General features: G+C 44.3%; 58 protein-coding genes and 1 tRNA gene (2 of these 59 only partly in view). 39 read left to right on the top strand and 20 right to left on the bottom strand.

Going from position 1 to position 57,671, the window contains the following annotated elements; all coding sequences use genetic code 11:
• The 9 genes from P5G49_RS01260 to P5G49_RS01220 all read left to right on the top strand — a co-directional run.
• Positions 1–146, top strand: the 3' end of a protein-coding gene (locus tag P5G49_RS01260) for an aldehyde dehydrogenase family protein (protein WP_301241647.1). Its footprint begins 1,333 nt before the window's first position; 146 of the gene's 1,479 nt are visible here — the last part of the coding sequence; the start codon falls outside the window, past its left edge; it ends in the stop codon at positions 144–146.
• Positions 147–179: 33 nt separating this feature from the next.
• Positions 180–1,346 (top strand): saccharopine dehydrogenase family protein, encoded by a 1,167-nt coding sequence (locus P5G49_RS01255; RefSeq protein WP_301241646.1) that lies wholly within the window; start codon positions 180–182, stop codon positions 1,344–1,346.
• A 29-nt stretch (positions 1,347–1,375) separates the two neighbouring features.
• Positions 1,376–2,566, top strand: a complete 1,191-nt coding sequence (locus P5G49_RS01250; RefSeq protein WP_301241645.1) for an acyl-CoA dehydrogenase family protein — start codon at positions 1,376–1,378, stop codon at positions 2,564–2,566.
• Positions 2,567–2,699: 133 nt separating this feature from the next.
• On the top strand, positions 2,700–3,941 hold the full coding sequence (locus P5G49_RS01245) for a serpin family protein (protein WP_301241644.1): 1,242 nt from the start codon (positions 2,700–2,702) through the stop codon (positions 3,939–3,941).
• A gap of 189 nt (positions 3,942–4,130) precedes the next feature.
• Entirely contained in the window at positions 4,131–4,496 is a 366-nt protein-coding gene (locus P5G49_RS01240; RefSeq protein ID WP_301241643.1) for a DUF2089 domain-containing protein, read from the top strand.
• Between the two features lie 12 nt (positions 4,497–4,508).
• Entirely contained in the window at positions 4,509–4,895 is a 387-nt protein-coding gene (locus P5G49_RS01235; protein WP_301241642.1) for an SHOCT-like domain-containing protein, read from the top strand.
• Between the two features lies 1 nt (position 4,896).
• On the top strand, positions 4,897–5,178 hold the full coding sequence (locus tag P5G49_RS01230) for a hypothetical protein (protein ID WP_301241641.1): 282 nt from the start codon (positions 4,897–4,899) through the stop codon (positions 5,176–5,178).
• A 171-nt stretch (positions 5,179–5,349) separates the two neighbouring features.
• Complete coding sequence (locus P5G49_RS01225; RefSeq protein ID WP_301241640.1) at positions 5,350–5,919, top strand: TetR/AcrR family transcriptional regulator; 570 nt, start codon at positions 5,350–5,352, stop codon at positions 5,917–5,919.
• A 70-nt stretch (positions 5,920–5,989) separates the two neighbouring features.
• Positions 5,990–8,194 carry a YhgE/Pip domain-containing protein gene (locus P5G49_RS01220; protein WP_301241639.1) on the top strand — a complete coding sequence of 735 codons (2,205 nt, stop codon included), beginning with the start codon at positions 5,990–5,992 and terminating at the stop codon, positions 8,192–8,194.
• Between the two features lie 260 nt (positions 8,195–8,454).
• Here P5G49_RS01220 and P5G49_RS01215 read toward each other — a convergent pair whose 3' ends face one another.
• Positions 8,455–9,336, bottom strand: a complete 882-nt coding sequence (locus P5G49_RS01215) for an SDR family oxidoreductase (protein WP_301241638.1) — start codon at positions 9,334–9,336, stop codon at positions 8,455–8,457.
• Positions 9,337–9,460: 124 nt separating this feature from the next.
• On the opposite strand from P5G49_RS01215, the gene P5G49_RS01210 reads away from it, so the two are divergent.
• Positions 9,461–10,066 (top strand): pyroglutamyl-peptidase I, encoded by a 606-nt coding sequence (locus tag P5G49_RS01210; RefSeq protein ID WP_301241637.1) that lies wholly within the window; start codon positions 9,461–9,463, stop codon positions 10,064–10,066.
• Between the two features lie 52 nt (positions 10,067–10,118).
• On the opposite strand, the gene P5G49_RS01205 is transcribed toward P5G49_RS01210, so the two are convergent.
• Positions 10,119–11,432 carry a short-chain fatty acid transporter gene (locus P5G49_RS01205; protein WP_301241636.1) on the bottom strand — a complete coding sequence of 438 codons (1,314 nt, stop codon included), beginning with the start codon at positions 11,430–11,432 and terminating at the stop codon, positions 10,119–10,121.
• A gap of 142 nt (positions 11,433–11,574) precedes the next feature.
• On the opposite strand from P5G49_RS01205, the gene P5G49_RS01200 reads away from it, so the two are divergent.
• Positions 11,575–13,722 carry a beta-propeller domain-containing protein gene (locus P5G49_RS01200; protein WP_301241635.1) on the top strand — a complete coding sequence of 716 codons (2,148 nt, stop codon included), beginning with the start codon at positions 11,575–11,577 and terminating at the stop codon, positions 13,720–13,722.
• Between the two features lie 77 nt (positions 13,723–13,799).
• Here P5G49_RS01200 and P5G49_RS01195 read toward each other — a convergent pair whose 3' ends face one another.
• Positions 13,800–15,449 (bottom strand): sensor domain-containing protein, encoded by a 1,650-nt coding sequence (locus P5G49_RS01195; RefSeq protein ID WP_301241634.1) that lies wholly within the window; start codon positions 15,447–15,449, stop codon positions 13,800–13,802.
• 246 nt (positions 15,450–15,695) lie between these two features.
• Between P5G49_RS01195 and P5G49_RS01190 the strand changes: the two genes are divergently transcribed.
• Positions 15,696–17,435, top strand: a complete 1,740-nt coding sequence (locus P5G49_RS01190) for an ABC transporter ATP-binding protein (RefSeq protein ID WP_301241633.1) — start codon at positions 15,696–15,698, stop codon at positions 17,433–17,435.
• Complete coding sequence (locus tag P5G49_RS01185) at positions 17,419–19,245, top strand: ABC transporter ATP-binding protein (protein WP_301241632.1); 1,827 nt, start codon at positions 17,419–17,421, stop codon at positions 19,243–19,245. The genes P5G49_RS01190 and P5G49_RS01185 overlap by 17 nt, the downstream gene beginning before the upstream one ends.
• 30 nt (positions 19,246–19,275) lie before the next feature.
• On the opposite strand, the gene P5G49_RS01180 is transcribed toward P5G49_RS01185, so the two are convergent.
• Both P5G49_RS01180 and P5G49_RS01175 read right to left on the bottom strand, forming a co-directional pair.
• Positions 19,276–19,758, bottom strand: a complete 483-nt coding sequence (locus P5G49_RS01180; RefSeq protein ID WP_301241631.1) for a YusW family protein — start codon at positions 19,756–19,758, stop codon at positions 19,276–19,278.
• Between the two features lie 260 nt (positions 19,759–20,018).
• The gene (locus P5G49_RS01175; protein WP_435877165.1) at positions 20,019–21,038 is read right to left on the bottom strand and encodes a DUF2804 domain-containing protein; all 1,020 of its coding nucleotides are present in this window, start codon (positions 21,036–21,038) and stop codon (positions 20,019–20,021) included.
• Between the two features lie 118 nt (positions 21,039–21,156).
• Between P5G49_RS01175 and P5G49_RS01170 the strand changes: the two genes are divergently transcribed.
• Both P5G49_RS01170 and P5G49_RS01165 read left to right on the top strand, forming a co-directional pair.
• Positions 21,157–21,228: transfer RNA gene (locus P5G49_RS01170), tRNA-Ala, on the top strand.
• A gap of 125 nt (positions 21,229–21,353) precedes the next feature.
• A complete protein-coding gene (locus tag P5G49_RS01165) occupies positions 21,354–22,136 on the top strand; it encodes an alpha/beta fold hydrolase (protein WP_301241864.1) in 783 nt (260 codons plus the stop codon).
• Positions 22,137–22,224: 88 nt separating this feature from the next.
• Here the strand turns inward: P5G49_RS01165 and P5G49_RS01160 are convergent, their stop codons facing one another.
• The gene (locus tag P5G49_RS01160; protein WP_301241630.1) at positions 22,225–22,572 is read right to left on the bottom strand and encodes a hypothetical protein; all 348 of its coding nucleotides are present in this window, start codon (positions 22,570–22,572) and stop codon (positions 22,225–22,227) included.
• Positions 22,573–22,730: 158 nt separating this feature from the next.
• Between P5G49_RS01160 and P5G49_RS01155 the strand changes: the two genes are divergently transcribed.
• Both P5G49_RS01155 and P5G49_RS01150 read left to right on the top strand, forming a co-directional pair.
• Positions 22,731–23,219 carry an amidase domain-containing protein gene (locus P5G49_RS01155; RefSeq protein WP_301241629.1) on the top strand — a complete coding sequence of 163 codons (489 nt, stop codon included), beginning with the start codon at positions 22,731–22,733 and terminating at the stop codon, positions 23,217–23,219.
• A gap of 44 nt (positions 23,220–23,263) precedes the next feature.
• On the top strand, positions 23,264–24,232 hold the full coding sequence (locus tag P5G49_RS01150) for an NAD(P)-dependent alcohol dehydrogenase (protein ID WP_301241863.1): 969 nt from the start codon (positions 23,264–23,266) through the stop codon (positions 24,230–24,232).
• A gap of 104 nt (positions 24,233–24,336) precedes the next feature.
• Here the strand turns inward: P5G49_RS01150 and P5G49_RS01145 are convergent, their stop codons facing one another.
• Positions 24,337–25,182, bottom strand: a complete 846-nt coding sequence (locus P5G49_RS01145; RefSeq protein ID WP_301241628.1) for a DegV family protein — start codon at positions 25,180–25,182, stop codon at positions 24,337–24,339.
• Positions 25,183–25,367: 185 nt separating this feature from the next.
• Between P5G49_RS01145 and P5G49_RS01140 the strand changes: the two genes are divergently transcribed.
• Positions 25,368–25,970 carry a nitroreductase family protein gene (locus P5G49_RS01140; protein ID WP_301241627.1) on the top strand — a complete coding sequence of 201 codons (603 nt, stop codon included), beginning with the start codon at positions 25,368–25,370 and terminating at the stop codon, positions 25,968–25,970.
• A gap of 48 nt (positions 25,971–26,018) precedes the next feature.
• Here the strand turns inward: P5G49_RS01140 and P5G49_RS01135 are convergent, their stop codons facing one another.
• Complete coding sequence (locus tag P5G49_RS01135) at positions 26,019–27,416, bottom strand: dipeptidase (protein WP_301241626.1); 1,398 nt, start codon at positions 27,414–27,416, stop codon at positions 26,019–26,021.
• Between the two features lie 166 nt (positions 27,417–27,582).
• Here P5G49_RS01135 and P5G49_RS01130 point away from each other — a divergent pair, with 166 nt between their 5' ends.
• Complete coding sequence (locus tag P5G49_RS01130) at positions 27,583–28,839, top strand: hemolysin family protein (RefSeq protein WP_301241625.1); 1,257 nt, start codon at positions 27,583–27,585, stop codon at positions 28,837–28,839.
• A gap of 165 nt (positions 28,840–29,004) precedes the next feature.
• Entirely contained in the window at positions 29,005–29,550 is a 546-nt protein-coding gene (locus P5G49_RS01125; protein ID WP_301241624.1) for an RNA polymerase sigma factor, read from the top strand.
• Positions 29,551–29,611: 61 nt separating this feature from the next.
• On the opposite strand, the gene P5G49_RS01120 is transcribed toward P5G49_RS01125, so the two are convergent.
• Both P5G49_RS01120 and P5G49_RS01115 read right to left on the bottom strand, forming a co-directional pair.
• Positions 29,612–29,800, bottom strand: a complete 189-nt coding sequence (locus tag P5G49_RS01120) for an SE1832 family protein (protein ID WP_301241623.1) — start codon at positions 29,798–29,800, stop codon at positions 29,612–29,614.
• 24 nt (positions 29,801–29,824) lie between these two features.
• Positions 29,825–30,880, bottom strand: a complete 1,056-nt coding sequence (locus tag P5G49_RS01115) for a PseG/SpsG family protein (protein ID WP_301241622.1) — start codon at positions 30,878–30,880, stop codon at positions 29,825–29,827.
• 136 nt (positions 30,881–31,016) lie between these two features.
• Between P5G49_RS01115 and P5G49_RS01110 the strand changes: the two genes are divergently transcribed.
• From P5G49_RS01110 to P5G49_RS01075, 8 genes are all read left to right on the top strand, one after another.
• Positions 31,017–32,951, top strand: coding sequence for a cation:proton antiporter (locus P5G49_RS01110; protein ID WP_301241621.1), 1,935 nt, complete (start codon positions 31,017–31,019; stop codon positions 32,949–32,951).
• Between the two features lie 74 nt (positions 32,952–33,025).
• Complete coding sequence (locus P5G49_RS01105) at positions 33,026–33,589, top strand: NADPH-dependent FMN reductase (protein WP_301241620.1); 564 nt, start codon at positions 33,026–33,028, stop codon at positions 33,587–33,589.
• A 120-nt stretch (positions 33,590–33,709) separates the two neighbouring features.
• On the top strand, positions 33,710–35,875 hold the full coding sequence (locus P5G49_RS01100; protein ID WP_301241619.1) for a DNA topoisomerase III: 2,166 nt from the start codon (positions 33,710–33,712) through the stop codon (positions 35,873–35,875).
• A gap of 144 nt (positions 35,876–36,019) precedes the next feature.
• Entirely contained in the window at positions 36,020–36,502 is a 483-nt protein-coding gene (gene ybaK, locus P5G49_RS01095; RefSeq protein WP_301241618.1) for a Cys-tRNA(Pro) deacylase, read from the top strand.
• Positions 36,503–36,558: 56 nt separating this feature from the next.
• Positions 36,559–37,284 carry a YczE/YyaS/YitT family protein gene (locus tag P5G49_RS01090; RefSeq protein WP_301241617.1) on the top strand — a complete coding sequence of 242 codons (726 nt, stop codon included), beginning with the start codon at positions 36,559–36,561 and terminating at the stop codon, positions 37,282–37,284.
• 100 nt (positions 37,285–37,384) lie between these two features.
• Positions 37,385–38,467: a hypothetical protein gene (locus tag P5G49_RS01085; RefSeq protein WP_301241616.1), complete on the top strand. Its 1,083-nt coding sequence runs from the start codon at positions 37,385–37,387 to the stop codon at positions 38,465–38,467.
• Between the two features lie 71 nt (positions 38,468–38,538).
• Positions 38,539–39,729 carry a glycine C-acetyltransferase gene (locus tag P5G49_RS01080; protein ID WP_301241615.1) on the top strand — a complete coding sequence of 397 codons (1,191 nt, stop codon included), beginning with the start codon at positions 38,539–38,541 and terminating at the stop codon, positions 39,727–39,729.
• A gap of 98 nt (positions 39,730–39,827) precedes the next feature.
• A complete protein-coding gene (locus tag P5G49_RS01075; RefSeq protein ID WP_301241614.1) occupies positions 39,828–40,145 on the top strand; it encodes a DUF6958 family protein in 318 nt (105 codons plus the stop codon).
• Positions 40,146–40,204: 59 nt separating this feature from the next.
• Here P5G49_RS01075 and P5G49_RS01070 read toward each other — a convergent pair whose 3' ends face one another.
• A complete protein-coding gene (locus P5G49_RS01070) occupies positions 40,205–40,861 on the bottom strand; it encodes a hypothetical protein (protein ID WP_301241613.1) in 657 nt (218 codons plus the stop codon).
• Positions 40,862–41,052: 191 nt separating this feature from the next.
• Between P5G49_RS01070 and P5G49_RS01065 the strand changes: the two genes are divergently transcribed.
• Positions 41,053–41,997: an L-threonine 3-dehydrogenase gene (locus P5G49_RS01065; protein ID WP_301241612.1), complete on the top strand. Its 945-nt coding sequence runs from the start codon at positions 41,053–41,055 to the stop codon at positions 41,995–41,997.
• A 53-nt stretch (positions 41,998–42,050) separates the two neighbouring features.
• Here the strand turns inward: P5G49_RS01065 and P5G49_RS01060 are convergent, their stop codons facing one another.
• The 4 genes from P5G49_RS01060 to thiD form a co-directional block, all read right to left on the bottom strand.
• Complete coding sequence (locus tag P5G49_RS01060) at positions 42,051–43,403, bottom strand: YjiH family protein (RefSeq protein WP_301241611.1); 1,353 nt, start codon at positions 43,401–43,403, stop codon at positions 42,051–42,053.
• 159 nt (positions 43,404–43,562) lie between these two features.
• Positions 43,563–44,246, bottom strand: a complete 684-nt coding sequence (gene bshB2, locus P5G49_RS01055; protein ID WP_301241610.1) for a bacillithiol biosynthesis deacetylase BshB2 — start codon at positions 44,244–44,246, stop codon at positions 43,563–43,565.
• 42 nt (positions 44,247–44,288) lie between these two features.
• A complete protein-coding gene (locus tag P5G49_RS01050) occupies positions 44,289–44,639 on the bottom strand; it encodes a YojF family protein (RefSeq protein ID WP_301241609.1) in 351 nt (116 codons plus the stop codon).
• A 129-nt stretch (positions 44,640–44,768) separates the two neighbouring features.
• The gene (gene thiD / locus P5G49_RS01045; RefSeq protein WP_301241608.1) at positions 44,769–45,602 is read right to left on the bottom strand and encodes a bifunctional hydroxymethylpyrimidine kinase/phosphomethylpyrimidine kinase; all 834 of its coding nucleotides are present in this window, start codon (positions 45,600–45,602) and stop codon (positions 44,769–44,771) included.
• 220 nt (positions 45,603–45,822) lie between these two features.
• Between thiD and P5G49_RS01040 the strand changes: the two genes are divergently transcribed.
• From P5G49_RS01040 to P5G49_RS01015, 6 genes are all read left to right on the top strand, one after another.
• The gene (locus tag P5G49_RS01040; protein ID WP_301241607.1) at positions 45,823–46,605 is read left to right on the top strand and encodes a DUF4230 domain-containing protein; all 783 of its coding nucleotides are present in this window, start codon (positions 45,823–45,825) and stop codon (positions 46,603–46,605) included.
• A 5-nt stretch (positions 46,606–46,610) separates the two neighbouring features.
• Entirely contained in the window at positions 46,611–47,297 is a 687-nt protein-coding gene (locus tag P5G49_RS01035; RefSeq protein ID WP_301241606.1) for a uracil-DNA glycosylase, read from the top strand.
• Positions 47,298–47,341: 44 nt separating this feature from the next.
• Positions 47,342–47,518 (top strand): uracil-DNA glycosylase, encoded by a 177-nt coding sequence (locus tag P5G49_RS01030; protein WP_301241605.1) that lies wholly within the window; start codon positions 47,342–47,344, stop codon positions 47,516–47,518.
• A complete protein-coding gene (locus P5G49_RS01025; protein ID WP_301241604.1) occupies positions 47,515–47,781 on the top strand; it encodes a YwdI family protein in 267 nt (88 codons plus the stop codon). Before P5G49_RS01030 ends, P5G49_RS01025 begins: the two co-directional genes overlap by 4 nt.
• A gap of 68 nt (positions 47,782–47,849) precedes the next feature.
• The gene (locus tag P5G49_RS01020; RefSeq protein ID WP_301241603.1) at positions 47,850–48,230 is read left to right on the top strand and encodes a DUF423 domain-containing protein; all 381 of its coding nucleotides are present in this window, start codon (positions 47,850–47,852) and stop codon (positions 48,228–48,230) included.
• A gap of 453 nt (positions 48,231–48,683) precedes the next feature.
• Positions 48,684–49,745 carry a beta-carotene 15,15'-monooxygenase gene (locus tag P5G49_RS01015; protein WP_301241602.1) on the top strand — a complete coding sequence of 354 codons (1,062 nt, stop codon included), beginning with the start codon at positions 48,684–48,686 and terminating at the stop codon, positions 49,743–49,745.
• Positions 49,746–49,763: 18 nt separating this feature from the next.
• Here P5G49_RS01015 and P5G49_RS01010 read toward each other — a convergent pair whose 3' ends face one another.
• Positions 49,764–50,162, bottom strand: coding sequence for a spore coat protein GerQ (locus P5G49_RS01010; protein WP_301241601.1), 399 nt, complete (start codon positions 50,160–50,162; stop codon positions 49,764–49,766).
• A gap of 389 nt (positions 50,163–50,551) precedes the next feature.
• Entirely contained in the window at positions 50,552–51,301 is a 750-nt protein-coding gene (gene hemQ / locus P5G49_RS01005; RefSeq protein ID WP_301241600.1) for a hydrogen peroxide-dependent heme synthase, read from the bottom strand.
• 185 nt (positions 51,302–51,486) lie between these two features.
• On the opposite strand from hemQ, the gene lipL reads away from it, so the two are divergent.
• The gene (gene lipL / locus P5G49_RS01000; protein WP_301241599.1) at positions 51,487–52,320 is read left to right on the top strand and encodes an octanoyl-[GcvH]:protein N-octanoyltransferase; all 834 of its coding nucleotides are present in this window, start codon (positions 51,487–51,489) and stop codon (positions 52,318–52,320) included.
• Positions 52,321–52,481: 161 nt separating this feature from the next.
• Here the strand turns inward: lipL and P5G49_RS00995 are convergent, their stop codons facing one another.
• Positions 52,482–53,117 (bottom strand): RsfA family transcriptional regulator, encoded by a 636-nt coding sequence (locus P5G49_RS00995; protein WP_301241598.1) that lies wholly within the window; start codon positions 53,115–53,117, stop codon positions 52,482–52,484.
• Positions 53,118–53,312: 195 nt separating this feature from the next.
• On the opposite strand from P5G49_RS00995, the gene P5G49_RS00990 reads away from it, so the two are divergent.
• Both P5G49_RS00990 and P5G49_RS00985 read left to right on the top strand, forming a co-directional pair.
• Positions 53,313–54,611, top strand: a complete 1,299-nt coding sequence (locus tag P5G49_RS00990; protein ID WP_301241597.1) for an HD domain-containing protein — start codon at positions 53,313–53,315, stop codon at positions 54,609–54,611.
• A 16-nt stretch (positions 54,612–54,627) separates the two neighbouring features.
• Positions 54,628–55,137, top strand: a complete 510-nt coding sequence (locus tag P5G49_RS00985) for a YwgA family protein (RefSeq protein ID WP_301241596.1) — start codon at positions 54,628–54,630, stop codon at positions 55,135–55,137.
• A 90-nt stretch (positions 55,138–55,227) separates the two neighbouring features.
• Here P5G49_RS00985 and P5G49_RS00980 read toward each other — a convergent pair whose 3' ends face one another.
• Entirely contained in the window at positions 55,228–55,416 is a 189-nt protein-coding gene (locus P5G49_RS00980) for a 2-hydroxymuconate tautomerase (RefSeq protein ID WP_301241595.1), read from the bottom strand.
• 68 nt (positions 55,417–55,484) lie between these two features.
• Between P5G49_RS00980 and P5G49_RS00975 the strand changes: the two genes are divergently transcribed.
• Positions 55,485–56,015 carry a YwhD family protein gene (locus tag P5G49_RS00975; protein ID WP_301241594.1) on the top strand — a complete coding sequence of 177 codons (531 nt, stop codon included), beginning with the start codon at positions 55,485–55,487 and terminating at the stop codon, positions 56,013–56,015.
• 264 nt (positions 56,016–56,279) lie between these two features.
• Here the strand turns inward: P5G49_RS00975 and P5G49_RS00970 are convergent, their stop codons facing one another.
• Positions 56,280–57,671, bottom strand: partial view of a transglycosylase domain-containing protein gene (locus P5G49_RS00970; protein ID WP_301241593.1) — the 3' portion only. The gene runs 666 nt beyond the window's last position; the window shows 1,392 of its 2,058 coding nt (coding positions 667–2,058); its start codon lies beyond the right edge, outside the window; it ends in the stop codon at positions 56,280–56,282.

The raw sequence follows: 57,671 nt of genomic DNA, 5'->3' as shown, positions 1-57,671 counted from the left end.
TCCACCTTCCATTCGGAGGAACGAAGGGTACGGGCAATGGGCACCGCGATTCGGGAGTTGCGGCGTTAGACGTTTTTACAGAGTGGAAGAGCATTTACGTGGATTTCAGCGGGAAATTGCAAAGGGCACAAATCGACACGGAATAAGGAAATGATTTCGGGAATAAAGGGGATGTTCATATGAAAGTGGTCGTATTGGGAGCAGGGTTGATGGGAAAAGAGGCAGTGCGCGACCTTGTGAAAAGTGATGATGTGACGAAAGTGTACTTGGCAGACTTGAACCTAAGGCCGGCAGAAGATTTTGCGGAACAGCTCATGTCTGATAAGTTAGACCTTTTGCAGCTTGATGCGAACAATGACCTTCAATTGCAGGAAGTAATGGCGCTTGGGGATGTCGTCATCAATGCGCTTTTCTATACATTCAATGAAAAGGTAGCTCGGATTGCGGTAGATATCGGCGTGCATTCAATCGATCTTGGGGGGCATATCGGTGGAGCTACCGATGCCGTATTGGGGCTTGCAGATAAGGCGGTGGCAAAAGGAGTCACCATCATTCCGGACCTTGGGGTAGCCCCAGGAATGATCAACATCCTAACGGGATACGGAGCGAGTAAACTTGATAAGGTGGATAGCATCAAGCTTTACGTAGGTGGAATACCCGTGAAGCCAGAGCCTCCGCTTAATTACAATGTTGTGTTTTCACTGGAAGGTGTTTTCGACCATTACACGGATCCATCCCATGTCATCCGTAACGGGAAACTGCTTGAGGTCCCTTCATTATCCGAGGTGGAGCCGATTTATTTCGATGGGTATGGTGAATTGGAAGCATTTCACACTTCCGGCGGCACCTCTACATTGACGAAGACGTTCCCTGATGTGCAAACGTTGGAATATAAAACGATCCGTTATAAAGGTCATGCCGAAAAGTTCAAGTTGTTAGTCGACCTTGGATTATTATCGCGTGAAACTGAAGTGACGATTGGTGGCTCGAAAGTGAAAGTCCGCGATGTCATGCGCGAACAACTCTCCCCACAATTGCGATTAGGTGACAAATCAGATGCAGTTCTACTGCGGGTCATCGTCAACGGCGAAGCGAGTGGAATGCCTGCAGCATATGAATATAACTTAGTGACTGAAAAAGATCTATCTGTGAATGAAACCGCTATGGCCCGTGCAACGGCGAATACAGTTTCCATCGTAGCTCAAATGATTGGAAATGGGACAATTACAAAACGCGGCGTTCACCCACCGGAGACTATCGTACCGGGCGAGCAATATATTGAAGAGATGCAAAAACGCGGAGTCGTTATTGAAGAGACCGTCAAGACGCAAGAAACGCATGTTTAATAGAAATTGTGGGAAAGGGGTTGTGGGGAATGGATTTTAGTTTTACAGATGAGCAAAAAATGTTAAGAAAGACTGCACGTCAATTTGTGGACGATGAAATCATGCCGCATATCCAGCGCTGGGACGCAGAAGGTGGATTTGATCCAGCTATTTGGAAAAAGCTTGCCGATCTCGGTTTCATGGGGGTTTGCATTCCTGAAAAATACAGCGGCAGCGGGATGGACTATAATTCGCTAGCTATTCTTTGTGAAGAGCTTGAACGAGGGGATACCGCATTCCGGACAGCGGTTTCCGTCCATATCGGTTTGAATTCGATGACCCTCATGCAATGGGGATCAGAAGAGCAGAAACAGAAATACTTAATTCCGCAAGCAAAGGGTGAAAAAATCGGCGCTTTCGGACTGACTGAACCAGGCGCAGGCTCGGATGTTGCGGCAATGGCGACAACTGCAGTTCGCGATGGAGATGAATATGTCATCAACGGGCAAAAGACATGGATCTCTCTTTGCGATGTAGCAGACCATTTCCTTGTCTTCGCCTACACAGATAAATCTAAGAAACACCATGGCATCAGCGCTTTCATCGTCGAGCGTACGACATTAGGCTTTTCATCGAAAGCAATTAAAGGAAAGTATGGAATCCGCGCAGGCAATACCGGGGAATTATTCTTCGAAGATATGCGCATCCCTGCCGAAAACCTGTTAGGCAAGGAAGGCGAAGGGTTCAAGATTGCAATGTCCGCACTTGATAATGGACGCTTCACTGTCGCCGCGGGAGCGGTTGGCTTAATAATGGGTTGTCTCGAGGAAAGCGTGAAATATTGCCATGAACGCGAAACGTTCGGGAAGCCTATCGGCAAGCATCAGTTGGTCCAACAAATGATCGCCAACATGGAAGCAGGCTACCAAATGAGCCGCCTTCTTGTATACCGGGCGGGTGAAATGAAAAATAAAGGACTGCGCAATACACGCGAAACGTCCCTCGCCAAATGGCAAGCATGTGATTTTGCGAATAAAGCCGCAGACGACGCATTCCAAATTCACGGAGCGTATGGCTATTCGGATGAATATCCAGTCGCCAGATTCCTGCGCAACTCAAAAGCACCGGTCATTTACGAAGGAACCCGCGAAATCCATACGATTATGCAGGCGGAATATGTCTTAGGCTACCGGGAAGATAAAAAGTTAAGCCATATGCTGCCGGAATGGCCGTTTGAATAGGTTGAAGCTATGAAAATGCCAAGAGTTTGCAAGTGCTTGGCATTTTTCTTGTGTTGTCGGATACGTAATTTCCCCGCGAATTGTAACTATTTCCATTCAGGGGCAGTCAAATGAACAAAGGATGGTGGTTGAAGTGAAAAAGAAAATTGTTACATCTCTCGTCGGGATGAGCCTATTAATGCCATTATCAGGTTGTGGGACAGATTCGAACACGCAAAGCCTGCAAATTTCCAAAAACGTGGAATTCGGTGCACAGGATTATGAAAAAATTATCTCTCCGAATAATGAGTTGGCATTTAAATTATTGAATGTAACCGAAAAAGATGATGATGGAAATCTATTCATTTCACCAACAAGTCTGTTGATGGCTTTGGCGCTTGCTTATAACGGAGCGGACGGGGTAACGAAAGATGAAATCGCGGCGGCCTTGCAGATGCCGGGTATGGATACCATGGATTTGAATAAAGCAAATGCTTCCCTCATGACAATACTGAATAAAAACTCGAAAAATATCCAATTACAAGTTGCGAATTCCATTTGGCTCAATGAAGACTATCGTTTCCAAGATGACTATGCCAAGCGGGTGAAGGACTATTTCAATGCTGAAATCCAGGAAATTGATATTTCAAGCGAGGACTCACCGAAGCGTATTAATAATTGGGTGAAGGAAGCGACGAATGGCAAGATCGATAAAATAGTGGATGGAGAATTGGATGAAAATCTTGTCACCATGCTGCTAAATGCAATTTATTTCAAAGGGGACTGGCAATACCCATTCGATAAGAGATTGACAGAGAACCGGGCATTTCACCTTACAAATGGGAGTGAAATAAAAGTGCCGTTCATGTCGCTGCAGGAAAAGCTATCCTACGTAGCGAATAGTGAATACCAGGCGCTTAAACTTCCGTATGCAGACGGCGAAATGAGCATGACAATCGTTCTTCCGAATGATTTGAAGGAGTTTGAAAGCAATCTGTCTGTCGACAATTGGGAGAAAATCCAAACGGGAATGAAAAGAATGAAGGGAACAATCCTTCTGCCGAAATTCCAACTTTCCTACGAAACAGAGCTGAATGAAGCTTTGGAAACCCTTGGCATGAATAGTGCATTCAAGGAAGGGGCTGATTTCAGCAAGATGATTTACGGGGACGAATCCCTTATGATCAGCAAAGTGAAACAGAAAACATATATCGATGTGAATGAGGAAGGAACCGAAGCGGCAGCAGTAACCGCCGTCGGAATTGGAGCCACGTCTGCGCCACCGGACGATCCTTTCGTCATGGATGTGAATAGACCGTTTTTCGTTGCAATTACCGATGATGAATCTGGTGCCATTCTTTTCATAGGTACGATTTCCAATCCGACAGTAAAATAAGTAGATAAAAGTGGTGAAGTCCAAATGGGCTTTGCCACTTTTTAATTTCGAAATTAAAAATAAGGCTGATACTCAACATTGGTATTAACTTTTTTAACATCAGTGTTAACATATTTAATTTTATAGTTGATTTTAATTAAGATTTAGCATATGATGGTATCAAGTGAAAGGGGAGAGGTGATCTAAGGCATGTCATATCCCATAATTAGTCATTGTCCAGTATGCGACGAAACGTTGAAAGTCACCAGGCTACAATGTTCAAGATGTCACACGAGCATTGAAAATGAGTTCGAATTAACAAAGTTAGCGGCCTTGACAGGAGAACAGCTCCATTTCGTCGAAGTATTTTTGGCATGTAGGGGAAATATCAAAGAGGTTGAAAAGGAATTAGGAATTTCGTATCCAACCGTGCGAGGTAAACTGAATGACGTCGTCAGCTCACTTGGATACGAAGTGAAAAAGAAGTCGACTGTCGATGAGAAAAGTGTCGTCGCCATGCTGGAAAGTGGAGAAATTACCGCAGAAGAAGCAATTCGGCTTTTAAAAGATGAATAGGGGGAATTCATTGTGAAAACGGAAATTGAGAAAGTGTTGTCGATGGTTCAAGAGGGGAAAGTCGATGCGGCGAAGGCATCCGAGTTGATCGAAGTATTGAACAATAGGGAAACAGGGAGCAGTTCATCAGCAAAGCCAGTCGCATATGCAGATAAGACATTGAAAATCCGTGTCGTATCTTCGGATAATGATAATGTCTCTGTTAACTTGCCAATCAAGCTCATCAAAGTCATGTTGAAAGCAGGATACAATATTGCAGGGAATATCCCTCAATCCGAGAAATACGTGAAAGACCTTGATATCGATATACTCATTGAAGCGATTGAAAATGAATTGGACGGACCAATCGTCGACATCAAATCAGCCGACGGTGATACGGTATCCGTAATCATCGAATGATATGCTGAAAGTCAAAGTCAAAACCGAAAAATTCAAGCTGTCCATTCCACTCCCATACGTTTTACTGTCTATAGGAATTTCGATTATCAGCTCTAAATGGCTTCGGAAACTGATAAACGAGCAAATTGTAAAAAATGCGGAGGATAAGTCGAAGGCCTACGCAATTCCGGAATTGGATAAGCGGGAACTGAAAAGCATCGTTTCTGAGTTACGTAACCATAAGGGAACCAGATTGGTAAACGTAAAGGCGAAAGACGGGACAGAAGTTATTGTTAGATTATGAAATACAGCGAATTAATATGAACCAAATGCCTTCCATCCCGTCTTGGAGGGTATTTTTGCGTCTCTCATATAGAAATACCTTGCGTTCTCCAGAAAATGAGTATAGTATAATGACTGAGTGACCGAAAATGTATTTCGGTCAATAAAAAAATCTTTCAATGGAGGTGAAGCAGTGGATCGCAGACAAGAAATTATGGAAGCCGCTGCAAAGTCATTTTCATTATTCGGATATAAAGCTACAACGATGGACCAGGTCGCAAAAATTGCAAATGTAGGCAAAGGAACAATCTACACCTTCTTTGCAAATAAAGAAGAACTGTTCAATGCCATCGTCCTCAAAATGACCGAGGAAATGCGGGCTGAGTCCGACGCTGTCGCCGTTGAAGGCGCATCGTTCGAACAAAATGCACACGCGCGACTTATGCAAATGCTCAAATTCCGCGGAACCCATCAATTATATGCAAAATTGATCGACGAGGAAAAAGAATTGCGTACACCTGCAGTCATCGAGGTATTAGGGCAAATAGAAAGAGAAATTGTCTCTTATATTAAAGCTAAAATTGAGCGGGCAATCGCTAAGGGTGAATTAAAACCTTGCGATAGTGAACTTGTTGCATTTCTTCTATTTAAGTCCTATCTTGCGCTTGTTGTCGATTGGGGCAAAACACATGACGAGGAGTTGTCCGAAGAACAGATATCGGGATTATTAAGCAATACTATTTTTAATTGTCTCTTAGCCTGAGACTCTTTTTTTATTCACGAATGACCAAATAAGGTTTATAGTCAGTCGGTATTAACGGAGGAATGTTTGAATGAAGAAAAAATCAATGATCGTTGCGGAATGGAAGCAGCTTCTGCGTACAAGGAAAATGCTTGTACCGATGATAGCGATTCTTTTTATTCCTGTTTTATATGCGGGCATGTTCTTATGGGCGTTCTGGGATCCTTATGCCAATATGGGCGCACTTCCCGTCGCAATCGTCAATTTGGATGAAGGTGCCGAAATGGATGGCGAACAACTAGCTCTTGGCGATGAGTTGGTCGATAAACTGATGAACAGCGGAAATTTCAATATCCAAAACGTCTCTCAAGAGGTCGCGGAGGAAGGATTGAAAAACCAGGATTACTATATCGCAATAGAAATACCTGAGAACTTTTCACAACATGCTACAACTTTGCTTGATGAAAATCCAGAGAAGTTGACAATCGTTTATAAGCCGAATGAAGGCTTTAACTTCTTGTCTGCCCAAATCGGAGAGACGGCGATGGATCGCATCCGTGCGGAAGTGAATGAAAAGATTGCGTCAACATATGCCGAACAGTTATTTGACTCAATTGATAAAATGGGTAACGGATTTGGTGAAGCGGCAGACGGAGCGGGTAAATTGCATGATGGTGCTACGGAGCTTGAAAATGGCGCGAGAGACTTGAAAGGCTACTTGGAAACATTGGCTTCAAGCACGGTGTCATTGAAAGACGGTTCTGACCGGTTAGCGAAGGGTACAAATGATGCAGCAAAAGGCGCGGCTGATTTGAATAAAGGGATTGGCGCATTGTCTGCTGGTGTTGCGGATCTTAATAACGGTGCTGCACAAGCTTCAAAAGGCGCATCCGACTTGAAAGCTGGCATTGCGAGTTATACGGCCGGTGTCGAGCAATTAAGAGATAGCTATGCATTGATTGCACAAAAAGAAAATGAGTTTGGAAAAGCACTTAGTACAATCAATGAAAAAACTGTAGCCTTGAATGGTGCAGCCCAACAATTAGGTGAAGGCTCGAAAAACGTGAGTGCAGGCATTAACGATTTATCCGATAAGTTGGCGCCGGTTTTAGCGTCATTGCCTGAGGAGCAGCAAGCTGCTTTGAAAGCGGCATTAGGCCAATTGAAACAAGGAAGCGCAGAGCTTTCTGATGGAATGGCTGAGCTGTCGAATGGAACGGCGGCCCTTCAGGAAGGTACTGCCCAATTGGACGGCGCGGCTGCCCAATTGCGTAATGGCCATGCGCAAGCGTTGGCTGGTATTACTAAGTTGAACGGATCTTCAGCTCAATTATCGGAGGGTGCTGCAGCTCTTGAACAAGGTAATGGTGCATTGGCGGCTGGACTTGAACAGCTTTCCGAAGGTGTTGCTGCAGCTCAAAAGGGTTCATCTGATTTGGCTTCAGGGTTGAATGAATTAAATGCCGGTTCAAATACATTGAGAGAAGGAACTGGGACGCTTGCTACAAAATCGAAGGAGTTGGCTGACGGTTCCTCGAAATTGACTGACGGCATGAAGGAATTGAATGAAGGTACACTGACATTGAAAGAGAAACTTGCGGAAGCAAATGAAGCCGCGAGCGAAGTGAATCCGAACGAGAAAACATATGAAATGGCGGCTGCACCTGTTGATGTGGCAAAAGACGGTATCAATGAGGTGCCGAACTACGGTACAGGATTTGCGCCATACTTCCTTTCCCTTGGATTATTCGTAGGAGCATTGTTGTTATCGATTGTCTTCCCACTTGTTGAACCAGCGATAAAACCGACTAACGCGTTCAGTTGGATGGCGAGTAAGGTGTCTGTTTTGGCAATTGTAGGTTTAATTCAAGCCCTTGTTGCTGTCGCAATCATCAAGTGGGGCCTTGGAATGGAAACGGTCAACTTGCCATTGTTCATTTTGACAGCGATCATTACAAGTTACACGTTCATCGCGATTGTTCAAATGTTGGTATCTTTGTTAGGGGACCCTGGCCGATTTGCGGCGATTCTTATTTTGATCTTGCAATTAACGACAAGTGCAGGAACGTTCCCGTTGGAATTAATTCCTGGACCACTTCAAGTTTTCAACACATTGTTGCCGATGACATATTCGGTCCAAGCATTCAAAGCATCGATCTCTACAGGGGACATCGCCCATCTATGGGCTAACAACGGCGTGTTGATCGGCTTCATGGTTGCATGCTTGGCGATCACGTTCGGTTACTTTGCATTGATATTCAAAAAAAGGTATTCACGGAATACTGTCGAGGCATGAGAAAAAGCGATCCGCGGATCGCTTTTTGTAATTGAGTAAATGGCGGCGCGCTCAAGAATAGCGTTTGGCGCTCAATAAAGCCGGTTTCGCGCTCAAGAATAGCGTTTGGCGCTCAAGAAAGTCGGTTATGCGCTCAAGAATAGCGTTTGGCGCTCAAGAATAGCCGTTCCGCGCTCAAGAAAGCTGGTTTCGCGCTCAAGAATAGCTGTTCCGCGCTCAAGAACCGCCGACCCGCGCTCAAGTCTGTTCCGAAGTATCAATCAAGAACCCACATAATCGCCGCCATCAACATGAATCGTCTGTCCGGTCATATAACTTGAATCGTTCGAAGCTAAAAACACATAAGCCGGAGCATTTTCCGCCGGTTGGCCTCGGCGTTTCACCGGTGTATCAGCCCCGTGCTGTTCGACTTTTTTCGCATCGAATGTCGCGGGAATCAGCGGTGTCCATATCGGGCCTGGTGCAACGGCATTTACACGAATGCCTTTGCCAGCCAAATTCAAAGCAAGCGACCTTGTAAACGTAGTAATGGCGCCTTTCGTTGCAGAATAATCGATTAGTCCTGGCGAACCGTTATACGCCGTAACGGATGAAGTATTGATAATGCAATCGCCTTCTTTCATATGAGCCAAAGCCGCCTTCGATAAATAAAACAGACCGAAAAAGTTCGTTTCAAATGTCTCCCGTAGCTGATCACTCGAAATCTGAGCGATGTCATCTTGAGGAAACTGCTTTCCTGCATTGTTCACAAGGATATTCAAACTGCCGAATTCTTGAATGACATCATCAATCAACTGCTCACAGTTCTCTTCTTCGCTTATGTCAGTGCGGATTTTCATCGCTCTCCCACCGTATTTCTCGATGAGTTCAATGGTTTTATTTGCATCGACATCTTCGGCTTCATCTAAATATGCAATTGCCACATTTGCTCCTTCTTTTGCATATGCGACTGCGACGGCGCGTCCGATTCCGCTGTCTCCACCGGTAATCAAGGCGTTTTTCCCTTTTAATTTTCCCGAGCCTTTATAATTTTCATCATCAAATAACGGTAGTGGATCCATTTCTGCTTCGATTCCAGGTTGTTTATTTTGCGTTTGTGGTGTCACTTGTTCATCTTTTTTCTCGTATTTATCATTCGTCATTTATACTCCTCCTTCGAAAAGTCAATGTACTCAAGTATTCCCTGACAGGTGCAATATAAACTTTCCGACAACTACCCAAGATGCTTCGGAATCCGTTATAATACAGTGAAGGGGGAACTGAAAAATGAAAAAACTATTATTAACAGGTTTTGAACCATTCTTGAACTTTCCGATTAACCCAACCCAAAAGATTGCTGATGAATTGCATGGCATGGAAATCGGGGGATACAAAATCCATAGCGAAATCCTGCCGGTCGATTTCAGTGTTTCAGGAGATCTTGTCATTTCGCATATTGAAAAACTGCAACCAGACGCAGTATTGTCACTTGGCCTATCTGGCGGAAGATTTAAAGTTACTCCTGAGCGGATCGCCATCAATGTGAACGATGGTGCGAAGGATAATAGCGGACATGCACCTGTGGATGAGCCGATTATTGAAGATGGAGCAGACGGGTATTTTACAAATATGCCGATTCGGAAAATGGTCGAAGCTATGAAGGCGCAAGGGTTGCCAGCAGAAATTTCGAACACTGCCGGGGCATATTTATGCAACCACGTCATGTATCGTGAACTGCATTTTGTGAATGAACAGCGTCCCGACATGCTTGCCGGTTTTATTCACATCCCGGCTTCACATGATCTTGGAGTCGAGCATGGCCGAGTGCCAAGCTGGTCCCATGAAGATTTAAAGCGGGCGATTATCGCTTGTATAGAAGTGTTGGGGGAATGAACAAAAAAACATCCGAAGTCGTCAAAACGACGCTTCGGATGTTTTTTGTTAATTAAAAGAAGAACAAACCAATACTTACAACAATACCGCTTAACACTAACACGAATACACAGTAGCCCATGATATCCTTCGCGCGCAATCCTGCAATCGCAAGTGCAGGCAATGCCCAGAACGGTTGGATCATATTTGTCCAAGCGTCACCCCAAGCGATCGCCATAGCTGTTTTCGAGTAGCTCACGCCAAGTGTAGTTGCCGCTTCAAGCATAATTGGTGCTTGAACTGCCCATTGGCCGCCACCTGAAGGTACGAAGAAGTTAACAAGACCCGCAGCATAGAATGTGAAGAGCGGGAATGTCGCTTCTGTCGAGATGCTGACGAACCATTCGGACATAACACCTGCTAAGCCTGATGCAACCATCATGCCCATGATTCCTGCGTAGAACGGGAACTGAATAATAATACCGCCAGCCGTCCTAACAGCATTTGCAACAGCCGCAAGGAAACGTCTCGGCGTCCCGTGGAAAATGATACCAAGAATAAAGAAGATCAAGTTGACGATATTCAAGTTCAAATCGAAGCCTTTACCAACAAAGTGTTGTACGAGATAGACAACACCCAATGCGCCGATTAACATTGAAAGGATGAAGCTATTTTCAAGACGTGCTGCAGGAGTTTTTTCCGCAACCTCTTCTACTTCGATTTCATCTTCCAATAGTTTAGGATCGACAGTGACAGTATCCTCCGGTTTCGGCATCATGAAACGGTTCAACAACGGTAAAGTAATGAAAAGGATTCCGATAATTAATAGATTATACGTTGAAAAAATCGTTTCGGACGTCGGAACGACACCCATGACACCTGAAAAAGGATGATCAGCAGTCGCGATGGATAATGGGATTGACCCACCTAAACCACCGTGCCAAATAATGAATCCTGAGTAAGCGCTTGCAATTAATAGACGATAGTCGACAGTCGTTACCTTTTTAGCAATCTCCTTGGCGAACAATGCCCCGATGACAAGGCCGAACCCCCAGTTGATCCAGCAAGCGATAAGCGATACAACTGTGACAAGCACAATTGCTTGACCAGGCGATTTCGCCAATCCTGCCATTGAACTCAATAGTTTTTTGAAGACTGGGCTACTTGCCAACACATGACCTGCCACTAAAACGATAACCATCTGCATAGTGAAGGATAAAAGTCCCCAGAAGCCATCTCCCCAGTGAACGACCATGTCGAGTGGACCCGAATCGGTTAAACCGAGACCGAGTAGGAATACGACCAATGTCAGTATCGCCACAAATATGTATGGATCCGGCAAATACCTTTCCATGATCGTATTCGACCATCTTGTTAACGTTTTCATTTCTCTAAATCCCCCTTTATATTTGATACTCCTCAATACTATCATATTCAAGTTGATTAGTAGAAATGTTTTTTTTAGAGTGAAACTAAATTGCAAAAAAACAGTCTACTTTTATAAAGAGGCATCAAGGAGGATGTTAAAGGTGAGAAAACCGCTTGTTTGGCTTGGCGCAGCTTCGATTATCATCGTGTTAGTTATAAGTTTTGCTTTTATGATTAAGAAGGTGACCGTTTCCGCTGCAGGTACGGCATTAACCGATAATGGATGGAATGCTTATTTTTCTGAACCCCTTGTGACGGATTCTATAACGGCAGGATATATTTATGTGACCGATCAGCATGGCAAGAAAGTTCAGGCCGAGATGGAGCTGTCGAAAGACGGTCAATCCGTTCAAGTGAATGGATTACAGCCAGGTAAGTACACACTGCATCTTGACGATAGAGCTGTAAACAGCAAGTTTTTCAAGTCGCTTAATTTAGATAAACTTGAGTTCACTGTATATGATTCCATCGAATCAATCAGCTCTGCAAAGGATTTGAAGGCATATTTCGAGACAATCAGGGATATGCAAACACGAACGCGGGACGGAGGTTTGAGGGAAAGATTTGCGTTGAGCGATTCTGCGGAATCAGCTAAAGCGGAAGGAGGCGCTGCTGACTATTCATCGACTAACATTCAGGTGGAGGGTGTCGATGAGTCGGATTTCGTCAAAACAAATGGCGATTATATATATGCCATTTCAGATGGGACAGCTGTGGAAATCGTTGATATCCGTGATTCAAGCAAAATGAAGTTAGTCTCCACCGTTAAAATGGAAGAATACCACTATGCTTCGCAGCTTTTCTTGCATGGTGATCTATTGATAGTTCTTGGGGATAAGTACGAACCCTATTCCGAGAAAAAGGTAGCTACAGACATGATTATGCCTGTCAATGGAATGAGTACGGTCAGCATTTACTCGGTGAAGAACCCAGAAAATCCGGAGTTGATTCGCGAAATCGGTATTGAAGGCCATTTGAGTAACGCACGGAAAGCTAACAATATCCTTTACTTAGTGACCACTATGCATCCGCACTACTGGGCAATGGATGAAATCGAGGGAGAAACGTTGCGACCGGTCATTTTAGACTCGAATGGGGAAGAAGAAAAGAGTTATTTGGAATTTGAGGACATCGCAATTTTACCTGGGTCAATGGAAGCCTCATATACTGTCATTTCGGCAATTGACTTAGACTCAGCGGAAACAGGGATGCTTGAAACGAAAGGGTTCCTTGGAAGTAGTAGCCAAATGTATATGACAAAAGACAGCTTATATTTAACTGCGATGAAATACGAGATGGAAAAGAATAAAGGCGGAAGGGAAATGATGATTTGGAATCCCGGTAAAGCAAGTACTGGGTTTTTCAAGTTTAACCTTGATGGAACAAAAGTCGTCTTCTACAGCTCGGCTGAGTTTAAAGGGACCATTCTGAATCAATTCTCGATGGACGAATATAATGGCAACTTCCGGGTAGTCATGACGGAAGGGAATATGTGGGATGACAAAAACCCTTCGAAAAATCACTTGTTCATTTTAAATGATGGCATGCAATTAGTTGGATCGGTGGAAGGACTCGCAGAGGGGGAGCGGATTTACTCGGCACGATTCATGGGGGATAAAGCCTATATGGTCACGTTCAGAGAGACAGACCCTCTCTTCGTCATCGATGTTGCCGATCCGACAAAACCAGAAGTGTTAGGCGAGCTGAAAATTCCGGGCTTCTCAAACTACTTGCATCCTTTGGATGAAAATCATTTAATCGGTTTTGGATATGAAACTTCATCACGAAAGAACCCTTCGGGAGGCGAGCCGATTATCACTACGGAAGGTATGAAAATCTCGTTATTTGATGTAACTGATTTCAACAATCCAAAAGAGAAGTTTACGGAAGTCATCGGCGGGCAAGGAACTTACTCTTCGCTACAATACGATCACAAAGCGCTGTTCGAGCATAGAGCCCGCAATCTATTCGGTTTTCCTGTCAGCATTTACGAAAAATCCAATAAGGAATTCGCACTGGACTATAAAGGATCAGGAGCGTTGGTCTATGAAATCACACCGGACAAAGGAATCGTTTTGAAAGGCGATCTCATAAAAGCGAAAGCCCCAAATGAGGAGTATGAAATGTGGGAAACCCAAATTCAACGACTTATTTACAGTGGCGATACGATTTATACCATTGCTTCCCGTGAAATCAATAGCTATGATATGAATAACTATAAGAAAACTGATTCATTGAAATTAAGATGATGGAAAACGGGGCAGCCGGCTGCCTCGTTTTTTTGCGAAAAAAAGACGAAGCACTCGTCCTTGGAGTACTCCGTCCTTTAAAATATTTCATTTCTCCTCATCGGTGCCCCGATATAATACCCTTGAACAGCATCGACACCCATTTCCTTCAGCAACTCAAACTGTTCCTTCGTTTCAACGCCTTCTGCGATGACATAGAAGCCCATTGATTTGCCGAAAAGAATCATCCCCTCAACGAGTTGCTTCGTCTTAGGCATGGTCAATAAAGAATTCACAAAGACCTTATCAATCTTCACCTTTGAGATCGGCAAATGCTGCATATACCTGAACGATGCATATCCAGTTCCGAAATCATCCAAGATGAATTGAATGCCCTTGTCCTTTAAGACTTTCATCTGACGGATTATGGACTGTTCCTGCTCAGCTTGAAATGCGAATTTTTCGGTGATTTCCAACTGGATTTTATCGGGTGGGCATTTTGTTTCTTGCAAAATCCCCATCAGTTTTTCTTTCATTTGGAAAGAATCGCCGAATTCCCTTACAGAAGTGTTAACTGAAATGCTAATATCCTGGTCATTTTTCATTAACTCCATCGCCAGATTAGCAGCTTCCTCAATTACATAAGCCCCGATTGCATGAATCAATCCATTTTCCTCCGCAATCGGAATGAGTTCATCTGGATTTACATACCCTAACTCCTCATCTTCCCATCTTACGAGAGCCTCATAGACCTTTACTTTATCAGTCGCAATGTCCAATTGTGGCTGGTAGAAGACCTGCAAATTTTGATGGTCCAAAGCTGTAAGCATTTTTTTGTCGATGATGAAACGGCGGTTTAAATCCTTATGGGAATCGGCTGACAAAGAAGAAATTTTGCCGCTACCCTGGTCGGCGTGATTACTTATAGCGGCCAAAGATGCTTTTATCAGTTGCGTATAGGACTGCTGGTCTTCCGGATAGCGAACAATGCTACCGCTTACAGAAAGAGGCAATGAATGATTTTCAAGATAAATTGGTTGCTCTTTTAAAAACCCAAGGAAACCTTGGACGAACCAATCCCCGAAGCCTGTCAACACCACGAATTGACTGACTCCCATCCTTGCAATCGGATCCCCTTGGAAATACCGTTTCAGCCTGTTTGTGAATTCCCGTATTAAAACGGACTCTGACTCATTTGATTGTAAATCTTTCAATGTGTAATAATGATCTATTGTTATGTAGACGAATGAAAAATGTCTGTTTTCATTGATGAATTCATTTGCCACCGCTTCTAATTTGTGGCGGCTCATCAATCCCGTTTCGAAGTCTATAAATGCAATTTGTTGTAGTTTTTCCTGCAACTCGATGTCTTCTGTAATATCGAGCTCAAGAAATGTTGCGGATTCAAGTATTCCAGCATCATCCATTATTGGAATCGCTATCATTTTGACAAAATAAGGGTCGCCGTTACGTGAAAGTTTCTCAACTTTCCCGAAAAAGGACTTTCCACTTGAAATTCTGTTCCAGATCGCATCGGCTTGAGTCTGGCCCTCTTTTTCCTCCGAAAACATTTGCCAGAAGGATCTACCTAAAATACGTTTTGGCGTCCAATCGCTTGCACCAAGGAAGTTATTATTTGTGTATGTTATCAAGCCTTCACTGTCAGTGCGAGTCACCATTAGGAATTGAATCAGACTATCCATGATATGCGGCAATTCATTTATTGTAGTAGTGTTTGCCGTACTCATCTCTTTGTCCCCTTTCTACGTGCTTATCTAATTCATTATACAAGATGATAGATTAATATGCAGTCTAATTTGGTTTGGAAATTATTAGAGTATTTTATGACCAAAAAAATGGTCTGAATTAACAATTGTTCAATTACGTTTTCCGAATTACACAATATGCACTCTATACAGAAATCTCAGTTTGTGGCATAATGGTGACAAGAGAAAAATAATTCGTATTACGAAGTAGTTTTTGGGGGTTAGGAAATGAAGACAGTTTTTTCATACGCCAAGGCATATAAGTGGCCGATGCTCATCGCCTTGCTCCTCATGTTTTTGGAGCTTGCAGTGGAGCTCATCCAGCCGTTATTGATCGCCAAGATTATTGACGATGGTATTTTGGCGGAAGACACTAACATTGTATGGACGTGGGGAAGTGTCATGATGGGGTTGGCATTTGTCGCATTCTTTTCGGGTGTGATCAATTCCTATTTTGCCGCACACGCAGCGCAAAGCTTCGCTTATGACTTGCGCCAGGCATTATTCCGCCAAGTGCAGGCGTTTTCCATGGCAACGTTTTTACGATTCCCGACATCGGGATTGATCACAAGGTTAACTAGCGACGTGTCGATGGCGCAAAACGTCCTATTCATGGGCTTGCGAGTAATGTTGCGAGCACCATTATTAGTTATTGGTAGTTTGGTGATGGCATTTGTTGTCAATGTGAAATTGGCAATGTATTTAGTTCTTGGTGCGCCGTTTTTATTTATTTTCCTATTCATCATGGCGCGAAAAGGGGTAGGCTATTTTGCTAACGTTCAACGTAGGCTTGACCGAGTCAACCGCGTCATCCAGGAGAATTTACAAGCGGTCCGTTTGATAAAAGCCTATTTACGAGGAATGTATGAAGCAAGTAGATTCATGAAAGTTGCAGATGCATTAAAGAAGGATACCGTTAAAGCGATGCGGATGATGGAGCTGATTTTGCCTGTTCTATTGTTTGTCATGAACGTAAGTTTGATGGCCGTTCTTTGGTTCGGTTCCGCTGAAATCCGCACTGGGGAAGCACAAGTCGGTGAACTTGTTGCCGTCGTCAACTATGCAATGCGGATGACGGGGGCATTCTCGATGTTCGCATGGATCCTTGTTGCGTTCTCGCGGGCTAAAGCATCTTCTGAGCGTTTGGAGGAAGTACTGCTTGCGAACGATGATTTGGAACAGCATGATTCTGAAAGCTCAAGCTTCACTCGATTTAAAGGTGAGCTACGATTCGAGAATGTTTCGTTCAATTATAAAGGAAAGCCTGAGCCGATTTTGGACAATGTTTCATTCAATGTGGCGACCGGTGAGAAACTTGCCATCATGGGAGCGACTGGGTCAGGAAAATCCACTCTTCTAAATCTGATCCCGCGTATTTTCGAAGCAACCGAAGGGAAGATTTTTGTTGGTGGAGTAGAAGTGAATGATTGGCCGTTAAAGGATTTACGCGATACGATCGGGCTTGTTCCACAGCAATCTATCCTTTTCACGGGTTCGATTCTTGAAAACCTTTCTTGGGGGGATTCTGATGCTGCGCCTGATGAGCTTGAGGAAGCCGCGAAAAAGGCACAAATTCACGAATCAATTGATTTATTCCCTCAAAAGTATAAAACGCGTGTTGGACAAAAAGGGGTCAATCTATCAGGTGGGCAAAAACAGAGACTATCCATTGCGCGGGCACTTGTCAGGAAGCCTTCAATCCTAATTCTTGACGATAGCACAAGTGCGTTGGACGTTAAAACGGAAAACGCCTTATGGGATGCATTGGCCAAGGAAGCTGCGACTATGCTCGTCGTTACTCAAAAAGTGCAGACAGCAAGAGGTGCGGATAAGATTCTCTTACTCGATGAGGGGAAAGTTGTTGGTTACGGCACCCATGCAGACTTGATGGCTCAATCCGAACTTTATCGGAAAATTGCCGAATCCCAGTCAGAAGAGGAGGTGGTCATCAATGGTGCGGATAACTAAACCTTTCGGCTATGAACCGATTATTAAAAAGGAAGATATTAAAGGGCCCGGCAAGAAAAAGGTGGAGCGGGCAGGTGATTGGAAGTCAGTTTTACTAAGAATTTGGAAGCTTGTTGATGAACAAAGGGGCTTGCTCATTACGGTGCTTGCACTCGTTCTCTTTAGCTCCGGTTTTGCACTTTTAGGGCCGCTGTTGATAGGTAAAATCATAGATCAATATATTATTCCGATGCAGTTTGACGGTTTGGCAGGTACAATCGGGCTGTTGATCGCGATTTATGCGGGCTTGTCACTTACAACTTATTTCCAAAGTTTTTGGATGGTTGGCATAGCGCAACAAACAATACTGAGATTGCGCACGAATTTATTCTCACATCTTCAAAAACTGCCGGTAACGTTTTTCGATAGACGGCAGCATGGGGAATTGATGAGTCGTGTGACAAATGATATCGAAAACGTCAGTCAGACGTTGAACTCCTCATTCATCCAGGTGTTCTCGAGTATTTTGACATTGACGGGAACATTGGCTGTAATGCTTTACTTAAGCCCAATTTTGACACTGCTCACGATGATTATCGTTCCAGTCATGTTCATCGCCATTCGGTGGATCACCCGTCGAACAGGCTTGCTCTTTAAAGAACAGCAGCAAGCGGTTGGTGAGTTGAACGGGATGATTGAAGAAACGATTTCCGGCCAGCGGATTGTCAAGGCGTTTTCCCAAGAGGAGAGGGTAATGGAGGAATTCGCACAAAAAAGCGAACGTCTCCGTCGCACAGGATTTTGGGCAATGACATATTCAGGGTTCATCCCGAAAGTGATGAACATGCTGAATAATGCCGCCTTCGCAATCGTTGCAGGAGTCGGTGGTCTATTGGCTCTTAATAGTGATGGTCTTGTCACAATCGGTACGATTGTCATCTTTTCTGAGTATGCACGCCAATTCACAAGGCCGCTTAATGATCTATCGAACCAATTCAATACGGTCCTCTCGGCTATTGCAGGGGCGGAGCGTGTATTCAAAATCATGGATGAGCCGATTGAGAAAGATGATGCAAAGGAGCACGCGGATACGAAGTTGAAAGGGGACGTCGAGTTCCGTAACGTATCCTTCGGTTATGCTGTTGAAACGGACGGCTATACGATTGACGATGTTTCGTTCCATGTAAAATCGGGTGAAACTGCCGCGTTCGTCGGCGCAACCGGTGCAGGGAAGACAACAATCATGCAGCTTCTTGCACGATTCTATGAAACGAATAAAGGTGATATTTTAATCGACGGAATTCCAATCAAAGACCTGCCGCGTCAAACGCTACGCAGTCAAATGGCCTTCGTTTTGCAAGACCCGTTCCTATTCGAAGCAAGCGTAATGGAAAACATCCGTTACGGAAGGCTCGATGCAACTGACGAAGAAGTGATTGAGGCTGCGAAACAGGCAAATGCGCATAGCTTCATTTCAAGACTTGAAGATGGCTACAACACTGTTTTGACAGCGGATGGTGGAGAGATTTCACAAGGTCAGAAACAATTGCTTTCCATCGCGAGAGCGCTCGTCGCCGACCCGGTATTGCTGCTTTTAGATGAAGCGACAAGTAGCATCGACACCGTTACGGAGCTGCAAATCCAGGAAGCGTTGGAGCGATTGATGGAAGGACGAACAAGCTTCGTCATCGCCCACAGACTGAACACAGTTCGAAAAGCGGACACTGTCTACGTCATGGGCCAAGGAAAATTAGTCGAATCCGGAAGCCAGGACGAATTGATCGAAAAGCAAGGCGTTTACTACACAATGTTGATGGATTCGAAGATATAGGAAAAAAGGCTGCGTGGGACGCAGCCTTTTTTATTTGGATTCATCAATATCCAATTTAGTACCATCATCGAAATCTACTTCTAACTCAAACCGCGTATACGTATCCAAACCGAACCACTTCATGATCTTATCAATTACATCCTGTTTCGCCATATCCTTCGTCAGATTAATATCCATGAAAAGCTTATCCAGTTTATTGAACGCTTCTGTGCCCTCCAAATTCAGCCCTGCCAACTTATTCTTGTACGACGCGCTATGTGATTTGGCTACAGCATACTGCACATCCACAACTTCCTGCCCGTCAACCTCTATTTCCAAATCAAATTTATCAAAACCATATCCTTTGCCGGAATCCAAACTCCCACCTTCTACGTCGGTTTTAACGGAGAGCGTATTATCCTGCTGCAAAGGCTTGTCCGGCCCCTTGCCCACATCCTTATTTGAATTCCCGCACGCTCCTAAAATCAGCACAGCAAATAACAAGAACATCGCGGTCCTCAAAGTGTTCCTCATAATTGCAAACCTCCAGTTATAGTATATCTTCATTAATTTCCTTGATTGGGGGAAATTAAACACTGGGGAGGGGTGTTGACTTCATTCTCACAAAGCAAATCATGCGGAAGTGGTGATAAAGTAGGCTTGAGTGGTGATAACTGCGTTCTAAGTGGTGATAAACTCTTTTTAAATGGTGATAAACCCGGTCTGAGTGGTGATAACCCCCACAATTCCACCCCAAAACAAAAACAACCGGCACCATGCCGGTTGTTTTCAATTCACCATTTCGCCTTATGCTCCTCTGAACACCCTAACATTTGCCGGATGCGGAGAGTCGTGCCATCGTGCAACTTAACAAAACCATTGAAATAGCCTACAAGCTGATGCACATTTGTTTGGACAATCTGCGCATTCGTTTTGGACGTTCGTTCAAAGAAAGGGGAGAACGTCAAGTTTACTTGATCGGAAAACTTTGTGCGGATATGCCAAGGGTGCATGAAGTTTTCTGGGTTATATGTGAAAATGACATCCTCATGAATCTTCGTCATTGCGCCATCTACAAAAACAGCATTCTCTGTCATGCCCGCTCCATCTGTCCATTTGCCCCCAAAGTTCAGCCCGATCCGTCTGCCTCCCGAACGCTGCGAAGCCATTGCCCAATTCCATTCGGCATTTCGCGGCCAAACTCCACGCCCATAATCGAGGACAGCAAAGCTATAATCCGGGTTAAAATTATATCGTTTATTGCCGATCTTCACAAAACCTGCTGTCGGCAATGTATGGTGCTTCGCTGTAAATTGAAACAAATCTCTTTTCCACGGAATGACGACGTTTAGGGAATCATCCTGCTTCGGATGTAAAATATGCAAGTCGGCATGAAGCACTTCATTGTCAAAATCCGGAATCGTGACAGATAAATGAGTCTCTCCCTGCATATGCACAAGCTGGACGGAAACCCGGTCGTTCACGAATTTCACACTTTCAAGCACTTCCTCCGGCATCTTCACTTTCCGACCAACCGGAAGGACAATCTGTTTCTCATAAAAGCGCTGCGTTTCGTAATCAAGGAGATAGACAAAGCAAACTGCCGCATAACCAAGATGGCTGATTGTCGCAGAAAAAAGAAGATCCTCGCCGAACACACACCAATAATTCCATTTCTTTTTCCGCATGAAATGGCCCTTTAAATTGCTTATAATGAGCGGACGTCTGGCAAAACCAATCGCCTCAGGATTTAGCATCCCTTTGCGATCACAAAGATTCACCTGGTCCGTTATCTCCCGTTCAGCATGCTGCAAGAAGATCCCCCCAACCTATTGTCTTTTTCGTTTACCATGATATACTTTATATTGTATCAGATTTACGAGGCATTAGCTCAGTTAGGAGAGTGCCACGTTTTTGATATGATTTCATTTCGGGGTCGTAGCTCAATGGGAGAGTGTCGCGCTGGCAGTGCGAAGGTTGTGGGTTCAATCCCCATCGACTCCATTCTTAGGAACCTTGTCAAATTAACATTTGGCAGGGTTCTTTTTTCATTGAACAGAAGGTTAGCACCTATGTCTTCAAAGCTGAATACATATAGGTGAAGTCATTATAACGACGGAGGAATCGTTATCGGGTATTTGGTTACTGTAGAGTCAGGTGTAAATTTGTATGTTGAAGATCTTAATCCGGAGGGTAGCAAGACAATTGTCTTTATACATGGATGGCCGTTGAGCCATAAACAGTTCGAATATCAGTTTAATGTTCTGCCATCTATGGGGTACCGCTGTATCGGCATAGACTGGAGAGGCTTTGGCAATTCGGATAAGCCATTCGACGGTTATACGTTAGACAGATTGGCCGATGATATCCGCGCTGTTGTCGGTACTCTTCAATTAGAAAATTTTGCGCTTGTAGGTCACTCGACGGGTGGGGCTATTGCAATTCGATATATGACTAGATATAACGGTTACGGAGTCTCCCGGCTTGTACTTGTTGACGCTGCAGCCCCCCTGGGTTTTTCAGAGGAAACTGCGAACCGATATCTTATGCAAACGTTAAATGATCGACCGAAGTTGATGCAGGAAGTAATCGATGGCTTTTTCTTTCAGTATATAACTGATCGTTTCTCGGATTGGTTCTTTCAGATGGGTATGCAAGCTGCTGGATGGTCGACGGCTGCAATCATTGTTTTATTGAGAGACGAGAATTTGTACGAGGACCTACGAAAAATAGTTGCCCCCACTTTAATTATTCACGGCATCCACGATAAAGTTATTCCATTTTCACAAGCTAAGGAGCAAAATGAATTAATCCCAAACTCGCAGTTAGTCCCGTTTAACTTTAGTGGCCATGGTGCTTTTTGGGAAGAACGTGATAAGTTTAATCGGTTATTAACACAATTCATTAATTGAAAATACAAATCACCGGTTCGAACCCGGTATGCTCCATATTTAAAAGACCTGTCAAATTAGATATTTGACAGGTCTTCTTTTTTATTCTTTACTGTCGCTTTTTCAATTGCAAATTCCCTTTGTTAAACATAATAAGTCCATTAAATCGTGCATATAGGGCGTAAACTGGATAGAGCAGACTAAAAAACACAAGACTAGTAGGCACTTTTTCAATAGCTGGTATGATGCCGGATAGCAAAGAAATGACTGTTTCCGTTAAGAAAATAAATAATGGAACAACTGCCAATGCCCCAATCATTAAAAGGGGAGTTACTTTTGTTTCTTTTAATCTAACTTTGCAGTATGGACACTTCATGGTAAAAGAGGATGAAAAGTGTTCATAGTCCTTGAGTGTTAGGGCTGTTTGACAATTTGGACATGGTATTGATGATTGCATATAACTCTCCTTATACATATTAATTAACCTTATATTAGTATAGTTGCGAACTCCCTCTTTAGTAAATGGGAGTTAGTGCCAATTAAAGGTAGACGATTTGTACAACTATTGTGCATTCCGCCTGCACCTTCTTCATACCATGGCAGGGGGGTGTTATATTGTACAGTCGTGAAGCAGCAGTCAGGTACGCGGATCAATGGTGGAATGGGAGAAATCCGGCGTATCCTTCATTCGACGTCGATTGCACAAATTATATTTCGCAATGCTTGCGGGCAGGTGGGGCACCTATGTATGGCTATCCGAATCGTGGGAAGGGATGGTGGTTGCAGGGTGGGACGTGGAGTTTTAGTTGGTCGGTTTCACACTCGTTGCATTGGTACGTGGCAGGTTCGAAAAAAGGGTTGACCGCAAAGAAGGTCAGTTCACCTTATGAGTTGGATTTAGGGGATCTAATTTTCTATGATTTCCAGGGAGACGGGAGATACGATCACTCGACGATTGTCACCGCAAAGGACATCAACGGCGCGCCACTTGTCAATGCGCACACCTATGACGCCTATCATCGGACGTGGGATTATAAGGATTCCTATGCGTGGCGGGAAAGTGCCCAGTATGCATTCTTTAAAATTAACGATAATTTTTCCTGAACAGATAAAAGACTGTGGATTTATAGAAAAATGGGGGCGGTTTTATAAAGGCGATAGTTAGTAATAAATATGGTTCACCGGATGTACTTGAATTAAGAGAAATTGAAAAACCCTTACCTACCGAAAATCGAGTATTGATAAAAGTTCATGCAGCATCTTTGAACTTTGGGAACTTGGTTCTTTTGAAAGGCGAACCTTTCTTAGCCCGTTTTGCCTTCGGATTAACAAAACCAAAATACTCTATTTTAGGAGGTGACGTAGCCGGTACAGTTGAAGCTGTCGGTAAAGATGTTAAGCTATTTCAAATAGGTGATGAGGTATTTGGCGATCTCTCCCAATGTGGCTGGGGAGGTTTTGCTGAATACGTATCTGTCCCAGAATATGCACTATCCTTAAAGCCAAAAAATATCTCCTTCGAGGAAGCTGCTGCGACTCCGATGGCAGGTGTGACTGCGTTACAGGGACTGCGTAATAAAGGTAAGATTAAATCGGGACATAAAGTATTGATTTATGGGGCATCTGGTGGCATCGGTACTTTCGCGGTGCAAATTGCCAAATCCTTCGGGGCTGAAGTCACAGGAGTATGCAGTACAAGAAATTTAGAGATATTGCGTTCAATAGGAGCAGACCATATCATTGATTATACAAAAGAGGATTTCACCCAAGTTGAGGAGTGTTACGACCTGATCCTTGGCGTGAACGGTTCTAATCCCATTTCATTATATAAACGTCTACTAAAACCAAATGGGATTTTCGTTCACGTTGGAGGTTCAGAATCACAACTTTTCAGAACGTTATTATTTGGTCCGTTTATTTCAATGGCTGGAAGCAAGAAAATGAGTACACTGTTACAGAGAGCAAACCAAGAAGACTTAAATTATGTAAAAGAATTACTTGAGACTGGTAAAGTAAAACCAATAATTGATAAACAGTATAATATTAGTGAAATAGTCGAGGCTTTCAACTATTTCCAGGAAGGTCACGCTCAAGGTAAAGTGGTAATTACTGTGTAACGGGGTGCTTTAATTAAATCCTTACATGCCACAATAAAGTAAAAAAGCTTGAGGTGAAAATTCAACTCAAGCTTTTTTGTGTGCTACTGTATAGTTACTTGCGTTCAGTCATACCATAATACTGCAAGTGTACCTTCGCCTGCGTGGACTGCCAACGTCGAGCTGATATCCCCGATTTCCACTTCAATACCGGGAGCCTCATTTCTAATCATTGTCTTCAGCTGTTCAGCTTGTTCGAGTACATTTCCTTGCATCAAATAAATTTTGCCCTTGCCCGCCGGATGCCTTTCAAGCACTTTGTCAACCAAATATTGGAGCGCCTTCTTTTCGGAACGCACCTTTTCGATCGCTTCCAATTTGCCATCGGTTGTAATTTGAATGACAGGCTTCACTTTCAATAGGCTGCCAAGGAAGAATTGCACGCCACTCATTCGTCCACCTTTGTATAGCTGCTCCAATTGACCGATAAGGATGAAATTATGTAGCGACCCGGCTGTCTTTTCAAGATGGTCTTTAATTTCACCTACAGAAGCACCGGATTCTTGCATCTTTATGCCTTTTTCGATTAACCCCGTAATACCGTAAGAAACAGAGAGGGAATCGATGAACGTAATCGGGAACTCCGCAATTTCGGCTCCTGCCATCGAAGAGGCAAGTGTTCCGCTTAAATTGCTTGATACGTGAACTGCGATTGCCTGTTCATAGTTCTCCGCAATCTGCTTAAACTTTTCGGCAAACTCTCCTGCTGAAGGTTGCGATGTTTTTGGGAACTCGGTTGCATTCTTGATGTTTTCGTATAATTGGCTGGGAGTAAGGTCGATTCCATCCACGAATTGCTTTTCCCCGAAATGTATATTTAGGGGAATCGAATAAAAATCAGGGTGTTGTTTCAATTCTTCAGTGATGTATGCAGTACTGTCTGTAATCCATGCAATCGGTTTTTTAGTCATTGTCCGCCATCCTTTTTTCAAAACTTTCTATTCTTTCTTTATTATACTATGAATAGTAATTTAGTGGAATACCAAAAGAAGAATTGTTCTGAATACCACCCTGTATTTTGGGACATCCTCCCCGTTGCAAGGAATTTGTGTATAATGATGGTTGGAAGTACGAATGAAAAGGGGAGTTTGTAATTATGAATGAACAATCATTATCAGTTAGGGATGCAATCGTCAACCGCCGATCGATCAAGAATTTCAACGGGCAACCGGTCGATCTTGAAAATATAAATGAGATTTTAGATGATGCAAGATGGGCACCGAATCATGGCTTACGTAATCCATGGCGTTTCGTCGTGGCTGCTAATAAAGAGTACATCAAATTCCAAGAAGTACTGAAAGAATACGGAGTGCCGAAATGGAAGGACCTTTCCGAAGAAGAATTGGAAAAAAAGATGAAAACATTCCGCGCCCCTGGGGCGGTCGTGTTTGTTATCGTAAAGGAAGATGTGCGCCAAAAGGAAAGGCTTGAAGACTATGCAGCAGCAAGCATGCTCATTCAAAATGCAATGCTACTTGCTTGGGATAAAGGCATCGGTTCTTGCTGGAAAACACCAGTATTCCTCGACAATCCGAAGTTCCGTGAAGAGCTTGGCGTGAAACATGGAGAGCGTATCATCAGCATGCTACAATTCGGCTACTATGACGACTACCCAAAGAACCGCACACGCACACCACTTGAAGATATCGTTACGTATTACGGCAGGGAAGAAGAAGCAACCGAGGTAGGAGAAGAATAAATACAAAGGGCATTCCCGATGATTGGGATTGCCCTTCTTTTATTTGTCTTACTTCCTCAAATCTTCTTTCGAGAATCCGGCAAGCTCATAATAATAATCTCCAATTACACGCAATCCCTTATCAAAGTTCTCCAAATGGAAATGCTCGTTAGGGGCATGGAAATTTTCGCTTGATAAACCGAAGCCCATAAGGACAACCGGCAAATTCAAAATTTCATCAAAAGCCGCCACAATTGGAATCGAGCCACCCATACGTGTAAAAGCAGTCGGCACATTATACACCTTCTCGTATGATTTACCCGCAGCCTGGATTGCCGGGTGATCGAATGGCGTGATGAATGGTTTACCTTTATCGAACTCCGTAACAGTTACCGTTACACCCGCAGGTTTATGTTTTTCAATATGTGCTCTTAATTTTTTTACGATATCTTCAGGATCTTGGTCAGGAACTAGTCGGCAAGTGATCTTTGCACCAGCCTCAGATGGCAACACCGTTTTAATGCCTTCGCCTGAGAACCCTCCGAAAACGCCGTTAACCTCAAGAGTAGGGCGTGTCCACGTCTGCTCTAAATAGGAATAACCTTTTTCGCCAAAGAGCTCATTTACTCCGATTTCCTCTTTCAATGCCTCTTCGTCAAAATTAAGTGCGCGATATGCCTCGCGTTCCTCATCAGCAAGAGGGCGTACATCATTGTAAAATCCTTCAACAGAAATAGTCCCTTCCTGATCATGGAACGATGCAAGGATCTCTGAAATGGCATGGATTGGGTTTTGCACACCGCCACCGTAAATACCGGAATGCAAATCGCCTTTTGCCCCTTTAACATCGATTTGTACGCCAGCTAAACCACGTAATCCATAGCAGATTGCAGGTTTTCCGGGTCCGTACATTCCGGTATCGGAAATGATAATGATGTCAGCAGCAAGCTTTTCTTTATTTTCCTCAATATATTTCTCAAGGTTCGGGCTTCCGACTTCTTCTTCACCTTCGATGATGAATTTAACATTCACCGGCAAGCTTCCGTTTTCATTCATAAGCGCTTCAACTGCTTTGATGTGCATGAAAACTTGTCCTTTGTCGTCACTCGCCCCGCGTGCATATAATTTATTATCACGAACTTCTGGGTCAAACGGTCCGCTTTCCCATAAGTTCAACGGATCGACAGGCTGAACGTCGTAATGGCCGTAGAAAAGAATAGTAGGTTTCCCTTCAGCGTGTAGCCAATCTCCATAAACGACGGGATGTCCGTCCGTTTCATCGATTGAAAGGTTTTCAAGCCCTGCGTTCTTGAATGAATCTTTCAGCCATTCCGCAGCTTTTTGCATATCTTCCTTATGCTCGGACAATGCGCTGATGCTTGGAATACGGAGAAAATCCTTCAATTCATTCAAATGTTCTTCTCTTTTTGACGTGAAATAAGCGTCCAATGCTTCCAAATGATTCAACTGAATCCCTCTTTTCAAAATTAATTCGTGATTAGAAATAGTATATCACGTTGGTGCGAATCAAGTTATTTATTAGGACGGATTTATTATGAGTATGATATGATATGTAAAAGTTGCTAAATTGAACGAATTGTAGAAGTACAGATAACTCCGGGAGGAATCACTTTTGTATATAGCACTAGGGTTCTTTTTATTCATGTCGTTCTTCCTTTCAGGGAGTGAAACGGCTTTAACAGCGGTCAATCGAATGAAGGTCCAGCTTCGTGCTGAGCAAGGCGACCGTAAGTCGATCAAATTAAGGGATCTTATCTCCAAGCCGGACCGCATGATTACTGCAATACTTATCGGAAACAATATAGCGAATATTATGATGCCGACACTTGTTACGATGATCGCAATCGATAAAGGTTGGAAGGTTGGATTGGCGACGGGGATATTGACGGTCGTCATCATTATTTTTGGCGAAGTGCTGCCAAAAACGATTTCAGCGACGTTTGCCGATCGAGTTGCATACGTAGTGGCACCATCAATCTCTATAATTGTAAAACTACTTACCCCATTGACAGCGTTTCTTGCTTTATTCACGAATTTCTTCATCCGTATCATTTCAAAAGGTGCGGTGACCGAGGCTACATTGACGAAGGAAGAGCTGCGTTCAATGGTGGATATCGCATCGACAGAAGGGACATTTCAGCAGGAAGAATCACTGCGGTTGAAAGGTGTGCTTGATTTTCCTGAAAAGGATGTTTCTGATGTCATGGAGACGCACAGGACGGACATCATTGGGGTGCCGATTGAATCGACATATGAGGAAGTGCGGGACACAATTCTCGAATACTTTTACACGCGTTATCCAGTGTACGAGGAAAGTATTGACCGGGTTGTAGGCGTATTTTATTCGAAAATGCTGATCGAATGGTCGATGTACCCTGAAAAGAAGTTATCCGAACTTATGGATGATGAGCCGCTTTTCGTCGTTCAGACATCGAGTGTCGAAAAAGTGTTTAAGCTTATGCTTGCGAAAAAGAAACATATGGCTGTTATTTTGGATGAGTATGGTGGAACTCTTGGGATTGTCACGCATGAAGACATTATCGAAGAGATGATTGGTCAAGACATCGAGGACGAAACAGACTTCGATGAGGAAGTGCTTGTCTATGAAAAGGATGATCACTTGTTAATCTGCCATGGACGTCTTGAAATTGTGGACGCTATCGACCTGCTTAATGTAGAATTGCCGACCGACCTTGAAACAATCGGCGGCTTTGTCATGCAGGAATTAGGCCATGTACCTGAACCGGGAGAGCGGTTTACATATGAGAACCTCTATTTCGAAATCGAAGAAATGGACCGAAGCCGGATTGTTAAGATGAAAATCACGAAACGGGAAATAGAAAAAGAGGAAGCCGCAGATGAGGAATAAAAAGTAGCCCCACGAATTGGTCGTGGGGCGATTTTTATTCTTCTCGGCCACTCTCCGCTTTTGATGCTTACAACTTTGTAAGATTACTGAAAGACAAAGCGATAGTTTGTAATGAAGAATTCATCGATAATAAAGCCAACAGCAACAAAACGGAGGCGTTATCGGATGAAAATGGATTTGACTGAGCTATACGAAGAATATGGCCGTTACATATATCATTTATGTTTGAAATTAACTCGTAATAAAGAGGAAGCTGAAGACCTCATGCAAGATGTATGGGTCAAAGTCGTCCGCTATAGCGGGAAAATGGATAGTGTCGATCGCATGAAAGCTTGGTTGACGACGATCTGTATGAACACTTTCCGTGATCGCTACAGAAAAGACGTGCGAAGAAGCAAGCATGTGATGAACCAACCTGAAACATTGGACGTTCCGATCTTAGATTTGGTTCCCAGTGATAATCCGACACCAGTCGAAATGATCGAACAAAACGATATCCAATTGATGGTCCAACAAAAAATTGGCCAATTGGATGGCATTTACCGGACGACAATCGAATACTTCTACGTCTATCAATACTCATTAATTGAAATTGCAGATTTGATGAAAGTATCGATCGGAACAGTGAAATCCCGTTTGTTCCGTGCGAAGAAATACTTGAAGGAATTAATTATGGATGATTCAGCGGTGAGGGAATACGTCACTGCTTGATAGATACTGAATTAAAAGGCTGTCAACGAATAGAAAACTCTATTCGTTGACAGCCTTTCTATCATTCCGACAGCCCAGCAAGCTGTTTATTCAATAAAGCAAGTTTTTCTTCCATCGCTGCAAGCCGCTGCTCCGCTTTATGGACGGAGTCTGCATGTCCTGTCGATTCCAATTTCTCCACATCGCCTTGTAGGCTGATATAGTCCATTTTCAATTCGGCGATTGCCGATTCGATCTGTCTTTTGTTCATGAAGAAAACTCCAATCGTTTTCTTTTAGTTTAGCATATCGGACATTGTTTTTCCGCTAACTCCGCGTTTTGGATGTTCTAAAAGATAGAATATGGTCTCCAAAACCGTGTCCAATCCGTCGCCTAATTTTAGTGAGAGTTGGCGTTCGATCGCCCGTTTTCTCAGTGTTTCATGCAGCAATGGCTCCATGATTGCATTAAGTAGATTCGATTGTTTCACTTTTCGCCCAAGGCCAAGATGGACGAAGCCGTGCTGTTCCTTTGGAAACGTAAGTCCCACTTCGAAATCGTTTTGTGAAAGAATGATGCATGGAATTCCTATGACAGCGACTTCATATGGCATATAGCCTGACGCGCAAAGAATCACATCTGCACTTGCATATACTTCCGGCAGGTCATACGGCGGCTGCTGGACAATGGTGTTTCGCCTGCCAAGCGCCATCATCCGAAGTGTGCTTACATCATGGGGGTATTTTTCCCCGACAAGGACGGTCACTTTCAACGGGATCTGTAGCTGTGAAACGTGGCGCAATGCCCTGAACGTCAGGTTACCTTCATCCTCTTCCCCGAACGAGACGACCAGATGGGGGAGGGATCCCGGCGGCTGCTTTTTAAGTCCGTGTTTTTTGAACTTATGCATCGATGGATCGGCGATGAAAAGCTGGCGGTCTTTCACATAATGTTCCGGCGCTTCATCCACAGGGTCATCCAAAAGGGTTTGGATTACAAAATCCGCCTGCTTTCCACCATCCCCGAAATCATCAAAATGGAGGATAGACGGAACAATCTCCTGTATTTTCTCCACTTCTTCCGAAATTGTTGAACCCGTATCCCGAATAAGAAGATCAGGTTTTATGAAAGTTAAAACTTGTAGCAGATTGGACTTTTTACCAACTAAAATCGATTTGAAGCCATCAGGCGGTGTGGGGGAATTTTCTCCTACAATGAATAGGACATTCACTTCTTTTGCGATGGCTTTGGCAAGTACAGCAGCCCTTCTTGCTGGATAAGAGCCCTTCCCATCGGCCCTGACAATGTAGAATGCAACAGTTTTCTTCTTTAGATTTTCTATTGGAATCACCCTTTCTAACCTATCTATCAACTACTCTTCTTTTAACCCTATGATTCCAAAAAAGGAGTTATGTACAAATGTGTGGAATGGAAGTGGAATTGTGGTAAACTAACACATATTCTTAGGAGGACGGGGGTGGAATTCCGTGTTCGAATCGTTATTATTCGACTTGATGCTTGTCATTTTGTTGGGGATCCTTTCGCAGTGGGTTGCGTGGAAATACAGACTGCCTGCAATTGTCGTCATGTCTGTGGCAGGCCTGCTTGTGGGTCCGATTTTTGGTTTGATCAATCCGCAGGAAACGATGGGAGATCTTTTTGGGCCGATCATTACTTTTGCGGTTGCGATCATTTTATTTGAAGGCAGCTTGAATTTGGATGTAAGGGAAATTAGAGGATTCAGCAAGCCGGTCGGCAGGATTGTGACAATCGGCGCTTTCATCGCATGGATAGCCGGATCACTTGCCGCGCATTTTTTGGCCGGACTATCATGGGAAGTTTCCTTTATAATCGGTGGTTTATTCATCGTCACGGGTCCGACCGTCATCCTTCCATTGCTAAGGCAGGCGAAGCTGAAGCCGCGCCCTGCTGCAATATTGAAATGGGAAGGCATTGTTGTGGATCCTTTCGGCGCATTGCTTGCAGTCTTTGCGTTTGAATTCATTAAATTCATCAATAGTGAAGTTACACTGAAATCACTATTATTATTCTTTGCAGCCTCCGCATTCGCCGTATTCATCGGGTGGCTTGCCGCCCTGATTATCGGAAATGCGTTTGAGCGGGGAAGCATACCGGAGTATTTGAAAGCTCCGATTCTCTTTGTCGTTGTCCTGTTCACTTTCGTCTTCTCGGATGAAATCATGCATGAAACCGGATTGCTTGCAGTAACGGCAATGGGGATGAAAATGGCGAATATGCGCTTGACGACGCTGAATGATGTGCGCCATTTCAAAGAGAATATTTCGGTACTTCTCATTTCGGGAATCTTCGTCATGCTGACTGCTTCACTTGATCCGAAAATATTGATTGAAATTTTCAATCCGGCAATTATTACGTATGTCGCTGCAATGCTTTTCGTAGTCCGTCCATTATCAATTTGGATTTCCACAATAGGGACAGATCTCAATTATCGTGAGAGGTTGCTCATTGGCTGGATTGCGCCAAGAGGGATTGTCGCTTTGACGGTGTCCGGTTATTTTGCAACGATTCTCCTTGAAAATGGCTATGAAGACGCCGAGTTATTAACTGCATTGACATTTGCACTCGTCTTATTCACGGTTATTTTACATGGTTTTTCAATTGGGTTCCTTGCAAAGAAATTGAATTTGACGACAACAGATGAATCAGGCGTTGCGATTATTGGAGGGGCACGTTTCTCTGCTGCGCTTGCTGAATCAATTAAGGACACAGGCAATGAAGTCCTTCTTGTCGATCAGGGCTGGGCAGCACTAGCTGAGGCAAGAAAACGTGGACTGCCTAATTATGTCGGGGATATCCTTTCTGAACAGGTTGAATACCATTTGGATTTGACGCCTTATCGATATATGCTTGCGATGACGAAAGTGGATACGTATAACGCGCATATCTGTGCGGATTTTGCACCGGATTTAGGGCGACAGCATTTATTCCAGACTGCCTTCCATGTTGGGCAAGATGTGGAGACATTCAAAATAGCAGGTGGTCAAAAACTCTTTTCGCCTTCCATTTCAATTTATAGTCTGGAGGAGCGGATGCATGCGGGGCACGTAATCCGGAAGACGATGATTACGAAACAATATAGTTATACACAATATTTACGGGAACGTGATGACAAGTCGATCCTCCTATATATCTTGCGTGCGGATGGATTGATTGAATTTTTCACGCCGAAAGTCGAGCTGCAAGCAGCTGCCGGAGACGCAATTATCGCGCTGACATCTCCTGCAAAGACAATCGAGCGTGTCATGGAACGGCTTGATGGGGGGTCAGGGGAAAGTTCAATCCCATATGAACAATTGGAAGAGAAATTCAATGAAGAGCCTTCCGGTGGAAAACGGAATATTCCAGGCGCAGCCCCAGCCTCGACGAAAAAAGTCGAATAAGCTAGTTTTAGGTAAAAGCCTCCATCTATATGGTACGATTAAGGACGGAGAACAGCTTTGAAGGAGGATGCCCTGTGAAAGTTTTGTTTGTGGACGGGACCATTATCGGGAGCAAAACCGGCGCGGTGCTCGACGCGGTCGAAAAGTATATGAAAGAAACGGGTAATGAATACGAAATCGAACGGATGAATTTTGCGGATTATGATCATCAATTCGTAGACGGCCGTCCGTTGGAACAATATAACGAGGATATGCAAAAATTGGTGCGAAAATTTGTTGAAGCAGATGGTTACATTATTTCCACACCCATTTTCCAAGGTTCTATTCCAGGTGTGTTGAAAAATGCTTTCGATATGCTTCATCCGCATGCCATGCGGTATAAACCGGTTTCCATTGTTGCAAATGGCGGCACTCACCAGCATCATCTTGTTGTTGAAAATCAATTGAAACCAATCCTTGATTATTTCCGTTCCCTTGTGACACCCAATTATGTTTACACGCATTACGGGCATTTCGACGGAGACAATACGATTATCGATGAAGATGTGAATAATCGATTACGTGAAATGGTAAGGGTCTTCGGTAGATATGTAGAAATGAGTAAAGATTTATGCAAAGATTCTTTGGATAACGATTGAAATAAATCAAAACCTGTCGGTAGCCCTTTATAAGGGGTGCGACAGGTTTTTTAATACGCCTACGATGACGTATAGAGGGTTCTCACGTATAATCGGGGTAAGTAGAAAGGGGATTTAGTAATGTCCAAATCAGTTGTATTGGCCGAAAAACCATCCGTGGCGAGGGATATTGCGCGGGTGTTAGGCTGTAATAAAAAAGGAAATGGCTTCTTGGAAGGTCAAAAATATATCGTCACATGGGCGTTAGGGCATCTCGTGACACATGCGGATCCTGAAGGGTACGGCAATGAATACAAGGAATGGAAAATGGAATACTTGCCAATTATCCCAGAACCGTTCAAATTGACGCCAATCAGGCAAACATCGAAGCAATTCAATGCGGTCAAGGCCCAGCTGCGGCGGAGTGATGTGAATGAAGTCATCATCGCGACGGATGCTGGACGTGAAGGGGAGCTTGTTGCCCGATGGATTTTGGAAATGGTGAAAAACCGCAAGCCGGTTAAGCGTCTTTGGATTTCATCCGTGACAGATAAAGCGATCAAAGACGGTTTCAATAATTTGAAGGACGGCCGCCAATACGAAAACTTGTATGAAGCGGCGGTCGCTCGGGCGGAAGCGGACTGGGTCGTCGGGATAAACGCGACACGCGCGTTGACAGTGAAATACAATGCACAACTATCGACAGGACGTGTACAGACACCGACACTTGCAATGATTGCAGAACGTGAAAGACAGATACGCGAGTTCAAGCCGAAGTCGTATTACGGCTTGCAAGCATTGACGGAAACAGCGCGGTTTACATGGTCTGATAAAACGGGGCAAACGCTGTCTTTCAATAAAGAGGCAGTGGAGAAATTACTGGCTCGTCTCGATGGGGTTCATTCAGGCAAGGTGAAAGACGTTAAAACGACACCGAAACAGCAACCGGCCCCTTATCTATTCGATTTAACGGAATTGCAAAAAGAAGCACATAGACGTTGGAGCTGGTCTGCGAAGGAAACGTTGTCGACGTTGCAGAACTTATACGAACGCCATAAAGCGGTGACATATCCACGGACAGATTCGAAGCATTTGACTTCGGATATGGCAGGAACGTTGAAGGAACGCATTAAAGCGGTCGATATCGGACCATATAGGAAATCGGTCAATGTCCTATTGCGTTCGGGAGCGGTGAAGCCGCAAAAAGGCGTCATCGACGATAAGCGGGTTTCCGATCACCATGCGATTATCCCGACGGAGGAAACACCGATCTACCAAAACTTATCCGATAAGGAACAGCGTTTGTATGATTTGATTGTAAAACGGTTCCTTGCTGTCTTTTTCGGACCTTTCCGCTATGAACAAGTGACTGCAGAGCTTGAAGTAGGCGGGGAACTATTCAAGGCAAAAGGGCGGACAGTTACGGATGAAGGATGGAAAGCGGTTTATTCCACCGACGAAGAAGAGGAAGACACGGATCGCCTGCCTGCTTTCACGAAAGGCGAAGATGTGAAAATCCGTGCAATCGTCATGACGGAAGGCCAAACAAAACCGTTAGCGCGGTTCAATGAAGGGACATTGTTAGCCGCGATGGAGAATCCTGCCCAGTTCATGGCGGGGGAATCAAAAGATCTGATCAAAACGCTTGGCGATACAGGGGGATTAGGCACAGTTGCGACCCGTGCGGACATTATCGAAAAGCTGTTCAGCTCATTTGTCATTGAGAAGAAAGGGAATGACATTTACACGACTTCGAAAGGGCGACAGCTGTTGGAGCTTGTGCCGGATGATTTGAAGTCTCCTGCATTGACTGCGGAATGGGAGCAAAGCTTGACCAAAATCGCCAATGGGAAGATGAAAAAAGAGGCTTTCATGAAAGACATGGTGGCGTTCTCGAAGAAGACGGTTAGTGAGATAAAGACCGATGATAAAAAGTTCAGACATGACAATGTCACAGGGAAAATGTGCCCGGATTGCGGCAAGCCGTTGCTTGAGGTGAATGGCAAACGTGGAAAAATGTTAGTCTGTCAAGACCGGGAATGCGGTCACCGTCGTAATGTCTCCCAATTGACGAATGCACGCTGCCCGAATTGCAAGAAGAAACTTGAATTGCGCGGGGAAGGCGAAGGAAGGATTTTCGTATGTAAATGTGGACATCGTGAAAAGCTCTCCGCATTCGAAAAGCGCAGGTCGAATTCGGGAGGCAAGAAGGCGGATAAACGTGATGTGCAGAAGTATATGAAGAAACAGGAAGAGCCGGTGAATACGGCGATGGCCGATGCGCTCCGGAAGATGTTTGAGAAGTGATATTATGCGTGAATGCGGGGATTTATGCGTGATTGTAGTGGATTATGCGTGAGTACGCGGATTTATGCGTGATTGTAGTGGGTTATGCGTGAATGCGGGGATTTATGAGTGGATGCGTGATTTATTTCCGAAGGGTGTGGGGAAATGGCGAAGCAGAAGAAGACGAATGCGGTGCGGATATTGGAGCAGGAGCGGGTCGCCCACGAGTTGATGGAATATGATATAAATGATGGTCAGTTGGATGGCGTGTCGGTGGCGGAGAAGACGGGGCAGGCGGTGGACTTAGTGTTCAAGACGCTTGTGACGCAAGCAGCACCGCGGGAATTATTCGTTTTCGTCGTACCGGTAGCGGATGAACTTGATTTGAAAAAGGCGGCGAAAGCCGTAGGTGTCAAAAAGCTGGATATGTTGCCGTTAAAGGATTTGACGAAGGAAACAGGCTATGTCCGCGGGGGCTGTTCGGCAGTTGGCATGAAGAAAAAGTATCCGACAGTGATCGATGCGTCTGCTGAAGAGCTTGATCACTTCATTGTCAGTGCTGGAAAGCCTGGGTTGCAGATGAAATTGGCTCCGTCAGATCTCGCGCGTGTCGTAGGCGCATCGTTCAGGGATATTGTTAAAGGGTGACTGAGATAAATAAAAATACCATTCGAAATATGAATGGCTGGGAAAGAAGAATGCAGATGAGAAAAGTAATGGTATGGAGATGGGCCTTTTTCGTTGTCGGCATGATGATTTTATCGTTAGGCATTACGATGACGATTAAAGGGCAACGCCTTGGCGTTGGCCCGTGGGATGTTCTGCATATCGGGTTGTACCGGAATTTCGGATTGACAATCGGCTCTTGGGGAATCATTTTAAGTATGGTCATCGTCATTTCGACTGCGGTTGTATTGAAAGAATGGACGAAACTTGGTACATGGCTGAATTTGTTCCTTGTTGGAATGTTCATCGATTTATTCAATTGGCTGATTCCGGACATCAATACGTTGACGGGTCAAGTGATCATTTTCACGCTCGGGATTGGGGTCATGGCATACGGTGTCGGTATTTATGTTGCGCCTAACTTAGGGGCCGGACCTCGTGATAGCCTGATGCTCATTTTTTCCGAAAAGCTTGGAATCAGCATTAAAAAAGTGCGGACATCGATTGAAGTGATTGTGGCGATTGCGGGTTGGCTATTGGGCGGACCTGTAGGGGTCGGAACGGTCATCATCGCCCTCTTGATCGGTCAAATCGTTCATTATTCATTGCCGCAATGCCGGAAATTATTATCGAGGTTGGCGAAAGCGGATGAAGAACAGATTATGGGGTTGGTCAAACCAACTCCCGGTCCCCTTGCCCCAAAAGGTGAAATTGAGCCAAAGCAGGTTGATTTCAATAACACGCCGGTTGGAAGCAAGCATTAAATTTAATAACTAACTTTTGAAAGCACGTGCAGACAAGCCGTGCTTTTTTTTATTCTTTGGGCATATGGTAGTCGTATGTAACAAGTAACCGAAAGGAAGGATGGTTATCATATACGGTACAATCACGGAATACATGGGGACAGCCTATACGGGACGCGGAATTGCACATAAATATGAGACGTTGATCACCACGGCTGAAAAGACGATATTTTTAAAGGCGCCACCGACAAACGCTCTATCTGATTTATTGAAACAAGCTGCGGGACATTTTCTAAAGCGGGGGTATGATGTAGATCGTTTCAATGATCCGGTGGAGCCGGACAATACGGAAGCCATTTTTGTGAGAGATCTTAATTTATTTATCATACAGGCATCTCACCCAGTTGCACTTGAACCGACGGAGTTAGGTGGTCGGCACCACGTCATTAGCTTCTATGATGCATTCGATACAAAAAAACTTGTGGCGCAGAAGGATGAAATGATTGCGATCACACAAGAATCGGATGAATTGCTGTCAAAAATGCTTCAATCTATGAAGAATGCATTGCTTATCCACGATGATTGGGAGAAAGTGAATATCAATCGGATGATGTGGAAGGAACATGAGAACATGATCGAGTCATTGAAAAAGGAGCTTTTCGGGACGATGAAACTCCATAAAAAATCGACAGTTTCTCACCGGATAGCAGGATCGTTATCCGTTGGAGGGGCACGCGACTTTTTGCCATCCATCACGTATAAGATGAAGCGTCGGATTCTCATGAAAGGATTGTCGGGAACAGGGAAATCAACAATGCTGAAGGCGCTTGGGAAAGAGGCGGAACGGCGGGGAATCGACGTTCTCTATGGATGGTGTGGATTGGATCCGAAAAGCGTGGATCTCGTTTTATTGCCGGAATTGTCGGTTTGTTTATTCGACGCAACCCAGCCCCATGAATACGATCCAGATGGCCCGACGGATGAAATCTTGGACCTTGTATCGATGTGCGAGGAAAACGCGGAGGCCGATGAAAAAATCCGTGAAATAAGCGCAAGGTATAAGGAAAAAATAATGGATGGCACCGGCTATATGCATGCATTTGCGCAAGTAGAGGGAAGGTTACGACAAATAATGGATAAGGCGATTGTGCGGAAAAAATTTGATGAAAAAGCACTTCTTTTATCCGAGTGGATTGGCGAATAACTAGTTCGTTCTGCGAGTTACGCCCTCATATGCTAAAATGGGGGCATAACCCGTTTGAAAGGAAGATCAATTTGTCAAAAGTCCTCGAATCATTTTTAAAAGAAAACTTGCAGGAATTACGCGACCAAGGCCTCTACAATGTTATCGACCCTGTGGAAGGTCCAAATGGCCCGATTATTAAGATCAAAGGGAAAGAATTGATCAATCTATCCTCGAACAACTACTTAGGTTTAGCAACTGACGAGGATTTGAAGAAGCTTGCTATTGCAGCTACAGAAAAATACGGTGTCGGCGCAGGTGCGGTACGAACAATTAATGGTACACTTGATATCCACGTTGAGCTTGAGAAGAAACTTGCGGAATTCAAAGGGACGGAAGCGGCAATCTCTTATCAATCAGGTTTCAACTGTAATATGGCGGCAATTTCCGCAGTTATGAATAAACAAGACGCCATTCTTTCTGATGAATTAAACCATGCATCAATCATTGATGGCTGCCGTCTATCTGGTGCGAAAATCATCCGAGTTAACCACCAGGATATGGACGACCTTCGTGCGAAAGCGAAAGAAGCGACCGAATCCGGCCAATACGGCAAGGTCATGTACATTACGGATGGTGTGTTCTCAATGGATGGCGATATTGCGAAGCTTCCTGAAATTGTGGAAATCGCAAAGGAATTTGATTTGATAACGTATGTTGACGATGCGCATGGATCCGGCGTGCTTGGTAAAGGAAAAGGAACGGTGAAGCATTTCGGACTTGAAAAGGAGATCGATTTCCAAATCGGTACATTGTCGAAGGCAATCGGAGTTGTCGGCGGTTATGTTGCTGGAACGCAGGAATTGATCGATTGGTTGAAAGTGCGCTCACGACCATTTTTATTCTCAACAGCAATGCCGGCTGGCGACGTTGCAGCGATTATGGGCGCATTGGATAAAATCATGGAGTCGACTGAGCTACATGATAAGTTATGGGAGAACGGCCATTACTTGAAGGAAGGCTTGAAAAAGTTAGGATTCAACATCGGCGTATCCGAAACTCCAATCACACCATGTATCATCGGTGAAGAGAAGCTGACACAGCAATTCTCGAAACGACTGATTGAAGAAGGCGTTTACGCAAAATCAATCGTTTTCCCGACGGTAGCAAAAGGCACTGGCCGCGTACGCAATATGCCGACTGCCGCTCACACGAAAGAAATGCTTGATGAAGCATTGACGATTTATGAAAAGGTTGGTAAGGAATTAGGCGTAATTTCATAATTAGAAAAAGATAACTGTTGTATCGGTGAAAGATTGCCGATACGACAGTTTTTTTTATTCTTTAACTAATGATTAAAATAGATCACAAAGGGTAATAGATGAATAGAAATAGATGCGGAAAGGTGAAGCGTATGCGATATAACGATAGCTTTGAACTTTTGCAATCGAACGGTAAAGCGGGTTCATCGATTGTGAAATTCAGATATGACAAGGTGAAAAAGGTGATTCTTACCATTACTCGTGAAGCCGGCATCATTTCATTTGAGGAACTTGTAAGCAGATCATTGGTGCGGTTAGCGACAATGGATGGGAATAATCAATGGTATATGGAAGCGGTTGTTACGGATCTTGAAGCACGAGGCCAGCTTGAATGTTCTTTGTTAGATGGTAAACTATTTGTGAGTACTGTCAGTTAAATATAGTAATAAAAGAAAACCCATTTTATAATGGGTTTTCTTTTATTAAGAGGGCAAATTCACTTCTCCTTCGTTGAAAAAACTCCTTCAGCCATCCGATTCAGCATATGATGCAGAACAAAACGCTGCATGCCGACTGCGCTCTTTGTTGCAAGCCTAACTTCGGTTTGGAATTGATCCTGCTTTTTTTGTTTCATGGCAATTATTGCCTTAAGAGAATGGACTATCCACGGAGTTCGGAGCTTCTGCAAATACTCGGAAGCCTTCCCCATATTATTACTCATTGTATAGCCGATTCCTGCATAATAATCCCGGTACGCAACATTCTCCATCGACTTGGAGAAATCAATCAACCCTCGCCAATTCTTTTGAAAAACTAATAAATTCGCTTTATAGATCTCTTGAACTTCCGCGTTAGCGTATGATTTCAGTATTTTATTGAGCTGGTTAATAATTTCCTCGTCCGTCCCATGGGCAAGTGCATGCGCATATCCGAAAATCGGCTTCGATCGATGATTGGTGAGATATTGGTCTATCAGTCTCAAACTTTTTGATTTGTAAATGATATAAAAAGGATACCCCATCGTAAAAACGAAAGTGAAGATCATGACCAGCGTGAAGACAAGCCACATCTGCAGGCCTGACAAGAATAAAACAAGAGCCAATAGGGCGCCCCCAACGATGACAAGGATAAAATTGACATATTTACTGAACATTGTACACCTCAACGTTTTTTCTTAAGTATAACAGAAAAGATAAAGGAAAAGATTAAGATTAACAAACCGTTATTGTGTTTTTGAGATGAACATAATATAATCTTTTTATATTGATTTTAAAGTGTTTAGATATTATATCGATAAAGAATGTCCTTTCCAATAATACAAATGATCATATGGAGGAGTATGAAATGAAAAAAATCATGGTGACTGGGGCGCTTGGGCAAATCGGTTCGGAATTGATTGCAAAGCTTCAGAAAGAATACGGTGAAAATAATGTTTTATCAACGGATATCCGCCAACCTCAATCGTCTGTTTCGGGACCGTTTGAAATCTTGGATGTAACAGATGGAAAGAAAATGCACGAAATTGCAAAGGATTTCGGTGCAGATACAATCATGCATATGGCTGCGCTTTTATCTGCAACAGCTGAAAAACAACCGTTATTTGCTTGGAATTTAAACATGGGCGGACTTGTGAATGCACTTGAAGTTGCACGCGAACTCAACATGCAGTTTTTCACCCCAAGCTCAATCGGCGCATTCGGTCCTTCAACTCCTAAGGCAAACACACCTCAAGACACATTACAGCGTCCGACGACAATGTATGGTGTCAATAAAGTCGCAGGTGAATTGCTTTGCGACTACTATTACACCCGATTCGGTGTCGACACCCGAGGCGTCCGCTTCCCTGGATTGATTTCCTACGTTGCGCAGCCGGGTGGGGGGACGACGGATTACGCTGTAGATATTTATTACAAAGCGATTGAGGAAGGGCAGTATACATCCTTTATCGCGGAAGGCACATACATGGACATGATGTATATGCCGGATGCATTGCAGGCAATCGTTGACTTGATGGAAGCTGATCCAGCAAAATTGGTGCACCGTAATGCGTTCAACGTGACTGCAATGAGCTTCGAACCAAGCGAAATCGCAGCGTCTATCCAAAAGCATATTCCTGACTTCACGATTTCCTATGAAGTCGATCCGGTCCGCCAGGCAATCGCTGATAGCTGGCCAGACAGTATCGACCCATCAGCAGCCGTAGCGGAATGGGGCTTTAAGACGAAATACGATCTGGATGCAATGACAGCGGATATGTTGGAGCAATTAAGGAAGAAATTGAATAAGTAAAATGAAAAGACCGTTAGTCCTTGTGGTGGACTAACGGTCTTTTAATGATTAAGTTAAAACAGCAGATGTGCTACACCTGCAACGATTGGCAGGGCGATCAGCGTACGTAATAGGAAAATGATGATTAAATCCAGGATATTGATAGGAATTTTCGTTCCTAAAATCAAACCACCGACCTCTGACATGTAAATCAGCTGGACCACCGAAATCGTCGCGATTGTGAACAATGTCATCTGGGACGTGATCATGCCATCGGCCAAGATGACAGGCAAGAACATATCCGCAAATCCAACGACCATCGTCTGCGCAGCTGCAGCCGCTTCAGGAATTCCAAGAATCGATAATATCGGTTCAAATGGCTTTCCTAAAAAAGTAAATACGCCTGTATATTCCGCTAACATAAGGGCGACCGTACCGAACGCCATAACGACTGGCGCAACACCAATCCACATGTCCAAAACATTACGCATCCCATCCGTGAAGATTCTTCCGATGGAACGGTTTTTCGATGCAGTATCCAAAGCATTTTCAAGGCCATGATTGATGACATTATAGCCTTCGGGAAGCTCCTCTTCGCCCCCGGTAAATTTCCGACCGTCAATATACTCCGTTTTCTTCCCTCTTAACGGATAAATACGCGGCATGATCAATGCCAAAATTACACCCGTCAAAAGAACTGTACCGTAAAACGGAAGGAAATAATTCGACATACCGACCGTGTCAATGATAACAAGTGAAAATGTAATGGAAACGACAGAGAAGGTTGTAGCGATAATCGATGCTTCCCTTTGTGTATAATGACCGTCCTCATACTGTTTGCTTGTCAGAAGAACGCCGATTGTACCATCACCAATCCATGAAGCAAGCGCGTCAATCGAAGAACGTCCAGGCAGTTTAAATAAAGGGCGCATGATCTTCACCATCATCGTTCCGAAAAACTCCAACAGACCGAAGTTCAATAATAATGGCAATAAAAGACCGGCGAATAAGAAAATCGTGAATAAGAATGAAACAAGGCCATCTGGCGCAAGAAGCAAGCCCCCAGTATTTTCACTCCAAATTGCTTCTGGACCGATTTTGAAAGTGACCATAATAGCGAAAACGGCACCAATGATACGGGTGATCGTCCAGAATGGCGTTACTTTGAATAAGCTTTCCATTAGCGTTGGTTTGGAACTGTTACGCGGGATGAATAAATAAATCAAAGATCCGATTGCCGCGATTAAAATAATAATCATTGCTGTCATTGGCATTGCCGGTTCCAGCCATCCCGATAGGATGTCAGCGAATTTTGCGATTGGAACTTTCCATTCTTCACCGAATTTTAATGGGATCATGAATAGGATGATGCCTAATATAGAAGGTATTAAAAAGTAGAGCCATGTGGATATACTATGTTTTTTCAATTCTTCGTCTCCCCTTATGAATAAATAACCGTATTAGTTGTATATTTATACATAGTAAATGTTTAAGTCTTATTTGTAAATATACCATAACAATGTTATATTTTTCAGTTTTTAATTCAACCGGCAAAAAAAGCTCCGAAGATTTCGGAGCTTTCAAGGTTATTCAAAATCATTATCCCAATTATAAGTGAAAAATCGTTCTGTATGCAGCCATTTCAGTGCATCCGGATCTTTTTCCGCCAAACGTTTTTCCATATCCCGCATCATCCAAACGGTTTGTGAGGCATGGGAATTCAGCGTATTGAGCTTTTTCTGAGCAACCGCTTCAACGTTGTGAATAATATCGGGTTCGCCTAAAACTTCGGCTGTATTATTCGCGAATGCGATTGTATACAGTTTTGGACGCTCGGATTCAGGTATTCTTCTAACCGCACGGACGACTGCGCGTCCCGTTGCATCATGGTCTGGATGGACGGAGAGTCCAGGGTAGAATGAAATGATCAAGGATGGAGTTGTATCTTCAATCAAATCAGTAACGAGCTGTATCATTTTTTCATCATCTTCAAACTCAATCGTCTTGTCACGTAAGCCCATCATCCGTAAATCGGTCAATCCCATTGATGCAGCCGCATTTTGCAGCTCCTTCTTTCGGATCTGTGGCAATGTTTCACGGTTCGCAAATGGCGGATTCCCAAGATTCCGTCCCATTTCACCAAGCGTCAGGCAAGCATAGGTGACGGGGACCCCCATCTCGATATACGTGGAAATAGTACCCGACACACCGAAAGCTTCGTCGTCCGGGTGCGGGAAAATGACAAGTACATGGCGTTCTTCTTTAATCATCGAAAAGCCTCCTGTTCGTTGCGATAAGAGCTAAATATGTGCTTAATATGTAAACGGTGTTTCGCTTATTTCGAGAGCAACCGCAAGCTTTCCATCGGGATCGAGTCCGCACATGAGAAGTCTGTCATGCTCGTCGACAGTATAATGTGTAATGCCTTGCGCGTAGATCCATCCTGAAGGAAGCTTCAATCCGACGCGATGCGGCGATTCGCCCGCCACTTTGCCAAGCTCATATTTGACAACGACATTCCGGATAAATGCACCCGCGTTGAAAAATCCTTCTTTGAAATGGGAAGCATACGCACCATTCGTCGTTTCCAAATGGATATAGACGTCTTTATTCGCATAGGAATCAAGCAATTCCTGTAAATGATCCGGTTTCACGATTTCCATTAATTCATCCTCCTTCATACAAAAATACGGATAGTTTTAGTATATAGAAAAGCTTAAGTGAATGCATAAAAAAGAGCTCTCCCCACAAAAAAGGTTAGAAGCATTACCTGCGCTTCTAACCTCCACCAATTAAATCTGGGTAGCTGTAATTTCCGTTGTACCTACACGGCTCGCCGCACCGTGCATAACCGGGCCGACGTATTCGTTCAACTTCCAACCATTTGCAATCGCAGCGGAAACGAATCTCTTCGCTTCGATGACTGCTTCGCGAACAGCGAGACCGTTTGCAAGGTTCGCTGTGATTGCAGCGGCGAACGTGCAACCTGCCCCATGATTGTAATGCGTTTCCGTCTTTTCTGCTTCCAATAAAGTGAACGTGTTACCGTCATAGAAAAGGTCCGCGGCTTTGTCATGTAGAAGCTGCTTTCCGCCTTTGATAACGACATTGCGCGCGCCTAACGAATGGATTTTTTCAGCAACCGACTTCATTTGCTCGATTGTAGACGGCGTTTTCATGCTTGCAAGTTGGCCAGCTTCGAACAGATTCGGTGTGACGATTTCCGCTTTCGGAAGCAAAAATTCCACCATCGCGTCTACTGTTCCCGGATTCAGAACCTCATCCTCGCCTTTACATACCATTACCGGGTCGATAACGACATGGTCAAGTCCGGATTCAGCAATTGCTTCACCGGCCGTTTTGATGACTTCCTCCGTGCTGAGCATTCCTGTTTTTATCGCATCAATTCCTGTCGATAGTGCTGTTTTGAGTTGCGCCTTCAAAACGTCGATTGGAAGTGAGTAAACTTCGTGGCTCCAATTATTATCAGGATCCATCGTCACAACGACTGTCAAAGCTGTCATGCCATACGTGCCGTGTTCCTGGAATGTTTTAAGGTCGGCTTGGATTCCCGCGCCACCTGATGTATCGGATCCTGCAATTGTAAGTGTCTTCTTCATAGTCATGGTTGGAATTCTCCTCCTGTTCGGTAACCTTCCCCTTTAATAGTAATCAAATAAAAGAAAAAATACAATTGTCGGAGATTGATGAATATCGTCGGATTTCTATCCAATTCCATTCATTCTATTGTTTACTTGGGAACTTTTCGATAGGCTATACGTACAACTTATTAATTGAAGGAATACGAAACTCATAGATACGTGTCGAAAGAAGGGGAGTGAGCGTATGGAAGATAAGAAGAAGCTGCAGGAGATTGAAAGGCTATTAAAGGAATTAAAAGCGTCCGAAAACGAAAGCGCGGTGACGGTGGAAGAGGCGTTTGGAAGGAAAACCAAAATGAAATCCAAGTCCAAATCCAGCGGTAATTTTTGGCGTGTGGTCAAAATGCTTTTATTCGGCTGGAAACGATCCCTCCTTTTAATCGCAGTCATTCTATTGCTTGCTGTTATCGCCGTACCTTTCGTCGCTTTCCATTTTCTAAAGCAAGGCAGCACTTTCACTGAACAGAAGGGCGTTTTCCTTGAACAAATAATGGATTTGAATGAAATGGCAACCGCCGAAGCGTATACGAAAGTCATCGTCGAGCGGCAGGACAACCAGTTGTTCGGTCAAAGTATCGGGATGAATTTGCCAGGAACAAAACGGCAGCTTCTTGTCGTCATTCCGGGGTCCGTTAAAGCCGGTATCGACATGTCCAAACTAACAGAAAAAGATGTAATTATAGATGAAAAGAATAAGACTGCGAAACTACTTCTGCCACCCGCAACCTTTTTAGGTGGTGCCGAAATCTATTTTGATGAAGTTGAAGTCTATTCGTATGAAGGGGTTTTCCGCACGAAGGCGAATATAGATGAAGCTTATGAACTCGCAGCAGAAGCGAAGACGCTTATTCTTGAGGAAGCAACTGGACAAGGCGTATTGAAAACTGCAGAATTTAATGCTGAAAAGACGTTGAAGGAAATGTTTTCATTCGCGGGATACGACGTGACAATCGAATTCAAGGAGTGAGAACCATGACAGTGGGAAGATTCGGCAACGATTGGGAAAAAATCCTATCGGAGGAATTTCAGAAACCGTATTACTTGCAGCTTCGCGATTTCATTAGAGAAGAATACACCAACCATAAAGTCTATCCGCAAATGGAAGATATGTGGACAGCTTTCAAGTTGACACCGTTCAAAGATGTGAAGGTCGTCATCTTAGGACAGGATCCTTACCATGGACCTAACCAAGCTCACGGACTCAGCTTCTCGGTCAAGCCCGGTGTCAAAATTCCACCAAGCCTCCGGAATATGTTCAAAGAATTGCAAAGTGATATCGGATGCGATGTTCCTCAATCGGGAACCCTAACAGGCTGGGCTGAACAAGGCGTGCTCATGCTCAACACAATCCTGACAGTGAGGGAAGGGGAGGCCCATTCGCACCGGAAAAGCGGATGGCATCTTTTCACCGATGAAGTCATTCGAAAATTATCCGACCGGAACGAAGCGGTTGTCTTCATCCTTTGGGGGCGACCGGCGCAGGAAAAAAAGAAGCTGATTGACGAGACCCGGAACGCCATCATCGAGTCCGTCCATCCAAGTCCGCTTAGTGCAAGTCGCGGGTTTTTCGGCAGCAGGCCGTACTCTAAAGCAAATCAGATCTTGGAACAGTGGAATGAAAAGCCGGTGGACTGGTGTATGACAGAAAGCAGGTTTTAACTCAGTAAAACGAGTGGTACAGTAAAGTGAAAGAGGTTGATCAAATGACGGGGAATTGTTTTCAATGCCAATACTTTTTTGTCACATGGGATCCGAAAAGCCCACGCGGCTGTAAAGCATACGGATTCAAAACGCGGGAACTCCCATCCGCCGTCGTCAAGCGATCATCTGGAATGGAATGTTTGAAATATGAACAAAAGAAAGGGGCAGCAAAACAATGATCACAACCGAACGAATCATTGAGGAAATGGAACACTATCTCAACAATGCAAAATCGGCAAAGGACGACCAAGCGATCCGCGAAGCATTGACAGCGGTAAGTGCCCTTTGTCAAGTCGTTTTGGGGGGCAAAAAAGAACGTCAAGAAGAGCCGATCATCACCCCACGAACAATGGCCATCTCCCATAAGCCGCTGATTTCTTCATTGGAAGGCAAGCCGTTAGACGAGGAAGACGCGAACGGCGGCTCAATCTTTGATTTTTAATTCAAAGCAAAAACAGCTATGATTAGGGATGGAGCAATTATTTTTACGGAAGAAAGTAGGAAAACAATATGCCATTTTTCATCATCGCTGGAGCGGTTAACGCGGCACTTGCTGTCGCATTGGGCGCATTCGGAGCACATGCGTTAAAAGAAAAACTATCCGAACACTATTTAGCTGTCTGGGAAACAGCCGTCCAGTATCAAATGTTTCACGCAATCGGCCTTCTCATTGTCGGCATCCTTATGAGCTCATCCCTTTTGGGCCCGTCCACTCAACTCACATGGTCAGGCTTCTTGCTATTAGCTGGCATCATCATCTTCTCCGGCAGTCTATACATCCTTAGCCTATCCGGCATCGGCATTTTAGGCGCCATCACCCCAATCGGCGGAGTCGCATTCATCGTCGGCTGGATCATGTTAATAGTTGCAACTCTTAAGTTCGGAAAATGATATTTTTTTTAAAAGAAGCGGTTTGAAGAGCATCAATTCTTCAAACCGTTTTTTGTTGAATCGCCCTCCGCGCTCATGAAGTTGATCCTCGCGCTCAAGAATCGCCCTCCGCGCTCAAGAAGTCCGTCCCCGCGCTCAAGAATCCCAATCCGCGCTCTAGAAGTCTGTTCCCGCGCTCAAGAATCGCCCTCCGCGCTCAAGAAGTCTGTTCCCGCGCTCAAGAATCCCAATCCGCGCTCAAGAATCGCCCTCCGCGCTCAAGAAGTCCGTCCCCGCGCTCAAGAATCGCCCTCCGCGCTCAAGAAGTCTGTTCCCGCGCTCAAGAATCGCAATCCGCACTCATGAAGTTGATCCTCCACGCTCAAGAACCATCCTCCATCTCCAATAAATTGTCAAAACCTTCCCGCATACACTCATCCATTTTTGATATCCTATAGAAAAGGGGGAAATTACATGGTCTTAACCCGTTCACGTTCAAAACAAGGCCTATTTGCTGGACCCTTGCTTGTAGTCCTTGTCAGCAACTATTTTGTCTATCGGCTGCCTGCAATCCCTGTACCGGAGAACGCACGTGCCGTCGTCATCGGCTCGCTACTGGACCTCGCCATCGTTGCGCCGCTGCTCATTTTAGCGCTAACAAAAAAGAAAGGTTTCAGCTTGAAGCGATTTATCACATTCATGGTAATGGGGCTAATCGCTGCGAAATTCATTATCCCGGCCGACTATTTTGAGCCGTTCAAATTCGTCCCATACGCAGCAATCGGAGTCGAAGGACTGATCATACTTGCTGAAATCGGGCTGGTTTTCCTGTTAGTCAAACATCTACCGGGGATAATTAAAGAAATAAAGAAGCATCAAACCGGCAGTCTATTCGCATTTCCCACACTCGTGAAAGAAAAGGTTTCATCCCATCCGCTGATTACAATTGTGGCGGCAGAATCACTCATGTTTTATTACGCATTCGCCACTTGGAAACGGAAACCTCCTGTAGGAGAAAACCTGTTTACATTACATCAAAAAACAAGTCTGCTTGCATTTAATATCATGCTCATCCACGCTATCGCAATCGAGACAATTGGCATCCATTGGTGGCTCCATGAAAAATCGATAATTTTATCCATCGTCCTACTCATCATAAATATTTACACAATCCTTTACTTCATTGCGGATATTCAAGTTGTCCGCCTTAATCCGTTAAAAATGAATGAAAATCATATGCAAGTATCCCTTAGTCTTGGGAAACGCATGGAAATTCCCTATGAAACCATTCAAAAAATCGATTGGGGACCCGATGCGGAACACTTTAATTTGAAATCAAAGGGATTGATCGAGTTCATCGCTCGTGATTTTGAAGAGGCAAAGCCGCATTGCATCATCCATTTCAATAAACCTTTGAAGGCTACTCTAATCCTTGGATTTGAAAAGGAAGTTAATGCGGCCGCAATACGTGTTGATGAACCGGAAATCTTCCAACATATGCTTGAAAATAAAAGAAGTCTTCCATTGCCTAAATAGGCAGGGGAAGACCTTTTTTCATTGAGTAAGCTGTTGATTAAAGTAGTTCAGTTCTTCATTAAACTCCGCATAGTCAAAATAAATCATTGGCATCAAATAGCGTTTGCCGCTCGCTGTGCTCAATATTACGTGATCACGCCCGGCCGCTTCAACAACTCCAGGGATTGCCAAAGTATTTTTTCCCGCTTCGATTGCATGTTCGAACGAGAAGTGAAAAATGCCAGGCTTGCCTCTATTCAGCCGAAGAATGTTCTCTATATACGATTGCTCGACAAAAGGCGGCCTTCCATTGTTTGGTAGTGTCACCTGCGGTGGAATTCCGGGCATTTGACTCGGCTGTTGAAACTGCGGTTGAAACTGTGGCTGAAACTGTGGAAATTGTTGCTGAAATCCGGGATTCAAGTAATATTGGACCATTTTTTCATCCTTTCAATTTTAAAATCGGATTAAACATGTGGACTGTGTAGTTTATTACTGCCACAGCATAACCCCCTCGGTAAACCATATGCTTCACAACTTTCAATCATGACCAATAAACTTTCCAATCCCTTCCACAGAAAGAGGATTATATTGAAATCGGAGGCTGCGCTGTAAATAGCGTAGTTTATGCGTGATTGTGAGCATTTATGGACTTTTCGATGTAATTATGCGTGTTTGTAAGGATTTATGAGCTTTTAAGCAGATTTATGCGTGTTTATGACGATTTATGGATTTTTCGTAACCTATGTATAGTAATTTCCTTTGATTGAAGCGGAAATCAACATTATAAAAGGGAGCCCCATACTAAGCGGGCTCCCTTACTTTAATCAAATATTAAAAAACGCAGCTTTCTTATCTCCGTCCAACATCGTCCCGATAAAGAATGATCCGAACACGCCATAACGCGCACTCACTTCATCAAAACGCATCTCATAGACCAACTTCTTGAACTGAAGCACATCATCCGAAAACAGCGTAACGCCCCATTCGAAATCATCAAAACCGACAGAACCGGAAATGATCTGCTTCACTTTTCCAGCATACCCGCGTCCAATCATCCCATGGCTGCGCATCAATTCCTTACGCTTATCCATGCTGAGCATATACCAATTGTCCTCGCCATCACGCTTCTTGTCCATCGGATAGAAGCAGACATACTGGCTGCGTGGCAACTCTGGGTACAAACGGCCGCGCACATACGGATTCTGGTACGGATCCTCAGTCGACTCGCCAGCAAGATAATTGGAGAGCTCAACAACTGATACATATGAATACGCTGGAATCGTATAGTCCGCAATCGTCAATTTATTGAATTCCGCCTCAAGCTCCTGCAATTCGTCAACCGTTGGACGTAGCGTCATCAACATGAAATCGGCTTTCTGCCCAACAACTGTGTAAAATGCATGGCTGCCGGTTTTATTATCATCGGCTTGTTGTAATTTATCCAAAAAAGCGATGAATTCATCAACCGCTTCCTGACGTTCCTCTTTCGAAATCAACTTCCAAGATGCCCAATCCATCGTGCGGAAATCATGTAACACATACCATCCGTCGAGTGTAATCGCTGCTTCGTTCATATAAATTCAAACTCCTTTTATACGTTGATTTACTTCTACCCATAGTCTAACATAACAAATTCAAAAACTCATTCAGAGCCGTCGACTTCACATAATTGACAAGAAGTGAATAACTCTGTCCCTTGGTCATGATCTGGTGTATGCTTATAGCGGAAAAAATGATCGAACTACCGGGAGATAATGAAATGTTCAATTTACAATTACCTAAATGGCGCTTCATCGACGAATCGATGATTGCAATAAATCGCTCCGCCCTTGAATCTTTCGCAATGGATGACACGCTCTGCCATCTTGTCGGCCAGAAAATGACCGTGCCGACCGTCCGTACATGGGTGCACAACGACACAATTGTCTTAGGCATCCAGGACCACCGATTGCCGCATATTGAAGAAGCATTACCGGCGTTACACGATACAGGCTATAAATCAATTGTCCGGAATTCCGGCGGACTTGCTGTCGTTCTTGACGAAGGTGTGCTCAATATTTCAATCATTCTATCCGAGCAGGACGGTTCCATCGATATTCCGGAAGGTTATGAATCAATGCTCACCTTTGTTCGCATGCTGTTTCCGGAAGTAGCGGAGCAAATAGAAGCCTATGAAATTGTCGGTTCCTACTGTCCAGGCACGTATGACTTAAGCATCGGCGGTCGCAAGTTCGCGGGGATATCTCAAAGAAGGCTACGGCAAGGTGTTGCGATCCAAGTGTACTTATGCGTTGAAGGCAGCGGTGCCGAACGTGCGGAACTCATCCGCGAGTTATACGAAAAAGGTTTGCAAGGGGAGCAGACGAAATTCGCCTATCCGACGATCCGTCCCGAAGTGATGGCTTCACTATCAGAACTAATAGGTGAACCGATTACAGTTAGCGACGTCAACATCCGCGTCCAATTACTACTGCGGGCACTTTCAACAGAAGAAGTCCAAATGACCGGTCTCACACCTGAAGAAATGGAACTCTATCTGTTCTACTTGAACCGCGTCGTCGAACGGAATCAAAAAATGCTTGCAAGAGGCTAAAAACGCATAAATCATGCTAAAAACGCATAAACGCTCAGAATCACGCATAAATCGCGCCAGACACGCATAAACCCGCAGAATCACGCATAAACTCGCGAAAGCAAGCATAAACTCACACAATCACGCATAAACGCCGCTCCCCAAAACAAAAAACCGCCAGATCAATGATTGATCGGCGGTTCTTTTGATACGAGATTGCCGTTACGCTCCATCGTAAACACCGGAGCTGTGCGCTCGGATTCATCATCCAACGTAACGAGTCTACGGGCACGGTTCATAATCTGCACAAACTGTTCGTAATCGTTTCGCAAGGTTTTATTCTCCAATTGAAGCTTTTCAATCTCTTTTTGCAAAGACTCAACTTTCTCATTTGCGATTTTGGCAGTCTGCTTCCATCTAAGTGATTCAGAGTCGCCTCCGCCGCTGTGATGTAAACGGATCAAATAGGCAATGACAGTATCAAGCGATAATGCGGAAAGTGGGACAGGTGTCCGCTCTTCCTGTTCATCCCCTGACAAAGGGCTATATAGCTGTTGGCTGCGTCGCTTGAAATCTGCACCCAACACTCGCATTGCCTGTTTCCGTTCCTTTTTCGCCTCAGCCAATTCTTTCTCGTAATCGCGGCGAACGACTGCGTTCCATCTAAATCCGCAAGCGGCTGCGGTCCTATTAAGGGCATCGCCCACTTCTTCGAAAGCGCTTAGCTGTGTACTACCTTCCCTGACGTGTTTCAACACCGTCTCAGCTAATAAAATATCATTTTCCTCGAGCCAAGCATCCTGTCTAACTTTCACCATCTCCTTGCCTCCTACCATGTTCATAGTCTCTTTCTTACGGTCAGTGTGGACAGTGTTGAATCCTTTTATTCATTCAAACTGGAACACTTTCCAAAAAATATAACGTTAATCTTAAAAAAACGTCCTTTTCTCATCTTCCACCTAATCGATTTTTGATATACTTAAGAAAATGGATCGTTGGAGGTGGATGAATAAGTGGACTATAAACACGAAAAGCTTTTCGAAGAGAAAGTATTCAAGGATCCGGTCCACCGGTATATCCATGTGCGCGACAAAGTCATCTGGGATGTCATCGGCACACGCGAATTTCAGCGGCTTCGCAGGATCCGGCAGCTTGGGACGACCTATCTTGTTTTCCATGGAGCTGAGCACAGCCGTTTTCAACACTCGCTTGGCGTCTATGAAATTGTTAGGCGAATCATTGATGATGGGTTCAGTGGACAAAAAGAATGGAATGGTGAAGAGCGTTTGCTGACTCTTTGCGCTGCCTTGTTGCATGACCTTGGACACGGCCCGTTTTCCCATGCGTTTGAGAAGGTATTCGCGCTTGACCATGAAAAATTCACGCAGGACATCCTGACAGGGGACACTGAGGTGAATAAAGTGCTTCGCCGCGTCTCTCCGGATTTTCCGCAAAAAATTGCGGATGTTATTGGAAAGACTTATCCGGACAAGCTTGTCGTCAGCCTCATTTCAAGTCAAATTGACGCGGATCGAATGGATTATTTGCAACGGGACGCCTATTACACTGGCGTTTCTTACGGCCATTTCGATATGGAACGGATTTTGCGCGTCATGCGTCCAGCCGAGGAACAGGTCGTTATCAAGTTTAGTGGAATGCACGCGGTGGAAGACTATATAATGAGCCGCTACCAAATGTATTGGCAAGTCTACTTCCACCCGGTTTCGCGAAGTGCGGAAGTCATTTTGATGAAAATTCTGCATCGCGCAAGACATCTACATAATAGCGGCTACAAGTTTACTTACGAGCCTGTCCAATTCACATCATTTTTTGACCGGACATTCGGACTCAAGGAGTACATATCGTTGGATGAAGGTGTGCTGATGACCTATTTCCAATGGTGGCGCAATGAAAAAGATGAAGTCTTGGCGGATCTATGCGATCGCTTCCTGAATCGCCGTCTATTCCAATACGCTGAATTCGATCCAGCGACGGAATACCGTAAAATCGGCGAACTTGAGAAGTTATTCAAAGAAGCCGGGATTGACCCGGAATATTACCTTGTAACTGATTCATCCTCGGACTTGCCGTATGATTTCTATCGACCAGGCGAAGAGAATGAACGCGTGCCGATTTACTTGCAGATGCCAAGCGGGGAGCTTCGTGAGCTTTCCCGATCATCGGAAATCGTCGATGCAATATCAGGTAAACGAAGAACTGACCATAAAATTTATTTTCCTGAGGATCTATTAGCTGCAAAAAGGGATGAAAATCCTTTGTACGATAAAATTTTAAGGATGTTAAAAGGGTAGGAAGGAGTGGAGTGGCTTGTTGCAAGAACATGCCAAGATTGTGCAATTCATTGCGTTGGCGAATGAAGTGAATGGGCGGAAAAAACTGCAAAAGATGATCTACATCGCGAAAAAGATGGATTTCCCTTTCGCAGAAAAATATGAGTTGCATATGTATGGACCATATTCGGAGGAATTGACGCTTCGTGTCGAGGAGCTTTGTGAAATGGGCTTCTTGGCGGAGCGCTGTGAAGATAAAGGCTCTTACGTCCAATATAGCTACAATGTGACCGAAGAAGGGGAGCGTTTCGTCGAGATGGCGGAATCGCCGCATGCAAGATTAAGCGATCTCCTCAGCAGACTCAACGGGAAAAGTTCAAGATTCCTTGAATTGGTCTCCACCTTGCTCTATTTCGATTACCTGCCAAAGGACGAACAAATCGCCAAAGTGCATATCGTGAAAAATAAATTAAACTTCAGCGAAGACGAAATGAACGACGCTTTTGCATTCATCGCAGAACTCCCGACGTGTTCGACTGTCTCGTGACATGGAATCCCCTTATTGTTAGGGGATTTTTTTATTGGAGTTAAACCAACAAAAAAACGATGTGAGAATCAAGTTCTCGCATCGCTTCTATCATTCTACATCGCTTAACCGTTTGCCACCCATTGCATAATGGTTCTTCGGCATTTCCTCGATGAAAACAACGACCTTTTCAGTGGCAACGCCTGTCGTTTCAGCTACAACTGCCGTCACTTTTTCGCAAAGATCACGCTTTTGTTCCTCCGTACGGCCTTCTAACATTTTCACAGTTACATATGGCATACTATTTCCCCCTTTCGCCCAAACTTGGGTATAGTGTATATAATAGCAGAATGGGAGGGGTTATAGAAATGACGAATGAGCAGAAACCAAAACAGAAAATAGGATTTACCATCATAAAAAACGATCCAACCGATGGACATAAAGGATTCGGTATCGGATCATTGTCACTCGAAAACGTCTCACCGGTGATCGTCGACATCGAGGAAGGGGAAGCCCGCATCGAAATCGGTGCGATGCATGCTCGCAGCGACACGGAGCGTGGTGTCAAATTTACAACAAACCGCGAGGATTCGGAAGGCGGCAAACCATACTGGCTCGTCTGGGTCACAATTGACTTCAAGGAAGAAGGACCCTATTATGCCGGCGTTACTGCTTGTGAAATGGTTATTAACAAAGAGAAACGCAGAGGCTATAAATTGCTTGCCGATCACGTGAATCGAATGGATAAGTCAATGAAACGGCAAATCCTTGTCGATTTTATGGATGACAAATCGAAAAAGATTTTGGCGGATTTCTTATCATCTCATAATAAAGAGATGTGGGACCGAAGCGAGCCGAAATTACACATCGATTTAGGTGTTGAATCACCCAAATTATGAACAAACTGTGAAAGTTTAACTGTACACCATCATCTGAGGTTGAATGTCCGCCGAAAAGGAAGTACACTGAAACTACAGCTTGCACTTGTAAGCTAGGACAACCGAAGCATGTGAATTCTGTCAAATGCTGGTTCATTACCAACCCAAGCAATGTTCCATCATAAGATAGACCACATTGACGGTAAAAAAGCTTTGCCATCCGATGAACTTCGGAAGGCGAAGCTTTTTTGATTGTCGAGAATTCCCACGGTTTATTCCCACGGTTTATTCAAAAAACGAAAACGGAAACAGCTCAAATGTCCCTGACTCAGGGTCCTCGCCGTTATTTTGCTCCCTCAAGTTCTTATCCGTGCAAAGCTTTTGAGGCATATCTTTTTCCTTCAAATACATAAGCCGCTGCTTCGGGCATTCGTTGACGGCGATTCCGCCGGTTTCAATATCGACCTTAATGCTGCTCACGCCTTTCGGTGGGATGAACGGCTCGGGTGCTTTGCCGGCGTGGACTGTTTCCATGAAGTCGATCCAAATTTTCTTTGAAGCGGCCTTATCCTGTAAGTCCGTCAGTTGTTGCCCGACATCATACCCGGTCCAGATACCCGCGGTTAGTGACGGTGTGAACCCGATAAGATACTGGTCTGAAATGGTAGTTCCCGATTTTGCAGCGTATGGCCTGCTTTGCTTGGAACGCATCGATAGTCCGGTTGAAACGGAATAATCATTGAAAACAGGGTCGAACATGCCTGTCAATAAATGGGTAAGCACAAATGCATCCTGTTCAGTGATGGATCGTTTTGTACTTTTCTTCGGTTGTTCGTAAACCGTTTTACCTTCTGCGTCCGTAATGGATAAAATCGTCGTAGGTTCGACCTGCAATCCGCCCGATGCAATCCTGTTATATGCGTTGGTCATCTCTAACAATGAAACCTCTGATGTCCCTAACGCAACGGCCGGGGACTCCTGGAACTTGACGTTAAGCCCTAACCGTTCCGCCATTTTATTGAATTTCTTATAGCCGATGTCCTCAAGCGTTTTCACTGCGTATATATTATCCGAGATGGCAAGCGCCTGCGCCAAGGAAATCGGATGGCCCGCGAACTTTCCGTTAATATTTTTAGGTTCATACGTGGCGCGCCCATCATCGTAGGTAAAAACCGTCCGCTCCGTCGACTTGAACGTCAACGGGTTGTATCCTTCCTCAAGCGCAGCCGCGTATAAAATCGGCTTCATCGCAGAACCAGGCTGCCGTTTCGCTTGCGTCACCCGGTTAAAAGGACTTTCCGAATAATTCACACCGCCGACAAGCGACGTAATAGCACCTGTCTCAGGTTCAATCGATATGAAGCCAACTTGAAGCTCGCCATCCGGCATCCATTTTTTGATGTATTCCTCAGCTGACTTCTGATGATGCTGGTCAAGCGTTGTCCGGATTGTCCAACCACCCTCCGCAGGGTATCGTCCTTTTTTGCTCAAAATCCGCTCCGCTTCCCGCCACACCTCATCGAGGAAGTAAGGGGCTACTCGTTTCATATCAGCCCAGTCGTCCGTTTTCAGCGTGACTGCCATATCAGCTGCACGATCCCTTTGCTGCTCTGTGATGAACCCCTGACTCTCCATAAGTGAAAGGATCAGCAATTGCCGTTCCCTTGAACGCTCCGG

The sequence above is a fragment of the Sporosarcina highlanderae genome (assembly GCF_030433715.1).
Taxonomy (GTDB): Bacteria; Bacillota; Bacilli; order Bacillales_A; family Planococcaceae; genus Sporosarcina; species Sporosarcina highlanderae.
The sequence above is the reverse complement of the archived record's forward strand: the minus strand, read 5'-3'. Positions and strand labels throughout refer to the sequence as shown.

What these genes read in the sequence shown, in the direction of transcription:
- P5G49_RS01025 (WP_301241604.1), top strand. Translation starts at nt 47,515, where the DNA reads ATGATCACAACCGAACGAATCATTGAGGAAATGGAACACTATCTCAAC.
- P5G49_RS01070 (WP_301241613.1), bottom strand. Translation starts at nt 40,861, where the DNA reads ATGTTCAGTAAATATGTCAATTTTATCCTTGTCATCGTTGGGGGCGCC.
- P5G49_RS01090 (WP_301241617.1), top strand. Translation starts at nt 36,559, where the DNA reads ATGAGAAAAGTAATGGTATGGAGATGGGCCTTTTTCGTTGTCGGCATG.
- P5G49_RS01030 (WP_301241605.1), top strand. Translation starts at nt 47,342, where the DNA reads ATGACGGGGAATTGTTTTCAATGCCAATACTTTTTTGTCACATGGGAT.
- P5G49_RS01010 (WP_301241601.1), bottom strand. Translation starts at nt 50,162, where the DNA reads ATGGTCCAATATTACTTGAATCCCGGATTTCAGCAACAATTTCCACAG.
- ybaK (WP_301241618.1), top strand. Translation starts at nt 36,020, where the DNA reads ATGGCGAAGCAGAAGAAGACGAATGCGGTGCGGATATTGGAGCAGGAG.
- P5G49_RS01100 (WP_301241619.1), top strand. Translation starts at nt 33,710, where the DNA reads ATGTCCAAATCAGTTGTATTGGCCGAAAAACCATCCGTGGCGAGGGAT.
- P5G49_RS01215 (WP_301241638.1), bottom strand. Translation starts at nt 9,336, where the DNA reads ATGACGAATGATAAATACGAGAAAAAAGATGAACAAGTGACACCACAA.
- P5G49_RS01255 (WP_301241646.1), top strand. Translation starts at nt 180, where the DNA reads ATGAAAGTGGTCGTATTGGGAGCAGGGTTGATGGGAAAAGAGGCAGTG.
- P5G49_RS01240 (WP_301241643.1), top strand. Translation starts at nt 4,131, where the DNA reads ATGTCATATCCCATAATTAGTCATTGTCCAGTATGCGACGAAACGTTG.
- P5G49_RS01125 (WP_301241624.1), top strand. Translation starts at nt 29,005, where the DNA reads ATGAAAATGGATTTGACTGAGCTATACGAAGAATATGGCCGTTACATA.
- P5G49_RS01250 (WP_301241645.1), top strand. Translation starts at nt 1,376, where the DNA reads ATGGATTTTAGTTTTACAGATGAGCAAAAAATGTTAAGAAAGACTGCA.
- P5G49_RS01140 (WP_301241627.1), top strand. Translation starts at nt 25,368, where the DNA reads ATGAATGAACAATCATTATCAGTTAGGGATGCAATCGTCAACCGCCGA.
- P5G49_RS01075 (WP_301241614.1), top strand. Translation starts at nt 39,828, where the DNA reads ATGAATAGAAATAGATGCGGAAAGGTGAAGCGTATGCGATATAACGAT.
- P5G49_RS01180 (WP_301241631.1), bottom strand. Translation starts at nt 19,758, where the DNA reads ATGAGGAACACTTTGAGGACCGCGATGTTCTTGTTATTTGCTGTGCTG.
- P5G49_RS01190 (WP_301241633.1), top strand. Translation starts at nt 15,696, where the DNA reads ATGAAGACAGTTTTTTCATACGCCAAGGCATATAAGTGGCCGATGCTC.
- P5G49_RS01230 (WP_301241641.1), top strand. Translation starts at nt 4,897, where the DNA reads ATGCTGAAAGTCAAAGTCAAAACCGAAAAATTCAAGCTGTCCATTCCA.
- bshB2 (WP_301241610.1), bottom strand. Translation starts at nt 44,246, where the DNA reads ATGATTAAAGAAGAACGCCATGTACTTGTCATTTTCCCGCACCCGGAC.
- P5G49_RS01145 (WP_301241628.1), bottom strand. Translation starts at nt 25,182, where the DNA reads ATGACTAAAAAACCGATTGCATGGATTACAGACAGTACTGCATACATC.
- hemQ (WP_301241600.1), bottom strand. Translation starts at nt 51,301, where the DNA reads ATGAACGAAGCAGCGATTACACTCGACGGATGGTATGTGTTACATGAT.
- P5G49_RS01210 (WP_301241637.1), top strand. Translation starts at nt 9,461, where the DNA reads ATGAAAAAACTATTATTAACAGGTTTTGAACCATTCTTGAACTTTCCG.
- P5G49_RS01185 (WP_301241632.1), top strand. Translation starts at nt 17,419, where the DNA reads ATGGTGCGGATAACTAAACCTTTCGGCTATGAACCGATTATTAAAAAG.
- P5G49_RS00995 (WP_301241598.1), bottom strand. Translation starts at nt 53,117, where the DNA reads ATGGTGAAAGTTAGACAGGATGCTTGGCTCGAGGAAAATGATATTTTA.
- P5G49_RS00975 (WP_301241594.1), top strand. Translation starts at nt 55,485, where the DNA reads ATGACGAATGAGCAGAAACCAAAACAGAAAATAGGATTTACCATCATA.
- P5G49_RS01040 (WP_301241607.1), top strand. Translation starts at nt 45,823, where the DNA reads ATGGAAGATAAGAAGAAGCTGCAGGAGATTGAAAGGCTATTAAAGGAA.
- P5G49_RS01020 (WP_301241603.1), top strand. Translation starts at nt 47,850, where the DNA reads ATGCCATTTTTCATCATCGCTGGAGCGGTTAACGCGGCACTTGCTGTC.
- P5G49_RS01160 (WP_301241630.1), bottom strand. Translation starts at nt 22,572, where the DNA reads ATGCAATCATCAATACCATGTCCAAATTGTCAAACAGCCCTAACACTC.
- P5G49_RS01015 (WP_301241602.1), top strand. Translation starts at nt 48,684, where the DNA reads ATGGTCTTAACCCGTTCACGTTCAAAACAAGGCCTATTTGCTGGACCC.
- P5G49_RS01065 (WP_301241612.1), top strand. Translation starts at nt 41,053, where the DNA reads ATGAAAAAAATCATGGTGACTGGGGCGCTTGGGCAAATCGGTTCGGAA.
- P5G49_RS01085 (WP_301241616.1), top strand. Translation starts at nt 37,385, where the DNA reads ATGGTTATCATATACGGTACAATCACGGAATACATGGGGACAGCCTAT.
- lipL (WP_301241599.1), top strand. Translation starts at nt 51,487, where the DNA reads ATGTTCAATTTACAATTACCTAAATGGCGCTTCATCGACGAATCGATG.
- P5G49_RS01220 (WP_301241639.1), top strand. Translation starts at nt 5,990, where the DNA reads ATGAAGAAAAAATCAATGATCGTTGCGGAATGGAAGCAGCTTCTGCGT.
- P5G49_RS01195 (WP_301241634.1), bottom strand. Translation starts at nt 15,449, where the DNA reads ATGAGTACGGCAAACACTACTACAATAAATGAATTGCCGCATATCATG.
- P5G49_RS01205 (WP_301241636.1), bottom strand. Translation starts at nt 11,432, where the DNA reads ATGAAAACGTTAACAAGATGGTCGAATACGATCATGGAAAGGTATTTG.
- P5G49_RS01120 (WP_301241623.1), bottom strand. Translation starts at nt 29,800, where the DNA reads ATGAACAAAAGACAGATCGAATCGGCAATCGCCGAATTGAAAATGGAC.
- P5G49_RS01050 (WP_301241609.1), bottom strand. Translation starts at nt 44,639, where the DNA reads ATGGAAATCGTGAAACCGGATCATTTACAGGAATTGCTTGATTCCTAT.
- P5G49_RS01035 (WP_301241606.1), top strand. Translation starts at nt 46,611, where the DNA reads ATGACAGTGGGAAGATTCGGCAACGATTGGGAAAAAATCCTATCGGAG.
- P5G49_RS00980 (WP_301241595.1), bottom strand. Translation starts at nt 55,416, where the DNA reads ATGCCATATGTAACTGTGAAAATGTTAGAAGGCCGTACGGAGGAACAA.
- thiD (WP_301241608.1), bottom strand. Translation starts at nt 45,602, where the DNA reads ATGACTATGAAGAAGACACTTACAATTGCAGGATCCGATACATCAGGT.